General features: G+C 72.5%; 46 protein-coding genes and 1 pseudogene (2 of these 47 only partly in view). 25 read left to right on the plus strand and 22 right to left on the minus strand.

What is annotated here, in order from left to right; all coding sequences use genetic code 11:
* Positions 1 to 150, plus strand: the final stretch of a protein-coding gene (locus ACGFW6_RS32360) for a hypothetical protein (protein ID WP_393517872.1). It extends 633 nt beyond the left edge of the window; only the last 150 of its 783 coding nucleotides appear in the window; its start codon lies beyond the left edge, outside the window; the stop codon is at positions 148 to 150.
* A 383-nt stretch (positions 151 to 533) separates the two neighbouring features.
* Here the strand turns inward: ACGFW6_RS32360 and ACGFW6_RS32365 are convergent, their stop codons facing one another.
* Complete coding sequence (locus ACGFW6_RS32365; protein WP_393517875.1) at positions 534 to 1541, minus strand: GntR family transcriptional regulator; 1008 nt, start codon at positions 1539 to 1541, stop codon at positions 534 to 536.
* Between the two features lie 119 nt (positions 1542 to 1660).
* Here ACGFW6_RS32365 and ACGFW6_RS32370 point away from each other — a divergent pair, with 119 nt between their 5' ends.
* Both ACGFW6_RS32370 and ACGFW6_RS32375 read left to right on the plus strand, forming a co-directional pair.
* Positions 1661 to 2512, plus strand: coding sequence for a (2Fe-2S)-binding protein (locus ACGFW6_RS32370; protein ID WP_393517878.1), 852 nt, complete (start codon positions 1661 to 1663; stop codon positions 2510 to 2512).
* Between the two features lie 361 nt (positions 2513 to 2873).
* Entirely contained in the window at positions 2874 to 3914 is a 1041-nt protein-coding gene (locus tag ACGFW6_RS32375) for a DUF2637 domain-containing protein (protein WP_393517881.1), read from the plus strand.
* A gap of 106 nt (positions 3915 to 4020) precedes the next feature.
* On the opposite strand, the gene ACGFW6_RS32380 is transcribed toward ACGFW6_RS32375, so the two are convergent.
* Both ACGFW6_RS32380 and ACGFW6_RS32385 read right to left on the minus strand, forming a co-directional pair.
* The gene (locus ACGFW6_RS32380) at positions 4021 to 4473 is read right to left on the minus strand and encodes an ATP-binding protein (protein ID WP_393517884.1); all 453 of its coding nucleotides are present in this window, start codon (positions 4471 to 4473) and stop codon (positions 4021 to 4023) included.
* 644 nt (positions 4474 to 5117) lie between these two features.
* Complete coding sequence (locus ACGFW6_RS32385) at positions 5118 to 5732, minus strand: hypothetical protein (protein ID WP_393517887.1); 615 nt, start codon at positions 5730 to 5732, stop codon at positions 5118 to 5120.
* A gap of 244 nt (positions 5733 to 5976) precedes the next feature.
* Here ACGFW6_RS32385 and ACGFW6_RS32390 point away from each other — a divergent pair, with 244 nt between their 5' ends.
* On the plus strand, positions 5977 to 7293 hold the full coding sequence (locus tag ACGFW6_RS32390; protein ID WP_393517890.1) for a helix-turn-helix domain-containing protein: 1317 nt from the start codon (positions 5977 to 5979) through the stop codon (positions 7291 to 7293).
* A gap of 15 nt (positions 7294 to 7308) precedes the next feature.
* Here the strand turns inward: ACGFW6_RS32390 and ACGFW6_RS32395 are convergent, their stop codons facing one another.
* Together ACGFW6_RS32395 and ACGFW6_RS32400 are read right to left on the minus strand one after the other, a co-directional pair.
* Positions 7309 to 8634 (minus strand): protein phosphatase 2C domain-containing protein, encoded by a 1326-nt coding sequence (locus ACGFW6_RS32395; RefSeq protein ID WP_393517893.1) that lies wholly within the window; start codon positions 8632 to 8634, stop codon positions 7309 to 7311.
* Between the two features lie 209 nt (positions 8635 to 8843).
* A complete protein-coding gene (locus tag ACGFW6_RS32400; protein WP_393517896.1) occupies positions 8844 to 12566 on the minus strand; it encodes a S8 family serine peptidase in 3723 nt (1240 codons plus the stop codon).
* A gap of 218 nt (positions 12567 to 12784) precedes the next feature.
* Here ACGFW6_RS32400 and ACGFW6_RS32405 point away from each other — a divergent pair, with 218 nt between their 5' ends.
* The 3 genes from ACGFW6_RS32405 (at position 12785) to ACGFW6_RS32415 (ending at position 16778) form a co-directional block, all read left to right on the plus strand.
* Positions 12785 to 13774: a helix-turn-helix domain-containing protein gene (locus ACGFW6_RS32405; RefSeq protein ID WP_393517899.1), complete on the plus strand. Its 990-nt coding sequence runs from the start codon at positions 12785 to 12787 to the stop codon at positions 13772 to 13774.
* Positions 13775 to 13854: 80 nt separating this feature from the next.
* Entirely contained in the window at positions 13855 to 14337 is a 483-nt protein-coding gene (locus ACGFW6_RS32410) for a DUF456 domain-containing protein (RefSeq protein WP_393517902.1), read from the plus strand.
* Between the two features lie 122 nt (positions 14338 to 14459).
* A complete protein-coding gene (locus tag ACGFW6_RS32415) occupies positions 14460 to 16778 on the plus strand; it encodes a glycoside hydrolase family 95-like protein (RefSeq protein ID WP_393517905.1) in 2319 nt (772 codons plus the stop codon).
* On the opposite strand, the gene ACGFW6_RS32420 is transcribed toward ACGFW6_RS32415, so the two are convergent.
* The 6 genes from ACGFW6_RS32420 to ACGFW6_RS32445 all read right to left on the minus strand — a co-directional run bounded on the left by ACGFW6_RS32420 (position 16775) and on the right by ACGFW6_RS32445 (position 24573).
* Positions 16775 to 17299 (minus strand): methylated-DNA--[protein]-cysteine S-methyltransferase, encoded by a 525-nt coding sequence (locus ACGFW6_RS32420; RefSeq protein WP_393517908.1) that lies wholly within the window; start codon positions 17297 to 17299, stop codon positions 16775 to 16777. The two genes, ACGFW6_RS32415 and ACGFW6_RS32420, sit on opposite strands and share 4 nt — an antisense overlap.
* Positions 17299 to 18699 carry a bifunctional transcriptional activator/DNA repair enzyme AdaA gene (locus ACGFW6_RS32425; protein WP_393517911.1) on the minus strand — a complete coding sequence of 467 codons (1401 nt, stop codon included), beginning with the start codon at positions 18697 to 18699 and terminating at the stop codon, positions 17299 to 17301. Before ACGFW6_RS32425 ends, ACGFW6_RS32420 begins: the two co-directional genes overlap by 1 nt.
* A gap of 179 nt (positions 18700 to 18878) precedes the next feature.
* Positions 18879 to 19970: a ribosome small subunit-dependent GTPase A gene (gene rsgA / locus ACGFW6_RS32430; RefSeq protein ID WP_393517914.1), complete on the minus strand. Its 1092-nt coding sequence runs from the start codon at positions 19968 to 19970 to the stop codon at positions 18879 to 18881.
* A gap of 246 nt (positions 19971 to 20216) precedes the next feature.
* Entirely contained in the window at positions 20217 to 21695 is a 1479-nt protein-coding gene (locus tag ACGFW6_RS32435; protein WP_393517917.1) for a cellulose binding domain-containing protein, read from the minus strand.
* 216 nt (positions 21696 to 21911) lie between these two features.
* Positions 21912 to 23249, minus strand: a complete 1338-nt coding sequence (locus tag ACGFW6_RS32440) for a radical SAM protein (RefSeq protein WP_393517920.1) — start codon at positions 23247 to 23249, stop codon at positions 21912 to 21914.
* Between the two features lie 316 nt (positions 23250 to 23565).
* Positions 23566 to 24573 carry a hydroxyacid dehydrogenase gene (locus tag ACGFW6_RS32445; RefSeq protein ID WP_393517922.1) on the minus strand — a complete coding sequence of 336 codons (1008 nt, stop codon included), beginning with the start codon at positions 24571 to 24573 and terminating at the stop codon, positions 23566 to 23568.
* 153 nt (positions 24574 to 24726) lie between these two features.
* Between ACGFW6_RS32445 and ACGFW6_RS32450 the strand changes: the two genes are divergently transcribed.
* From ACGFW6_RS32450 to ACGFW6_RS32495, 10 genes are all read left to right on the plus strand, one after another.
* The gene (locus tag ACGFW6_RS32450; RefSeq protein WP_393517925.1) at positions 24727 to 25980 is read left to right on the plus strand and encodes an FAD-binding protein; all 1254 of its coding nucleotides are present in this window, start codon (positions 24727 to 24729) and stop codon (positions 25978 to 25980) included.
* Between the two features lie 175 nt (positions 25981 to 26155).
* On the plus strand, positions 26156 to 27403 hold the full coding sequence (locus tag ACGFW6_RS32455; protein WP_393517928.1) for an ROK family transcriptional regulator: 1248 nt from the start codon (positions 26156 to 26158) through the stop codon (positions 27401 to 27403).
* Between the two features lie 11 nt (positions 27404 to 27414).
* Positions 27415 to 29274 carry a glycoside hydrolase gene (locus tag ACGFW6_RS32460; protein WP_393517930.1) on the plus strand — a complete coding sequence of 620 codons (1860 nt, stop codon included), beginning with the start codon at positions 27415 to 27417 and terminating at the stop codon, positions 29272 to 29274.
* Between the two features lie 231 nt (positions 29275 to 29505).
* On the plus strand, positions 29506 to 30771 hold the full coding sequence (locus ACGFW6_RS32465) for an ABC transporter substrate-binding protein (protein ID WP_393517932.1): 1266 nt from the start codon (positions 29506 to 29508) through the stop codon (positions 30769 to 30771).
* 20 nt (positions 30772 to 30791) lie between these two features.
* Positions 30792 to 31757 (plus strand): carbohydrate ABC transporter permease, encoded by a 966-nt coding sequence (locus ACGFW6_RS32470; RefSeq protein WP_393517934.1) that lies wholly within the window; start codon positions 30792 to 30794, stop codon positions 31755 to 31757.
* Entirely contained in the window at positions 31754 to 32644 is an 891-nt protein-coding gene (locus ACGFW6_RS32475) for a carbohydrate ABC transporter permease (protein ID WP_393517936.1), read from the plus strand. Before ACGFW6_RS32470 ends, ACGFW6_RS32475 begins: the two co-directional genes overlap by 4 nt.
* Positions 32645 to 32656: 12 nt before the next feature.
* Positions 32657 to 35530 (plus strand): glycoside hydrolase family 2 TIM barrel-domain containing protein, encoded by a 2874-nt coding sequence (locus tag ACGFW6_RS32480; protein WP_393517939.1) that lies wholly within the window; start codon positions 32657 to 32659, stop codon positions 35528 to 35530.
* A gap of 137 nt (positions 35531 to 35667) precedes the next feature.
* Positions 35668 to 36675 carry an ATP-binding cassette domain-containing protein gene (locus tag ACGFW6_RS32485; protein WP_393517941.1) on the plus strand — a complete coding sequence of 336 codons (1008 nt, stop codon included), beginning with the start codon at positions 35668 to 35670 and terminating at the stop codon, positions 36673 to 36675.
* Positions 36675 to 37481 carry an ABC transporter permease gene (locus tag ACGFW6_RS32490; protein WP_393517943.1) on the plus strand — a complete coding sequence of 269 codons (807 nt, stop codon included), beginning with the start codon at positions 36675 to 36677 and terminating at the stop codon, positions 37479 to 37481. The genes ACGFW6_RS32485 and ACGFW6_RS32490 overlap by 1 nt, the downstream gene beginning before the upstream one ends.
* Before the next feature lies 1 nt (position 37482).
* Positions 37483 to 38292 carry an ABC transporter permease gene (locus tag ACGFW6_RS32495; RefSeq protein ID WP_393517945.1) on the plus strand — a complete coding sequence of 270 codons (810 nt, stop codon included), beginning with the start codon at positions 37483 to 37485 and terminating at the stop codon, positions 38290 to 38292.
* Between the two features lie 50 nt (positions 38293 to 38342).
* Here ACGFW6_RS32495 and ACGFW6_RS32500 read toward each other — a convergent pair whose 3' ends face one another.
* The 5 genes from ACGFW6_RS32500 to ACGFW6_RS32520 all read right to left on the minus strand — a co-directional run bounded on the left by ACGFW6_RS32500 (position 38343) and on the right by ACGFW6_RS32520 (position 44651).
* Complete coding sequence (locus tag ACGFW6_RS32500) at positions 38343 to 40355, minus strand: calcium-binding protein (protein ID WP_393517947.1); 2013 nt, start codon at positions 40353 to 40355, stop codon at positions 38343 to 38345.
* A 126-nt stretch (positions 40356 to 40481) separates the two neighbouring features.
* The gene (locus ACGFW6_RS32505) at positions 40482 to 41753 is read right to left on the minus strand and encodes an MFS transporter (RefSeq protein ID WP_393517949.1); all 1272 of its coding nucleotides are present in this window, start codon (positions 41751 to 41753) and stop codon (positions 40482 to 40484) included.
* Positions 41754 to 41786: 33 nt separating this feature from the next.
* Positions 41787 to 42335: an ArsR/SmtB family transcription factor gene (locus ACGFW6_RS32510; protein ID WP_393517951.1), complete on the minus strand. Its 549-nt coding sequence runs from the start codon at positions 42333 to 42335 to the stop codon at positions 41787 to 41789.
* 76 nt (positions 42336 to 42411) lie between these two features.
* Entirely contained in the window at positions 42412 to 42903 is a 492-nt protein-coding gene (locus ACGFW6_RS32515; protein WP_393517953.1) for a hypothetical protein, read from the minus strand.
* Positions 42904 to 42920: 17 nt separating this feature from the next.
* On the minus strand, positions 42921 to 44651 hold the full coding sequence (locus ACGFW6_RS32520) for a PHP domain-containing protein (RefSeq protein WP_393517955.1): 1731 nt from the start codon (positions 44649 to 44651) through the stop codon (positions 42921 to 42923).
* 256 nt (positions 44652 to 44907) lie between these two features.
* On the opposite strand from ACGFW6_RS32520, the gene ACGFW6_RS32525 reads away from it, so the two are divergent.
* Positions 44908 to 46227, plus strand: a complete 1320-nt coding sequence (locus ACGFW6_RS32525) for a jacalin-like lectin (RefSeq protein WP_393517957.1) — start codon at positions 44908 to 44910, stop codon at positions 46225 to 46227.
* Positions 46228 to 46245: 18 nt separating this feature from the next.
* Positions 46246 to 47787, plus strand: a complete 1542-nt coding sequence (locus tag ACGFW6_RS32530; protein ID WP_393517959.1) for a hypothetical protein — start codon at positions 46246 to 46248, stop codon at positions 47785 to 47787.
* A gap of 10 nt (positions 47788 to 47797) precedes the next feature.
* On the opposite strand, the gene ACGFW6_RS32535 is transcribed toward ACGFW6_RS32530, so the two are convergent.
* Both ACGFW6_RS32535 and ACGFW6_RS32540 read right to left on the minus strand, forming a co-directional pair.
* Positions 47798 to 47968: a hypothetical protein gene (locus ACGFW6_RS32535; RefSeq protein ID WP_393517961.1), complete on the minus strand. Its 171-nt coding sequence runs from the start codon at positions 47966 to 47968 to the stop codon at positions 47798 to 47800.
* A gap of 8 nt (positions 47969 to 47976) precedes the next feature.
* The gene (locus ACGFW6_RS32540; protein ID WP_393517964.1) at positions 47977 to 48552 is read right to left on the minus strand and encodes an ABC transporter permease; all 576 of its coding nucleotides are present in this window, start codon (positions 48550 to 48552) and stop codon (positions 47977 to 47979) included.
* Positions 48553 to 48577: 25 nt separating this feature from the next.
* Here ACGFW6_RS32540 and ACGFW6_RS32545 point away from each other — a divergent pair.
* The 4 genes and pseudogenes from ACGFW6_RS32545 to ACGFW6_RS32560 form a co-directional block, all read left to right on the plus strand.
* Positions 48578 to 48988: pseudogene (locus ACGFW6_RS32545) on the plus strand (LuxR C-terminal-related transcriptional regulator); the annotation flags it as partial.
* A gap of 49 nt (positions 48989 to 49037) precedes the next feature.
* Positions 49038 to 49640 (plus strand): TetR-like C-terminal domain-containing protein, encoded by a 603-nt coding sequence (locus tag ACGFW6_RS32550; RefSeq protein ID WP_393517966.1) that lies wholly within the window; start codon positions 49038 to 49040, stop codon positions 49638 to 49640.
* Between the two features lie 60 nt (positions 49641 to 49700).
* On the plus strand, positions 49701 to 51122 hold the full coding sequence (locus ACGFW6_RS32555; protein WP_393517968.1) for a hypothetical protein: 1422 nt from the start codon (positions 49701 to 49703) through the stop codon (positions 51120 to 51122).
* 37 nt (positions 51123 to 51159) lie between these two features.
* The gene (locus tag ACGFW6_RS32560) at positions 51160 to 51882 is read left to right on the plus strand and encodes a hypothetical protein (RefSeq protein ID WP_393517970.1); all 723 of its coding nucleotides are present in this window, start codon (positions 51160 to 51162) and stop codon (positions 51880 to 51882) included.
* Here the strand turns inward: ACGFW6_RS32560 and ACGFW6_RS32565 are convergent.
* Positions 51869 to 52294 (minus strand): NUDIX hydrolase, encoded by a 426-nt coding sequence (locus ACGFW6_RS32565; RefSeq protein WP_393517972.1) that lies wholly within the window; start codon positions 52292 to 52294, stop codon positions 51869 to 51871. The genes ACGFW6_RS32560 and ACGFW6_RS32565 overlap by 14 nt on opposite strands.
* A 73-nt stretch (positions 52295 to 52367) precedes the next feature.
* Positions 52368 to 53150: an isocitrate lyase/phosphoenolpyruvate mutase family protein gene (locus tag ACGFW6_RS32570; protein WP_393517974.1), complete on the minus strand. Its 783-nt coding sequence runs from the start codon at positions 53148 to 53150 to the stop codon at positions 52368 to 52370.
* Positions 53151 to 53436: 286 nt separating this feature from the next.
* On the opposite strand from ACGFW6_RS32570, the gene ACGFW6_RS32575 reads away from it, so the two are divergent.
* Positions 53437 to 54087 carry a hypothetical protein gene (locus tag ACGFW6_RS32575; protein ID WP_393517976.1) on the plus strand — a complete coding sequence of 217 codons (651 nt, stop codon included), beginning with the start codon at positions 53437 to 53439 and terminating at the stop codon, positions 54085 to 54087.
* A 136-nt stretch (positions 54088 to 54223) separates the two neighbouring features.
* On the opposite strand, the gene ACGFW6_RS32580 is transcribed toward ACGFW6_RS32575, so the two are convergent.
* A complete protein-coding gene (locus tag ACGFW6_RS32580) occupies positions 54224 to 55909 on the minus strand; it encodes a DUF2264 domain-containing protein (protein ID WP_393517979.1) in 1686 nt (561 codons plus the stop codon).
* 69 nt (positions 55910 to 55978) lie between these two features.
* Positions 55979 to 57010: a rhamnogalacturonan acetylesterase gene (locus ACGFW6_RS32585; RefSeq protein WP_393517981.1), complete on the minus strand. Its 1032-nt coding sequence runs from the start codon at positions 57008 to 57010 to the stop codon at positions 55979 to 55981.
* A gap of 188 nt (positions 57011 to 57198) precedes the next feature.
* Here ACGFW6_RS32585 and ACGFW6_RS32590 point away from each other — a divergent pair, with 188 nt between their 5' ends.
* Positions 57199 to 57671 carry the 5' portion of a rhamnogalacturonan lyase B N-terminal domain-containing protein gene (locus tag ACGFW6_RS32590; protein ID WP_393517983.1) on the plus strand. Its footprint extends 1192 nt past the window's final position, so only the first 473 of its 1665 coding nucleotides appear in the window; its start codon is at positions 57199 to 57201; its stop codon lies beyond the right edge, outside the window.

Consider the following 57671-nt stretch of genomic DNA (forward strand, 5'->3'; position numbering starts at 1 on the left):
GCGCTGGCGTCCCTGGCGGACGCGGAAGCGGAACCGGAGGCGTCCCGCCTACGCGAGGAAGCCACCCGCCTGTTCCGCCTCCTGGGCGGAGTCCCCACCTGGCTGTCCCACCAACTCACCCCACCAGCCCCCAACACGGCGACGGCCTGACCCCGTACCTCACCCTCCTGGGGCTCCCGCCCCAGACCCCGCATCGGCCCGAACGGCTCGTCCTCAAACGCCGGACGGGCTGAAAGAACGGGCATCCGGCACCAAGAACAGGGCGCACCCGCCCACGACGGCAGGGGGGCCGCACCTCCACCCGGCCGGCACCCGCCCACGGCGGCAAGGGGCCGTGCCGGGGGGTGTCCGCCCGCAGCGGCCGGCGTCAAGAAACAGCACCCCTTGATGCCGGGATCCCGCCGGACCGAGGACGGACACCCCCCCGGCACGGCCCCGCCCCCCCCCCCCCCCCCCCCCCCCCCCCGCCCCACCCACCGACACAAGGCGCTAAGCGCACCCCACCCCACCCGCACAGGCGGCCGCAGGCACCGTCACCGCGCCCCGGCGAAATGCTCCCCCACCAACGACCGCACCACATCCAGGTCCCGCGCGATCAACGCGTCCAACAGCGCGGTGTGTTCCGCCGCGTCCGCGAGCAGATCGGCAGGCCCCCGCCCGGGCGCCCGCCCCGGACTCACCAACGGCCACTGAGCCCGCCGATGCAGATCATCCGCGAGCTGGACCAACTGTTCGTTGCCGCAGAGACCGAGCACAGCCCGATGAAAACCACGATCCGTCTCGGCGTACGTGGCCCGGCACCCGGTGGCCGCCGCCCGCACGGTGGCCTCCGCCAACGGCCGCAACTCGGCCCACCGTTCCGCAGAGACCGTCCGCGCCAGCCGCAACATCACCGGCACCTCGATCAGCGCCCGCACCTCGGCCAGCTCGGCCAGCTCCCGAGCCCCCCGCTCGACCACCCGGAACCCCCGGTTGGGCACGACCTCGACGGCCCCCTCCAACGCGAGCTGCTGCATGGCCTCCCGCACCGGCGTGGCAGAGACCCCGAACCGCTCCCCCAGAGCAGGCGCCGAGTACACGACCCCGGGCGACAGCTCACCCGTCACCAGCGCGGTCCGCAGGGCGTCCAGGATCTGCCCCCGCACGGAGGCCCGCTGCACCAAGGCCCGAGGCCGCGGAATCGGCGTCTCACTGTGCGTGTGCTCCCCACGCGCCACAGCTCCGCCGTCACCCCGCTCGGGCCCGCCCCCCACGACCGGCTCAGCCCGCTCAACGCGCTCGGTCCGCTGTTCCTCAACCCCCCGTACAGCGACCCCCCGCCCCTGCGCAGGCACCCGCGGCACGCCCCCGCGAATATCCGACCCCGCGGCGCTCCCGGCGCTCACGCCTCCCCCGACCCCCACGCCGTCCACGCCCTCCACACCCGAAGCGCCCCGCTGCCCCGACGCACGATCCGAACCACCAGGATTCCCGGTCACCGCGGAGCTCTGCGCGCCCTGCTTCACGGGTCCTCCTCCGGACGTGTCGGTACTTGGGGTCATTACGGCGGGTTGTTACTCACCCGTCAAGCACCATAGGCGCAGAACGCGACAGTTCAAACCGCAGCGATCTTGGGTAAGGTAAGGCTTACCTTTGAAGCCTCTCGGAATCGGCGGCCCCCATGCCCGTGCCCCCTTCGGCCCTCGCAGACGCCTACACCCGTCTCACCACGGCCCTCCCGGCACTGGGCATCATCCAGCCCCCCGCCCCCGACCCCATGCCCCACCACGCGGGCTGGGTCACCGCGGCCGCCCTGGCCGACGGCGGCGACGCCCTGGACGCCTTCCTGGCCTGGGACGACGCTCAGGTACGGCGCGACTACGGACAGCCCGCCCGCCCCGACGTCGTCGCCAGCTTCGGCCTGCACCGCTACGCCTGGCCCGCCTGCCTGCTGATCACCGTGCCCTGGTTCCTGCTCCGCCGCGTCCCGCGCCTGCCCGTGACACATGTCTCCTACGACCGGACGGCAACCGGCCTCGCGATGGGCCGCCTCGCGGCCCGCCCGGCCACGTTCGCCTGCCTCCCCGGCGACCCGGCCGCCGTCCTGCCCGGCGCCAGGGTCGTCCCGGACGAGGAGGCACTGCGCGCCGAGGTGCGAACCGCGATCGCCGAGCACCTCGAACCCGTTCTCGCCGGCTTCGGCCCGCGCATGCGCCGCCGCGGCCGCGCCCTGTGGGGCATGGCGACCGACGAGATCGTCGAGAGCCTGTGGTACGTCGCCCACCTGTTCGGCGACGGCGAGCAGGACCGCGCCCGCCGCGAGCTGGAACTGCTCCTGCCGGGCGCCACGCAGCCGTACGTCGGTTCGGCCGCGTTCCGTGAACTCACCGGCCCCGACGGCGAGTCGCTGCCGACCCGGGACCGCGCCAGCTGCTGCATGTTCTACACACTGCGCCCCGAGGACACCTGCGCCACCTGCCCGCGCACCTGCGACGCGGACCGGGTCACCAAACTCCTGGCGACGGCGAGCTGAACGTCCGTCACCGGAGGAGCCCGTGCCGCCCAACTCCCGGTGAGCAGCGCGAGTTGAGGGCCCCTCAGGCGTACGCGTCACCCTTGGTGCCGTAAGATCACCCACGAGCGGGACACCCGTTACGGTTACAGGCGTTTCACAATTTCCTCACTCCGCGCAGGAACTTTTCGCGGCACCACCCGCACGGGTAGTCTTGTTCGAACTCAACTCCTGCCCCTCAAGCGGCAGTTCGAGCAGAATGCTGCCCTGGGCATCCCCTTGCACTTCCTTGGCGGCCTCTTGCCCCGAAAACCCCTGAGGGCCAGCGGGATTGGGCCACTATGGCGGGCGTTACGCCCTATCCCAATGCAAGGGACCCCAGATGAGATTGACCGACATATCGCTGAACTGGCTGCTTCCGGGCGCCGTACTGCTCCTGGGCATGCTGGCGGCGGTGGCGGTACTGGCGCGCGGCAAGCGGTCGGGGGAGCACGCGAAGGCCGAGGACTCGTGGGAGCGCAGCGAGGAGCGACGCAGGCGCAAGGAGGCCATATACGGCACGGCCTCCTACGTACTCCTCTTCTGCTGCGCCGCGGTCGCGGCGGCGCTCTCCTTCAAGGGCCTGGTCGGCTTCGGTGAGCAGAACCTGGGCCTGTCCAACGGCTGGCAGTACCTCGTGCCGTTCGGTCTGGACGGCGCGGCGATGTTCTGCTCCGTCCTCGCCGTGCGCGAGGCCAGCCACGGTGACGCGGCCCTCGGCTCCCGGATACTCGTGTGGACGTTCGCGGGCGCCGCGGCCTGGTTCAACTGGGTGCACGCGCCCCGGGGCCTCGCCCACGCCGGTGCCCCGCACTTCTTCGCCGGCATGTCCCTTTCGGCGGCCGTACTGTTCGACCGCGCACTGAAGCAGACCCGCCGGGCCGCCCTGCGCGAGCAGGGCCTGGTGCCGCGTCCGCTGCCGCAGATCCGCATCGTCCGCTGGCTGCGGGCGCCGCGCGAGACGTACAAGGCCTGGTCGCTGATGCTGCTGGAGAACGTGCGCAGCCTGGACGAGGCGGTCGACGAGGTCCGCGAGGACAAGCGGCAGAAGGACGCGGCCCGACTGCGCCGCCGCGACAAGGAGCGCATGGAGCGCGCCCAGCTCAAGGCCATCAGCCGGGGCCACCGCGGCTTCATCGGCCGCGGCAACGGACGGCCGGCCGAGCCGCAGGCCCTGGAGTCCGGTTCGGCCCAGGTGTCCGCGGAGCCTGCCATATCCGCGCCGGAACAGTTGCCCGTGCTCTCGCGTCCCTCTCTGCAGCCCGTACGCACCGGTTCTGACCCGGTGACCGTCGACCTCACCGCGGAGGACGACACCATGGCGCTGCCGCGGCTGGACTCCCTGGAGCGCAAGCTCAAGGACCTGGAGCAGCAGTTCGGCTGAGCCTGCCGGTCAGCGACGCGTCGGCGTCATCGGCGAAGGGGCGCGACCCGGGACGGGTCGCGCCCCTTCGCCGTCCCGCACCACCAGTCGCACGTCGCGCACGTCCTCACACGGCGCCCGCGTCGAGTTCGAACCACACCGCCTTCCCGACCGCGTGCGTCCGCACGCCCCAGGTGTCCGCGAGGGACTGGACCAGGATCAGGCCCCTGCCGCTCGTACCGTCGTCGGCGATCGGTACGCGTGGTCTGGGGAGCCGGGTCACGAAGTCCCGTACCTCCACCCGCAGTCCGCCCGGCCCGACGGTCGCCGTCAGGACCGCGTCGCGGTCGGTGTGCACCAGCGCGTTGGTGACGAGCTCGCTGGTGAGCAGTTCGGCTATCTCCGATCGTCCCGGCCTCCCCCAGTGCCGTAACAGCTCGCGCAGCGCCCTGCGTGCCTCCGGGACGGCCCGTAGGTCCCGCCGTCCGAGTCTGTGCCTGAGCTGAGGCGGCTGCGCGTGTTCCCCGTCGCTCGCGGCCCTGTCCTCCACTGTCTCCACCGAGGAGGCCCCGAATATCATGGGACCGCCTCCTCGTGCCTGCCTCTTCATGACCCCCGCCCGCGTGCCGATGTCGGTTCCCCTCCTGGCTCGAACACGTTCACGGGGACCATTTCCCCATGGGACTTGGCGCCAGTCATGTCGAATCGTGAACGACCAGGTGTTCGGCCACGGTTGGGGCGGTCCAGGCAGGTTGGATGAAAGCCGAAACGTCACCCGTCGGCCGCCCGGAGGCCGCCACGGACGACGAACGGGGCTGGTCGGCCACCGGCCACACCTCCGGTTCCCGGTCGAAGGCGTGCCCGCGGCGAGGGGAGGCGGGGCCGTGCAGTCGACGCTGGAGCAGGACGCCCCTCCCGTGCTGCCGTGCACGGCATCGGGCCGACTGCCCTGCGGGCGCGCCGACCACAGGGATCGGCCCGCGCGTCGATGCCGGCCTGTCGAACCGGCCGTAGGCGACGAAGTGCTGGGGCGGTTGGGGTCGTAGGCGGGGTGGCCGCACACAGGTCCGGTGCCGGGGGCGACAGGGCGCCTCGGGTCACCTTTCCGCTCCCTGTGAAACTGGCCGGAATTCGCGGGTCATCCGTGACGAGCGCGGGACCGCCCGCCCGACCCCCGTCCGGGAGGGCGGCCCCGCTGTGGCGATGGTCCGGGTGACGCGTCGGTCAGTAGAGCTTGTTGACCGCGGTGGTCGTCGTCTTCTTGAACGCCTTCACCGGCGCGTCCGCGAAGTCGCCCATCTGTCCCCACTGCACGACGGTGACGGTGCCGCCGTCCCGGCCGACGGAGACGAGGTGGATGTCCATGGCACCCCACGAGGCACGCGTCGCGAAGCCGTGGACACGGGCGCCCTCCTCGACCGGCAGGCTGCCGTAGCTCCTGTGGTCGGCCTCGACGTCCGGGTCCGCGTCCATGCGTGCGACGCAGCGCTTGACGTCCTTGTCGAGGCGGGTGGCCAGGGCCTTGGCCTTGGCGCTGTTCCCGACGACGACGTTGAGCTGCTGGGCGCCGGTGTCGAGGTCGGTGCGGAAGGTGCGGTAGCTGGAGGTGTAGGCGAGCAGGGACTCGCCGAAGCAGAACTGCATCTCCTCCGGGACGCCGCCGGTGACCTTGTCGGCGGTCCAGCCGGTGGAGTGCGGCGGCAGTTCGGACGGCGCGAGGAACTTCGGTGCGGGCGTCCTCGGCGCGGCGCCGGCGGGTGCCGCGGAGAGTGCGGTGCCCGCCGTGAGACCGACGACGGCGAGTGCGGTGAGCACGCCGGCTCGGGTGCGCTTGGGCATGGGTGGTCCCCCCGTGGATCAGATGAGTGCATGACTGCGTGAACGTGCGGAAGTGGATCGTCACCGACGCCGGTTGGTCCCCCCGGCCCGGTCGGTGCGACACCAAGAGCATCAGCCGTCACAGCGGGCGGCCGCAAGCGCCGTCGCCCGATCCGCGACGGTGGAACCATCCCAGCCCTTGTGACGTGCAGGTATAGGGAGTGCCTGGGATGCCGTCCCGGGACGCGGAGGACACGGGAGAACAGTGTCGGAAGCACAGGACGACGACGTTCAGGAGTTCGCGGCGTTACTCAGACGCCTGAAGGAACGCACCGACCGCAGTTACGGTCAGCTGGCCCGCCGCCTGAACATGAACACCTCCACGCTGCACCGCTACTGCGCGGGTGACGCGGTCCCCCTCGGCTTCGCGCCCGTGGAGCGGTTCGCGGCGCTGTGCGGGGCGACGCCGGAGGAGCGGATGGAGCTGCACCGGCTGTGGATCCTGGCGGTGGCCGCCCGGCAGAGGCCGCGCGCGGCGGCCGGTGGCGCGACGCCTTCCGGCGCGCAGGAGGCGGCGGAGGCGGCCGCCTCCGACACGACCTCCGAAGCGGCCATGGGAACGGTCCAGGACGACCCGGCATCGCCCGGGCCCGCCCCCCGCCCCTGGTACCGGCGCCGGCGTCTGCTGGTCTCCGCGGCCGTGGCGACCGCGCTCCTCGCCACGCTCGGCAGTCTCTCCGCCTTCCCGGACGACCGCGCGAAGGGCAGCGACTCCGTCGAGGCCGTCGATCCGCCCCGTACGACGGAGCCCGACTCGCCGCGCCCGAAGTCGGCCGGGTCCCCGAGCCCCTCCCCGGGCACCCCCTCCCCCTCGGCCGACGCGTCGAGGAAGTCCTCGGCGAAGCCGACCGGGGACGCCGGCCGGCCCTCGAAGGAGGCCGCCCGGCCGCGGCCCTCGACCGGGGTGCCCCTGACCTGGAGTGCCGACTCGCACGTCTGGCAGGCCGGCTGCGGTCACGACTACGTCATCGACAAACCGCCGCAGCAGGTCCCGCCGCCGCCGAACCCGCAGGACGCCGCGGTCTGGGCGGCGACTATGGGCGCCGTGCACGGCAAGCAGACGCTGGTGAGGATCACGGTGCAGGGCAAGTCGTCCACGGCCGTGGTCCTGGAGGCGCTGCGCGTGCGCGTGGTCGGCCGCTCGGCGCCCATGGCGGGCACCAACTACGCCATGGATCAGGGCTGCGGCGGAGCGCTGACGCCCCGCTACTTCGATGTCGATCTGGACAGGGACCGCCCCATCGCCCGCCCGGCCGACGGCAACGACTCGGGCGTCACGATCCCCGCGATGCGGCTGCCGTACCGCGTGTCCGCCGAGGACCCGGAGGTCCTGCTGATCGACGCGCGGACGGCGGCCTGCGACTGCAGCTGGTATCTGGAACTGGACTGGTCGTCCCAGGGCCGCACGGGCACGGTCCGCGTCGACGACCACGGCCGCCCGTTCCGCACGACCGGCAACAAGGGGCTGAAGAACTACGGGTACGACACCTCGGCCCGCGCGTGGGTGCCCTGGGAGGAGTAGGGCGCCCGGGGTTGCTCACGCCTCCCAGACGGCCGCCGCCGTACGGTCGTCCGCGTACCCCTTCACCCGGACCTGGGTGTCGGCGAGGAACTCCGCGAAGCCGGGCGGTTCGGGGGCGGACCACCGTCCGGTCAGGTGGGCGGCGAGTGCGGGTTCGCCGCGCAGCGGGTCGGCGAGGCCGCTCGTGCACATCAGGAGGGTGTCACCGGCGCGGGCGACGGAGGCGCGGAAGCGGAAGGGTTCGCGGGGCGGCTCGGGGGCCGGGTCGTAGGGGCTCGGCGGTGTGGTGATGCCGAGGTCCATGGTGAGCCGGTCGCCGTCGGGCGTCTCGGCGGGCAGCGAGCCGAAGCCGACGACGGGTTCGCCGGTGGCGTCGGTGACGCGGGGTTCGATGTCCTGCCACTCGCCGTTGCGCAGCCGGAAGAGTCCCCCCTCACCGACGCCGAAGAAGACGCGCGTACGGCACGCCGGGTCGGCGGGCAGCAGCAGACAGCGCAGCGTCGCCGCGTACTCCTCGGGCTCTATGCCCTGTTCGGCGGCGCTGGCGCGGAGTTTGCCGAGGCTGCGGTCGGTCAGACGGTGCAGCCCGGACTTCAGATCGCCGCGCCGCGCACCCCTGATGTCCTCGGAGAGTCGGGCGTGGCTGCGGCCGACGGCCCGGCCGATCCAGTGGCACGCCTCGGCGGCGGCGCGGTGCGCGCCCGGGGTGGCGCGGGCGCCGGTGGCCATGGCGACGAGGAGCAGGGCGTGGTCGCCGGTGCCGAAGCGGGCGGTGAGCAGGGAGTCGCGGCGGGGCTCGCCCCGGTAGCGGGCGGAGTCGCCGCGCAGGGAGACGGCGCGCAGGGTGCAGGCGCCGTAGTGGGCGCCGTCGAGGACGGTGTCGGCGACCAGGTCGTCGAGGTCGTCCGGGTCGGCGGGCGGCAGGGCGGTGGGTTCGGCGGCGTAGGTGGGCGGGCCGTCGCCCACGTAGGCGAGGGGGCGGGGCGGCGCGGCGGGCTCGACGGGCGGGCTCGGCCGCTCGGGGGCCGCGACCGGGGGCGGTGGAGGTGGCGGGGGTGGCGGCCCCGCGTCGGCCGGCGGTGACGCCACGGTGAAGCCGGGCGGCCTGGGCAGGCCGGCCGGGAATGTCGACGCGGGCTCCACGGCGTCCGCGTCCGCTCGTGGTGGCGGGACCGACGCACCCGTTCCCGACCGCTGGTTCACCGCCCCGGCGGCCGAGGCGAAGCGGTCGTCCAGTGAGTCGCGGGCCGCTGTCGGGCCCGTGTCGTCGGCGCGGTCACCGTACAGCTGCCTCCACCAGTCGTCCTCGCGGCCGGTGGGCTTACCCCCCTGCTGGTTCATGCCCCCAATTGTCCACCGCGGGGCGCGGATGAAAACGGGGCATCAGGAAAATCCGGCCTCGCGGGGGCCACCCGGGCGGCATGCCGGGTGAAGCCTTGAACAGCCTTGCGAGACAACGGGGGAAACACGTCGCCGGGCGGCCCCACCCCCCACGGGAGAACCGCCCGGCGACTGCCGGGTGACCCGGGCCCGGATCCCCTTCGCGCGCGTCAGCGCACGTCGTAGGCCCGGGTCACGATCTGGGTGACCGAGGCGCCGTGCGCGTCGGTCAGGACCGATCGCAGTGTGACCTGCTTTCCTGTCGCTCCGCTGTGGTTCACCGTCGCCCTCCATGTGCCGTCGCCCCGCGGCGCCGTCGGCGCCTCGGTCCAGGTCCGGCCCTCGTCGTACGAGTACGAGAGCCGCGCCCGCGTCAACTCACCGGGCTGGTGGCCCGCGTGGCCGGTCGCCGAGAGCGTGACGGTCTGTCCGTCCTCGGCGGGGAGGGTCTTCAGACCGTCCTGAGGCAGCGCGTACCACGGGAACAGCAGCGGTATGCCCTGCGAGTAGGTGTCCTCGTCGCGCGCGGAGCGGAAGGTCCAGGTGGTGACCGTGCTCGTGGAGCGGTTCCACGCCCTGGCCGGAGGGCCGATCTTGGCCGTACGGAGGGTGAGTTCGTACCTCGCGTCCGCGGCGGGGACGGTGAACATACCGAACGGGTACGGGCTTTCGCCGACGGTCTCGCCGTCCCGGAGCAGGCTCATGCTGCCGATGTCGCCGAAGCTGCCCTGCACGCCCTGGTGTTGGCCGTCGCCCCAGAAGCCCGGCGCCACGCCGATCAGGTCGCCCTGCCGTTCGGCGGCGAGCGCGGGCCGGCCGGTCTCGTCGCGCGGGGCGGCGGGGGCGAGGACGCCGCCGTACCACTCCTCGGTGCGCCGCTCGCCCTTGGCGTAGCCGCGCATGGGGTCGATCATGAACTCGCCCCACGGGAAGCTGCTGGACACCTCGTGCTCCCAGCCGGTCGTGCCGGGCGAGTGGAACTCGGTGCGCCGGAAGGGCGCGGGGACCGTCTCCAGGCCGCTGAAGTAGCCGGTCAGCCCGTTCGGGCGGGTCATGGAGGTCAGGTCGACATGGTCGGTGGCGCCGCCCGCCATGGAGTTGTACGTCGCGGTGGTGGCCGCGAGGTCCCGGTCCCGGACGCGGTAGGTACGGTCGCCACCGACCTGGCCCTTCTCGGGGAAGGCCAGGTTGTAGACGTACGGGCTCTTGGCGGTGGCCGTCCAGCGCAGGGTCACGTCCCCGGCCGTGCGCAGGGCCCTCGCCTCGTCGGCCGGGAGGGCGAGGACGGGCAGCGGGCCGCCGGTGAAGCCGGCCGACGGGTACCAGCGGCCCGGCGCGTCACGGTGGACGAGGACGGCCAGCGCCCCCGCCTCCTTCGCGCGGGTCGCGATCTCGTGGGCGCTCCCGCCGTCCGGGATCCCGACGAGCGCGATCTTCCCGGCGGCACCGGAGAGTTCCTCCGCCGTACCGGATTCGGCGTCGAAGAGGGCGGCGCGGCCGGTGCCGTCGAGGTTGGCGGAGCTGTAGGACGCGGTGGTCGGGTGCAGCGACGGGCCGCCCACGACGGCGAGTTCGGTGATCTGCGGGGCCGCCGCGCGCCAGAAGCTGTCGAACTCGAAGTCCCCGTCGGTCGCTCTGCCGGTGACGGAGGCGTAGTAGCCGCGCAGTTCGCGCCCGCCGGCCGCGGTGCCCGCGTGCAGCCAGGTGTCGTCCCAGCCGCGGGCGAATCCGAGGGTGGCGCCCCGGAGTTCGGTGGGCCGCTCGGTGCGGATGGCGAGCCGGTGGGCCTTGCGGGCGTCGAGGACGACCGTCGTGTCGTCGCGGATCTCCAGCTGCGGACGGCCCAGGTAGGTGAGCGAGTCGAGGAGCGTGCCCTCGGTCTGCGGGGTCGTGACGAAGCTGGACAGGAAGTAGGAGCCGGGGCGGATCCGGTACGTCTGGTCGGTGGCGCCCTCGTTGAAGCGGCGCTCGCCGGTCGCGTCGTCGGTGCCGATCAGGTCGACGGAGGAGGCGCCGGCGGCGGGCCGGCCGGTGCGGTCGAGCAGCTTGACGCGCAGGGTGACGGTCTCCGGCTGGACGTACAGCGCGAACGGCGTGGAGACGCGCAGGCCGTCGGTCGTGGCGAGGACGCGGCCGGTGACGTCGCCGTACTGGGCGCGCTCCAGCCGGGCCGTCGGGTCGATCCGCAGCGGGACCTCGACCGTGGCCCCCGCCGGGACGGTGACCTTGCGGGCGTCGATCCGTACGGGGTCCGAGCGGACGGTGGAGCCGTCGTTGCCGGTGACGGCGGGCACCGTCAGCTTCAACTCCACCGCCCTGTCCGTGGTGTTGGTGTAGGGCACGGCGAGAGTGGTGCGGTCGCTCGCGTCCTGCGGCCAGTGGTAGGTGCCGGCTTGCAGGGCGGCTGCGCCCAGCACCTTCTGTCCGATCGCGGCCCGCACGTCGAGGCGTCCGCCGCCGGTCTCCCGGACGTCGCCGGGGATGCCGGTGTCGGCGGAGGAGACCAGGGCCGCCTTGATCTGCCGGGCCGTCCAGTCGGGGTGGCGCTGCTTGACGATCGCCGCCGCGCCGGCGACGTGCGGGGTCGCCATCGACGTACCGCTCATCGACCGGTACGCGTACACGCCGCGCCCGCCGGCCGCCGCGGCGGAGATGCCGACGCCGGGTGCGGTGATCTCCGGCTTGAGGGTGTGCGAGCCGTACGCGGGGCCGCGGCTGGAGAAGGAGGCCGTGGAGTCGTCGCGGTCGACGGCGCCGACGGTGAGGACGCTCGGGGCGCACCCCGGTGAGGACACCGTGTTGGTGCCGGGCCCGGTGTTGCCCGCCGCGATGACGAACAGGGTGTGCTCGCTGCCGCGTGCGAGTTCCTCGGTGGCTTGGGCCATCGGGTCGGTGCAGTCGGTGCGGGCCGGGTTGCCGAGGCTCATCGAGACGACGTCGGCGCCCTGCTCGACGGCCCACTGCATGCCGGCGATGATCCATGAGGTCTCGCCGTAGCCGTAGTCGTCGAGGACCTTGCCGTTGAGGAGGTCCGCGCCGGGGGCGACGCCCTTGTTCCGGCCGTCGCTCGCGGCGCCCGTGCCGCCGACGGTGGAGGTGGTGTGGGTGCCGTGGCCGTCGTGGTCGCCGGCGTCCGGGGAGTCGGTGAAGTTCTTCGAGGCGGTGATCCGGCCGTCCAGGTCGGGGTGTTCGGCGTCGACGCCGGTGTCCAGGACGGCGACCTTCGTGCCCTTGCCGTCGTAGCCGGCGGCCCATGCCTCGGGGGCGTGCACCTGGCGGGTCGAACGGTCCAGCGTGGCCCGTACCTTGGCGTCGAGCCACAGCTTCTTCAGGTCGCCGGCCGCGCGGGAGCGGGGGCCGGCGAGGTCCGCCCAGAGGTCGGCGGCCTTCTTCTTGTCGGCCTCCAGCGCGACCCCGTCGATCGCGTCGAGGACGAGGCCGCGTTCGGCGCCGCGCGGGGTGGGCGGCACGGCCCGGGCGACGGAGCGGTCGTAGGTGGCGATCAGCGGGAGCGTCGCGCGGTGCGTGTCGTCGTAGCCCTGCCGGACCAGGCCGGTGACGTTGAACAGTTCCTCGTCGACCCGGCCGGCGGCCAGGGCCTCGATCGCACGCTCGGGGTAGACGTACAGGTCGTCGCCGGAGCGGCGGGTCTGGGTGAAGGGGGTGGTGCCGTCCGGACCGGGCAGGGCGACGGCCCCGTCCCGGGTGACGAGGACGCGGTCACCGGTGACCAGGGTGACGACGGAACCGGCGTCGGCGCCGGGGGTGGCCCGGTCGCCGGTGCCGGCCGGCGGTCTCGGCCCGGTGGCCGCGTGCGTGGGTACGGCCGGCGTCACGGCCAGGATCGCGGCGGTGGCCGCGCCCAGTGCCGTACGCGAAATCGCTCTCCCCAAGATCGCCCTCTTCCCGTGCTGCCGCTGCCCGCGAGCGCGAAAGCGCAGGCCGATGAGGCCCAACTCGGGCATTGCGGGCGGTGGTTGATGCTGCGGTGGCGACACCTTGGCAGAGTGAGCGGTGGTACCGCGATGATGTGCGGAGGCGGTTTTGCGCCGTGGCCGTTTTCCGCCACGGACCGGACACCGGTGTTCGACCTGGGGAGGAACGCGGCCCGATGCTGGGAGCGATTGGTCTCGACGAGACGCACGAGTCGGCGTACCGGGCCCTGGTGTCCGCGGGCGCCGCCGACGTCCCCGATCTCGCCAGACGGCTGACGCTCGGCGAGCACGACACCGAACGTGCCCTGCGCCGTCTGGAGCGGCACGGGCTCGCCGCCCAGTCCTCGGCCCGCCCCGGCCGCTGGGTCGCCGCGCCGCCCGGCGTGGCGCTGGGCGCGCTGCTCACCCAGCAGCGGCACGAGCTGGAGAAGGCGGAGCTGGCGGCGGCGCTGCTCGCCGAGGAGTACCGGGCGGGCGCCACCGAGACGGCCGTGCACGACCTGGTCGAGGTGGTGATCGGCGCGGCCGCGGTGGCCCAGCGCTTCCTCCAGCTCCAGCTCGGCGCGAGCGACGAGGTGTGCGCGCTGGTCACCGGCAGCCCCGTCGCCGTCACCGGCATGGAGAACGACGCCGAGGAGCAGGCCGCCGATCGCGGGGTGCGCTACCGCGTGGTCCTGGAGCGGGCGGTCCTCGATCAGCCGCACGGCGTCACCGAGCTGTCCGCCGCCCTCGGCCGCGAGGAGCGGGTCCGGGTGGTGGACCAGGTCCCGACCAAGCTGGTGATCGCCGACCGGACGCTCGCCCTGGTGCCGCTGACCTCGCACACCGGGGAGCCGGCCGCGCTGGTCGTGCACGCGAGCGGGCTGCTGGAGCTGCTCTTCGGGCTGTTCGAGTCGGTGTGGCGGGACGCGCTGCCGGTCAGCCTCGGCGGTTCCGGTGTGACCGAGCAGCAGCCGGAGGGCCCCGACGACACCGACCTGGAGGTGCTCTCCCTGCTGCTGGCCGGCCTGACCGACGCGAGCGTGGCCAAGCAGCTCGATCTGGGCCTGCGGACCGTGCAGCGCCGGGTGAAGCGGCTGATGGAGCTGAGCGGGGTGTCGACCCGGCTGCAGCTCGGTTGGCACGCGTACGAGCGGGGGTGGGTGACCCGGGAGCGGCAGGACTGACGGGCCCGGGGAGGCGCGAGGCGTGCCCCTTGCGGCTGCGCTGATCTGCGCTTTCACGTGGGCTCCGGCACTCTGGTCAGATGGGAGTCTGGGACCTCCTGCTGGTCGGTCTGGTCCTCCTGCTCGGCCTGTGCGGAGTGCTGGTGCCCGGCGTACCGGGGTCGTGGCTGGTGTGGGCCGGGGTCATGTGGTGGGCCGTGAAGGATCCCCAGCCGGTCGCGTGGTGGGTGCTCGTGGGGGCCACGGTCGCGCTGTTCCTGTCCCAGGTGGTCCGCTGGGCGCTCCCGCCACGCCGGCTGCGCCCGAACTGGGCCGGCCGCCGGATGACCGTCTACGCCGGGGCGGGGTCGTTCCTGGGCTTCTTCCTGATCCCGGTGATCGGTTCGATCCCCGGGTTCATGGCGGGCATCTACCTGGAGGAACGGCTGCGTCTGGGCAGCCACGGCGAAACGAAGGCGGCGCTGCGGACGGCGATGCACTCGGGCGGGTCGAGCGTGCTGGCGGAGCTGTTCACCTGCCAGCTGATCGCGGGGGCATGGCTGGGTGCCGTGATCTGGGGCTGATACATCGGGTCTCTCCCTCCCCGCCACTGCACTATTGACGCCCGATGACTCCTTCTCTACGTTGCGTCCCGAGATAGCTCCGATGAATCTGCATGCTGCTGTACGAGCCGCCGGGAGGCGCCATGCCCAGCCCGTCCAGACGTACCGTGCTCGCCACCGGATCCGCTCTCGGCGGGAGCCTTCTCGCCGGCGGGCTGCCCGAACAGGCGGACGCGGCCATCCCGCGGGCCGCGGCGCGGACCCGTTCCGACCCCTGGCGCACCGTCCTCGACGACGCCGACCTGGTCTGGCGCCGGATGCCGGCGACCTGGTACGAGGGCCCCTTCCTCGGCAACGGCTTCCTCGGCTGCGGCATCTACGCCGAGCCGGGCGCCGCGACGAGCGCGGTGCGCTTCAACGTCCAGCACTCCGAGGTGCAGGACCACCGTCCCGAGTTCGGTTCCCTCTTCGGGCTGGCCCGCCTCCCGATCGGCCACTTCACGCTGGAGCCGGTGGGCACGATCACCGGTCTCGACTGGCGGCTGGGGCTGCGTGACGCCGAGCTGACCGGCACGCTCACCACGGACCGGGGCACGCTCGCGCTGCGGGCCCTGGTGCACAACGACCGCTCGCTCCTCGCCGTCGAGGTCACGCCGAGCGCGGGCGAGCGCGACTTCCGGTGGGTCTTCCACCCGGCGGACGCGATCAGCCCCCGCGCGGCCTTCAAGCCGCTGCCCGACGGCTACCGGGGCAACCCGCCCGCCCGGGTCGCCGAGCACGACGGTGCGACCGCCGCCGTGCAGCCCTTACTGGCGGGCGGGCAGCACGTGACGGCGTGGCGGGAGCGGAGCAGGAGCGGGGTGCGCACGCTGTACGTCCATGTCGCGCACTCGTACCCGGGGACGTCGGCGCTGGAGCGGGCGCTGAAGGCCGTACGACGCGCGAGTCCGCTGCCCTACGCCGCCCTGGCGGTGTCGCACCGGGCCTGGTGGCACGCCTATTACCGCAAGAGCTTCCTGTCGCTGCCCGACGCCAGGATGCAGCGCTTCTACTGGATCCAGCTGTACAAGACGGCCTCCGCCGCACGCCGTGACGCCCCGGTGATGGCGACCAGCGGCCCCTGGCTGGAGCCCACTCCGTGGCCCAACACCTGGTGGAACCTCAACGCGCAGCTGGAGTACTGGCTGATCCATGGCTCCAACCACCTCGAACTCGACGCGATCACCCGGTCGTTGAGCGAGTTCCGGGACAACCTGGCCGCGGAGACGCCGGCCCCGTACCGCGCCGACTCCCTCGGCATCCCGCGCACCACCGACCCGCACCTCGTCAACGGCGCCGCCGACCCGCTCACCGGCTACGGCGTCGGCGTCCCCGGGCAGGACCCGCCCACCCCGGAGGTCGGCAACCTCATCTGGGCGCTGCACAACGTCTGGCTCAGCTACCGCCACACCATGGACGAGTCGCTTCTCCGGGACGTCCTGTTCCCCCTGCTGCGCAAGGCGGTCGCCTACTACCTGCACTTCCTGGAGCCGGGCCCGGACGGGAAGCTGCATCTGCCGGCGACGTTCTCCCCGGAGTACGGCGGGACCTCACGGGACTGCAACTACGACCTGATGCTGCTGACCTGGGGCTGCCGCACGCTCCTCGAATCGGCCGCGCTCCTCGGCATCGACGACGCCTCGGCGCCCCGCTGGCGCGAGGTGCTGGCCAAGCGGGCGCCGTACCCGACCGACGCGAACGGCTTCATGATCGGCGCGGACGTCCCCTTCGCGAAGTCCCACCGGCACTACTCCCATCTGCTCGCGGTGTATCCGCTGTACGAGCTGACGGGCCGCACGGCGGACGAACGGGCCCTGATCGAGCGGTCCCTCGCGCACTGGGTGGGCTTCGAGGGCGCGTTGCAGGGCTACACCTTCACCGGCGCGGCGTCGATGTCCGCACTGCTCGGCAAGGGCGAGGACGCCCTGCGGTACCTGGGCGAGCTGATGACCCGGTTCGTGCAGCCCAACACCATGTACAAGGAGTCGGGTCCGGTCATCGAGACACCGCTGTCGGCGGCACAGTCGCTGCACGACATGGTGTGCCAGTCCTGGGGCGGGACGATCCGCGTCTTCCCGGCCCTCCCGGACGTCTGGGCCGACGTGACGGTGCACGACTTCCGTACGCAGGGCGCATTCCTGCTGTCGGCGGTCCGCGCGGGCGGAGTCACCCGCTGGGTGCGGCTGACGAGCGAGGCGGGCGCGCCCTGCGTGGTGCGGCACGGCATCGCGGGACCGGTGGAGGTGCGGGACGGCGGGGGCCGTCCGCTGCGCCACCGGGACGCCGGTGACGGGGCGATCCGCATCGCCCTGCCGAAGGGGGACTCGGCACTGATCACGGCGCGGGGAGACCGGCCGGACCTGACGGTCGCGCCGGTCCGGCCGAACGAGGCGGCGCCCCGATGGGGGCTGGAGGACGCCTAGAGCGAGCCTTCCAGCGTCAGCAGCCGCACCTTGCGGTCGAGGCCGCCCGCGTAGCCGGTCAGTGAGCCGTCGGCGCCGATCACCCGGTGGCAGGGGCGGACGACCAGCAGCGGGTTGGCGCCGATCGCGCCGCCGACGGCCCGTACGGCGGCGCGGGGAGCGCCGATCCGCGCGGCGATCGCGCCATACGTCGTGGTGGCGCCGTAGGGCACGTCGTCGAGGGCGGCCCAGACCCGTTCCCGGAACTCGCTGCCGTTGGTGCTGAACTCCAGCTGGAACTCCTTGAGTTCACCGGCGAGGTAGGCGGCGAGCTGCTCCTCGGTCTCGCGGAAGAGCGCGGGGTCGCGCCGCCAGCCGTCCTGGACGGTCCGCCCGCCCTTCTGGCCCGGCACGGACAGCGAGGCCAGAGCGCCGGTGGCGGGGTCCGCGGTGAGGAGGAGGGGCCCGAGCGGGCTGTCGACCTCGGTCCACGGGGTGGGGGTGGCGGTGGCGGCCATGGCGGTCCTCGTGTTCGTCGTCATCACTGATCCAACTCCCCTGCTGCGCGCAGGTGTTGCAAGGCGTAGGAGCGCCAGGGGCGCCAACTGTCCGGGGTGTCCGCGCCGGGCGGGGCGACGTCCGGGTCGCCCAGGGCCCGGGTGCGGATCACGGCGATGGTGCGGGCGTCCAGGCCGGGCAGGCCGAGCAGCGCGGCGTGCGCCTCGTCCCGGTCGGCGCCCGGATCCAGCCGCACGTCGCCGTCGGCCAGGGCGGCGGTGAGCGCGCCCAGGGGACCGCGGGGCTCGGCCCCGGCGAGCACGGCCGCCTCCGGGAAGAGGTGGGTGAGGCTGCCGCAGGGCGCGTCGAGCGCCTTGCCGTACCGCCGCACCAGTTCCGCGGCCCGCCGCGGTCCCAGCAGCGCGCGTACGGCCAGTTCGTCCGCGTCGGCGGCGCCGGGCGAGCGCAGCCCGGGCCGGGCGGCGACCAGCGGAGCGAGCCGGGCGTCGGCACCGAGCCGTTCGTCGACGGCGTACGGATCGGCGTCCAGGTCGAACAGGCGCCGCAGTCGCTGTACGGCGGTGGTCAGGTCACGCAGGTCGGTGAGGTGGAGCCGGGCGTCGAGCCAGCCACCGGGGTGGGCGGCCCGGCCCTGCCCCGTGTCGCCCGCCGTCTCCTCCACCGCCACGATGGCGCTGCCGTGCGGCAGCCGCAGCGTGCGGCGGTAGGTGCGGTGCCCGGGCGGGCCGGAGACCTCCTCGATGCCGGACACGGCCTCCTCGGCCAGCAGGTCGAAGACGGCACCGGCCTGGTAGGGGCCCCGGTGGGCGAGCCGCAGGGGGATGCCGGCGGACGGTGTGGCCGTGCGCCCGGCGGACCGGCCGCCGCGTGGCGCGGCGGCGCGCAGTTCGCTCGGGGTCGAGGCGTACACCGCCCGGATCGTGTCGTTGAACTGGCGCACACTGGCGAACCCGGCCGCGAACGCGATCTCCGTGATCGGCAGATCGGTGGTCTGCAGCAGGACCCGCGCGGTGTGCGCCCGCTGGGCCCGGGCGAGTGCGACGGGGCCCGCGCCGAGCTCGGCGGTGAGCTGCCGCTGCACCTGCCGCGCGCTGTAGCCGAGCCGGGAGGCGAGTCCGGCGACGCCCTCCCGGTCGACGATCCCGTCGCCGATCAGCCGCACGGCACGGCCGACCACGTCGGCCCGCACGTTCCACGCGGCGGACCCCGGCACGGCGTCCGGCCGGCACCGCCGGCAGGCCCGGAACCCCGAGCCCTGCGCGCCGGCGGCCGTCGCGAAGAACCGTACGTTCTGCCGCTTCGGCGTGACCGCCGGGCAGCTGGGACGGCAGTAGATGCCGGTCGTCTCGACGGCGAAGAAGAACTCCCCGTCGAACCGCGCATCCCGGCTGCGCACCGCCTCGTACCTGGTGTCTTCGTCCATCACACTGCCCAGTCTCCGCCGGACGAGGACCTGCTGCTAGCGGAAATCGGACACGGCATTGCACCGTCCCCCCAGGAGGGAGCGGCACCGCCGCGTCCCTCCAGGGGCGCGGGGAACTGCGCGACCGACCACGACGCACCCGCAGCCGCCGCCCGGCAGCAGAGGCACCCCCGTAGGCGCTACCGCCACCGCCCCCGCTTCGCCTCCATCGCGGCCCGCCCCTCCGCCCCCTTCCGCTTCCAGTCGCGCTTGATCTCGGCCCGCAGCCGCGCGTCGGTCTTGGCCACGATCCACTGGTTCTCCCGCATCAGCTTGCGGTAGCTCTCCAGCCGCCGCACGGGCAGCTCACCGTCCTCGACGGCGGAGAGCACCGCGCACCCCGGCTCGCTCTCGTGCGCGCAGTCGTGGAAGCGGCAGCGCCCCGCCAGCTCCTCGATCTCCGAGAAGACCTGGCCGACGCCGGTCTCGGCGTCCCACAGCCCGACGCCGCGCAGCCCCGGTGTGTCGATGAGGACACCACCGCCGGGCAGGGCGAGGAGGTTGCGGGTGGTGGTCGTGTGGCGGCCCTTGCCGTCGACGTCACGCGCGGCCTGGACCTCCATCACGTCCTCGCCGAGCAGCGCGTTCGCTAGCGTCGACTTGCCCGCACCGGACTGCCCGAGCAGCACGGACGTACCGCCCCCGACGACCGCGTCGAGGACGTCGAGGCCGTCCCCCTGCGTGGCGCTGACGGTCAGCACGGGCACGCCCGGCGCCGCGGTCTCCACGTCCTGGACGAGGTGGGCGAGCGTCACCGCGTCCGGCACGAGGTCGGCCTTGGTGAGGACCACGACCGGCTGCGCGCCGGACTCCCACGCCAGGGCGAGGAACCGCTCGATGCGGCCGAGGTCGAGTTCGACGGCCAGCGACACCGCGACGATGGCGTGGTCGACGTTGGCGGCGAGGATCTGCCCCTCGGACCGCTTGGAGGAGGTGGAGCGTACGAACGCGGTACGGCGCGGCAGATACGTCCGTACGTAACGCGGATGGCCCGCGGGTTCGACGGCGACCCAGTCGCCCGTGCACACGACCCGCATGGGGTCGTGCGGGGTGACGAACGCCGTGTCGGCGCGTACGACACCGTCGGCGGTGACGACGTCGCACTGCCCGCGGTCGACCCGCACGACGCGCCCGGGCAGCAGCCCCTCGGCGTCGTACGGGGTGAACGCGTCGGCCCAGGCCGAGTCCCAGCCGTAGGGAGCCAACGCGGAAAAGACGGTGGTGGAAGTCAACGGGTGACCCTTCACGTGGAATGGCCCCGGCAGCCGCGCGCACAGGCGCGGAAGGAAGTGGAGTCTGGGTTCAGCCGGCGGCCACGGAGGTGGACTTGATGAACTGGATGCGGGCAGCACTCGTCGCAAAGACAGCCATGGGTCGACACCTCCTCGTACACGTCCGCCGGGCCGCGGTGACCGATCGGCCACCGCCTTGAACCGCCGTCACTTTATCCGGGGCCCCGCAAGGCCCGTCAACCGAATTTACGACGCGCAGTGGTCTCCGTTGAGCGTGAAGTCGAACGCGGGTGAGTTCTCGCTCTCCCACGAGGCCAGGAACCCGAAGGCCAGCGAGCCGCCGGCGGGGACCGTGCGGTTGTAGTCCGCGGCGGTGGCGGTGACCCGGGAGCCGTTCTGGGCGAAGCTCGCGTCCCACATCTGGCCGACCGTCTGGCCGTCGCGGAAGGACCAGCCGACACGCCAGCCGGCCAGGGCCTCCTCGGTGGTGACGGTGACGGTGGCCTGGAAGCCGTCGGGCCATTCGTTGACGAGGTCGTAGGCGACCTCGCAGGTGGGGGCGGCGCTCTCGGACGGTTCCGGGTCGTCCTCGCGGGCCGTGGCGGACTGGGTGCCCTGGGGTTCGGGCTTGGGGTTCTTCGGCTCGGGCGAGTCCTCGCGCGGGGCGCTCCGCGACGGCTCCGCGGAGTCGGGGGGCGGCTGGGTGGCGGCCGTGACCGGCAGGGAGAAGCCGGGGTCGGCGACCGGCTGGCGGTCGGACGGGTCGCCGCCCGCCGCGGCGCCGCCGCTGGAGTTGCCGCCCGGCATCATCGACACCGCGAGGGCGAGCGCGGAGACCAGGACGGCGGCGACGAGAAGGCCGCTGCGCACGACGCGTGCCTTGTGCGCGCCGGGGTCCGGCGGTCCCGCGTCCGCCGGGTCGGGGCGTCCGGCGCCCAGCCGCACCTCGGCGGCGCGGCGGCGGCGCTCCAGGTAGGCGAGGCCGCCCCAGCCGATGACTCCGCCGGCCAGCGCCCCGGGCAGCCCGCCGCCGTGCAGTCGCAGACAGGCGGCGGCCTCGGCGCAGTGGACGCAGGTGGCGAGGTGGCGGGAGAGGTCGCCGGGGGTGTCGGCGGCGGTGGAGCGGGTGACGGCGTCCAGGAGACGGGCGTAGCTGCGGCAGTGCCCGTCCATCGGGGTGTCGAGGTGGTTGCGCTGGCAGCGGTCCCGGAACACGCCGCGCACCTGGGTGAGTTCCTCGGCGAAGGTGGCCGGGTCGAGGCCGAGCCGGCGGGCCACCACGGCCTGCGGCAGCGCCTCCACCTCGGCCAGCCACAGCAGCGCCGCGTCCGGTTCCTGCATGTCGCGCAGGCCGCGCAGCGCGAGCGGGCGCTGCAGCGGGGGGCCGGCGTAGCGGGCGGCCTTGTCGGAGTTGAGCCACAGGCGCAGGTCGGGGTCCAGCTTGTGGCCGTGTCCGCTCTCCTCCCAGGCGGCCGCCGTGGTGCGCACGGCGGTCAGGAGGAGGGGTATCCGGGGCAGGCGGGCGGGGCGGCGGCCCGCGCTGCGGAAGGTCGTGGTCTCGGCCTCGCGGGCCTCACGTATGCCGGCGGAAAACGCCTCGGCGGCCAGTTGTCTGGCCGCCGAGGACCCGGCCGTGCACAGGTCGGCGTACGACAGCACGGCGTCCCAGCACTCGGAGAACAGCGCGGCCTCGGTGGCGTCCTGAGGGGTCGGCAGGTCGGGCATGAGTCTCCTGCATCCACATGCGAGGTCAACTCGCCATATTGGCAATGGAGTTGGGGGGAACCTCGCGGCAGGACATGACCCTTTCACGTTTTCAACACAACTGACAAGCGCTGTGTTCAGATGTCATGACAGACCGTGGCGGACCGGCAACTCCAGCCACACGTACGGACGCGAGCCCCGTCCGTCTCACCTATACCGGCATCCGTGCCGCCCCGACTAGACGGCCGACGGAGTCTCTTCCGCCGTCGGCTCCTGCGCCGGGAGGCTGTCCATGAACGAGCTCACCGAGAACACCGCGTTGCCGGGTCCGGGCGGGCCGTAGCCGGGGGGCGAGGACAGTCCGAAGTCCTCCATCGTCCGGCGATAGGCCTGGAGCAGCCGGATGTGGTACTCCAGCGGCGCGCCCTGCGGGTTGGCCTTGCCGAGCGGGGTGGTCGGCTCGGGGCACCAGGTGGTGAAGCGGGGCGTGATGCCGTTGGACATGAAGAAGCGCAGGCCCTCGGTGGTCGAGGCGATCGCCTCGTCGACCGTCTTGAAGCCGAAGGGCTCGGCCATCTCCACGCCCGCCACGAAGTTGGGGATCACGTTGCGCGCGCCGAAGACGTCCGCCGAGTCCAGGATCCGCTTGTGCCACTCGTCCCGGCCGACGTACCGCTCCTTGCCCGGGCAGTACATCTTGAACAGGTACTCGTCCCACACCTCGTAGTTGGGGTGGTAGATCTGCACGCCGTAGTCCTTGAAGCGCTGCACGTCGTCCTTGGGCAGCGCCTGGGCCACGACCTTGCCGATCCAGCGGCCCGGGAAGTGCTCCTCGATGGCCTTGGCGTACATGCCGTAGAAGTCGGCCTCGTCGCGGCCCTGGAGCTTGGAGGTGATGGCTCCGCCGGTGAGCGTGTACGCGGTCGACGCCTTCGCGGTGTCGTACCGGTTGATGATCTCCAGCGCCTCCAGGACCTCGTCGACGTCCTTCACACCGGTGTACGGCCGCCCGGCCGCCTTGTGCTGGCGCCAGTTGTGGTTGATGTCGCAGTACTGGCACTCCTCCTTGGCGCCGAAGTACTGGCAGACCCGGAAGACGGTGAGGTAGATCAGGTAGCCCCACTGGATGGTCGGGGCGACCTCCATCACCGACTTCCCGTTGGAGAGGGTGTGCCGGTAGTACTCGGGCATGGGCGGCACGCCGACGTCCGAGATGCGCCTGCCGTCCAGGTAGAGGCCGAGCACGCCGTGCTCGTCGGCGGCGACGCGGTAGGGCGAGGCCGGGTTCACGCGCACGGAGACGACGGTGCGGCGCAGGTCGTACGGCCCGCCGGTGAGGATGATCTCCTCCGGCGGGCGCCGCAGGGCGGCCTCGCCCAGCTCCGGCAGGGTCCCGTGGTCGAAGGAGAAGATGAAGTACGACTTCGGCTTGACCTCGCCGGACTCGTTGTCACTGAGGGCCGACGGGTCGAAGGCGACCCCGCCCCGGAGCAGATCCTCCTTGAAGACGGCTTCCCGCGGAACGTGCGGGAATCGCTCCATCAGATCCTCGACCAGTGCGGTGCGGCTGCCCATCCGTAATCTCCTCCCGGCTCAGAGCCTGTGTCATGTTCCCGGCCGGATCAGCGCGCGGCGTCTGGTGCGTGCGATCGCAAGGCGCCGGAGCGCCCTCGTGGCGGAGCCACGCGGGCGTTTCGGCAACGCGGCGAGCGTGCGTGCCAGGCGCCGCGCGCCCGGCCGGGGACATGACACAGGCTCTCTGGCGTACGACTCCTCACGGTATGCCCCTGCCGCAGCCGGGGCCGCATCGGGTCCCCTCCCGCGTGTATGTGTCATGGATCCTGCGGTCCTTTGGGACCGGGGTGACTCGGCGTGCCGGACCCGCGTGGCTCTACGCCTCCCGCGCCAATGCCGTGGGATCGACGGGGTACGCCGGCTCCTCGCCCGCCACCAGCCGTTCGGCCTCCTGCGTGACCGTGAGGCCCAGGCGGGCCGCCTCGTTGCCCTGGGAGCCGGCCAGGTGCGGGGTGATGACGGCGTTCGGCAGGTCGTACAGGGGCGAGTCGGGCGGCAGCGGCTCGGGGTCGGTGACGTCGAGGATCGCGGACAGCCGGCCGGTGCGCAGTTCGGCGATCAGCGCGTCGTGGTCGAGCAGGGCGCCGCGCGCGGTGTTGACCAGGACCGCTCCGTCGGGCATCAGGGCCAGCTCGCGGGCGCCGATGAGGTGCCGGGTCTCCTCGGTCGCGGGGGCGTGGACCGTGACGACGTCCGAGGTGCGCAGCAGGTCGTCGAGCGGCAGGAGGGGCACCCCGAGGGCGGCGGCGCCCGCCGTGTCGACGTAGGGGTCGGCGAGGGCCGGGACCAGGTCGAAGGGGCGCAGCAGTTCGATCACCCTGCGTCCGATGCGCGAGGCCCCGATGACGCCGACGCGGCGGCCGAGGTTGCCGATTCCGGGGACCAGGCCCCAGCCGGGGTGGACGCGCTCGGAGCGCAGCCGGTCGCGGGCGGCGAGGACGTCCTTGCCGGCGAGCAGGATCATGGCGAGCGTGTACTCGGCGACCGGCACGGCGTTGGCCGTCGCCGCCGAGCTGACCACGATGCCCCGCCGCCACAGCTCGGGCGTGACGATGCCCTTGACCGAGCCGGCCGAGTGCAGCACCGCGCGCAGCTTCGGGGCGGCGTCGAGGACGGCCCCCTCCAGCCGTGGGCAGCCCCAGCCGGTGACCAGGATCTCGGTGCGCGCGAGACGGTCCGCGAGGCGCGGATCCGTGAAGTCCTCGGCCACCGCGGCGGGGTCGATGTCCAGCGACTCCCGCAGTCGCGCCAGCACGCCCGGCGGGAAGACCAGCGGCACGTTCTCGGCGGACATGGCGAACAGGGCGTGCGGCCGCTCGGTCACGGACGGGCCTCCGGCTCGGCGAGGTGGGACGGAACGGATGAGGTGGAGCGGGCTGCGGTGGGGCGGGTGTGGTGGCCGTGGAAAACGGTCTCTACGGTAGGCAGCCGCGGATGAGAGGGTCAACGCGGGCACTCACCCTGGAGGACGGCGAGGATGACGGAGACGATCACCAACTGGGCGGGCAACATCACGTACACCGCCAAGGAGCTGCACCGGCCGTACTCGGTCGGCGCGGTCGCCTCGCTGGTCGCGGGAAGCGCGCGGGTGCGGGTGCTGGGCAGCGGGCACTCCTTCAACGAGATCGCCGAGCCGGGTCCCGAGGGCGTCCTGCTGTCGATCGCCGGCCTGCCCGCGGTGATCGACGTGGACCGGGCGGCCCGTACGGTGCGGGTCTCGGGCGGCGTACGGTACGCCGAACTCGCCCGCGCGGTGCACGCGCACGGCCTCGCCCTGCCCAACATGGCGTCCCTGCCGCACATCTCGGTGGCCGGCTCGGTCGCCACGGGCACCCACGGCTCGGGCATCGGCAACGGCCCGCTGGCCACGTCGGTGCGGGAGGTGGAGCTGGTCGCGGCGGACGGGTCCATGGTGACCATCGGCCGCGACGACCCGCGCTTCGGCGGCGCCGTCACCTCGTTGGGCGCCCTGGGGGTCGTCACGGCGCTGACCCTGGACCTGGAGCCGTCCTTCGAGGTCGAGCAGCACCTGTTCACCGAACTGCCGCTGGACGGGCTGGACGGGGCGGCGTTCGAGACGGTGATGTCGTCGGCGTACAGCGTGAGCCTGTTCACCGACTGGGGCGCGCCCGGCTTCCGGCAGGTGTGGCTCAAGCGGCGCACCGACCAGCCGCTGCCGGACTTCCCGTGGGCCGCGCCCGCTACCGAGAAGCTGCACCCCGTGCCGGGGATGCCCGCGGTCAACTGCACCGAGCAGTTCGGGGTACCGGGCCCGTGGCACGAGCGACTGCCGCACTTCCGGGCGGAGTTCACCCCGAGCAGTGGGGCGGAGCTCCAGTCGGAGTATCTGCTGGCGCGCGAGCACGCCCTGGACGCGCTGCACGCGGTCGACGCGATCCGGGCGACCGTCGCTCCCGTGCTCCAGACGTGCGAGGTGCGCCTGGTCGCGGCCGACGAGCAGTGGCTGAGCCCGGCCTGCGGACGGGACACGGTGGCCCTGCACTTCACCTGGGTCGAGGACACCGCGGCCGTGCTGCCGGTGGTGCGCCGGCTGGAGGAGGCGCTGACCCCCTTCGCGCCACGGCCGCACTGGGGGAAGGTGTTCGCGATGCCCGCCGAGGTCGTACGGGGCCGGTATCCGAGGCTGGCCGACTTCCGGGCGCTGGCGCGGGAGCTGGACCCGGCGGGCAAGTTCGCCAACGCGTTCGTGCGGGATATCCTCGGCGCCTGACGCGCGCCTGACCCGCGACTGATACTCGCCGGTCCCCCACCCCTGGCGCTTCCAGCGGAAAGACTTTCTACAGCCCCTTTCCTAACCCCTTGTCGAAAGTCCGCCGCACACCATAGCCTTGCGCCGCGCCGGTGCCGACGACGACCCGGCCGGAGCGAAGGGACGGGGGCACCCGGTGAAGCGCACATCACGTGACATCCGCACGGCGAACCGCTACGAGGTGCTGCGCCAGATCATCGCCGCGTCGCCCACCTCCCGGCAGGAGCTGGCGGCCGCCACCGGGCTCAGTCTCGCCACGGTCGCCACGCTCGTGGGTGAGCTGCTCGACCTCCGGATGATCACGGAGGTCGGCTTCGAGGACTCGGCGGGCGGCCGCCCCCGGGGGCTCGTGGCGGTCAACGCGTCCGGTGGCGCCCTGATCGGCGTCGACATCGCGGAGACGTACGTCCGGGTCGAGCTGTTCGATCTCGCGCTGAACGTCCTGGCCCGCGCCGACGAGGACATGCGCCCCGGCGAGAGCCGCCCCGAGCAGGTGGTCGGCCATGTCGCCGCCGCCGTCGGCTCGGTGGTGGCGCAGGCCGGGGTGGAGGGCGCGCGGGTGCTCGGTGTCGGGGTGAGCGTGCCGGGGCAGGTGGACCGGGACACCGGAGTCGCCGAGTACGCGCCCAACTGGGACTGGCACGACGTGCCGCTGCTCGACCTGCTCGCCGAGCACATCGCCTACCCGCTGTACATGGACAACCCGTTGCGCGCCAGCGCGGTGGCCGAGCTGTGGTTCGGGGCCGCGCGCGGGCGCGGGGACGCCGTGGTGGTCAACCTCGGCACCGGCGTGGGCGCGGGCCTCCTGCTCGGCGGCGGACTGCACCGGGGCGTGAGCAACAGCGCCGGCGAGTGGGGTCACACGACGCTCGTGCTGGACGGGCGGCTGTGCCACTGCGGCAACCACGGCTGCGTGGAGACGTATGTCGGCGCCCCCGGAATCATGGTGAACCTGCGGGAGCTGGCCGCGGAGAGCGCGCTGCTGCACCCGGAGGACCAGACGGCGACGATCGACGCGCTGGCCCGCGGGGTCGCGGCGCACGACCCGGTGGCGCTGAAGGTGGTCCGGGACACGGCCCGCTATCTGGGCGCCGGGATCGCCGACCTGGTGAACCTGTTCAACCCCGAAGTCGTCGTGCTCAGCAGCTGGGTCGCCGCCGCGCTCGGTGAACCGCTGCTGCACGAGGTGCGCGAGGCCGTCGCCCGGCACGCGCTGAGGCGGCCGCTGGCCGCCACCGAGATCGTCCTCTCCGCCATCCCCACCGACCCGGTGTGCCTGGGCGCGGCCACGTTCGCGCTCGAAGGGGCGCTGCAGACCGTGGGCCAGAGGACCGCCGCACCACGCACCACCCCCGCAAGGAGCCGTACCGCACCACCTTCGTGACGACGGAAGGGATGCACGTGACTCTCCCCCGCAGGAACCCCCACCCCCGCAGATCGGTCCTGCTGACGGCCGCCGCCGCGCTGGTCGTCGCGGGCCCCGTCATATCCGCCCCGCCCGCGGGCGCCGCCGCCGCTCCGGCGGCCGAGGTCTCCCCGCACGCCGCGCAGGCCATCGACAACATCGGTGCCTCGGGCGCCTGGTGGGTCAACGACCTGAAGAACTTCGACCCGAAGGTCCGGGCCCGGGTGGCCAGGCTGCTGTTCGCCCCCGACGGCCTGGACCTGAGCGCCTACCGCTACAACATCGGCGGTGGCGGCACGGGCGTGACCTACGCACCGCGCGCCCCCGAGGACTTCCGCGAGGACGACGGCTCGTACGACTGGAGCAAGGACGAGGCGGGCCGTACGTTCCTGTACGCCGCCGCGAAGTACGGCGTCGAGGACCTGATCGGCTTCGTCAACAGCGCGCCCGCCGAGTGGAAGACCAACGGCAGGAGCTGCGGCGGCCATCTGAAGGCCGAGAACGAGCAGGACTTCGCGAAGTACGTCGCCGACGTCACCGACCACTTCGCGCAGCAGGGCGTGAGGTTCGACTACATCAGCCCCTTCAACGAGCCGACGAACAGCTTCGACTCCTGCGGCCAGGAGGGCATGCTCGTCGACGTCCCGCAGCGCGACGACATCGTGCGGGCGCTCGGCGCCGAGCAGCGGGCGCGGGGGCAGCGGACCGGCATCATCGCCGACGAGTCGACCAGCACAGTGAAGTTCAACGACGAGGTACCGCGCTGGATCAACGAGCCCGGCACCGCGCAGTACGTCGACAAGCTGGCCCACCACACCTACGACAACCCCTCCGACGCCGACCGCGCGAGGGTGTACGAGACGTCGAAGTCGGTGGGCAGAACCTCCTGGTCGACGGAGATCTGCTGCTTCGGCAAGGGCGGCACGGGCTGGGCGCAGGAGTACGACCCCACGATCGACGGCGGTCTGAACCTGTCCCGGATCATCTACAAGGACTTCGCGACCGCGCACGACTCGGCGTTCCACTGGTGGGTGGCGCTGTCGGAGATGATCGGCTCCGACCCGCTCGCCAGGAACGACCAGGGCTGGAACGACGGCCTGATCTACTACGACCCGGACTACGCGAAGAACGGCAACCAGACGCTGTACTTCACCAAGCGGTACTACGCGCTCGGCCAGTACAGCAAGTTCGTGAAGCCCGGCTCGGTCATGCACAACGTGACAGGTCTGCCGGACGGTGTGGAGGCCTCCGCCTACGACCGCAACGGCACATGGGTGGTCGTGGTCAACAACCACAACACCACCGGCACCGATCTGAACCTGCACTTCAACAGCAAGTCGCCGCTGCGCGCCGCCCAGGCGGTCCGTACGTCGGCCGACGAGAACTGGGCGCATGTCGCGCGGCCCTCGGTCAGGGGCGGCACGGTGTCGGCGACGCTTCCGGCCCGGTCCATCACCACGTACGTCCTCGACCAGCGGCCGCGTGCCGCCACGTCGGCCGTGACCGGTGCCTGGCAGGGCGGCCAGTCGGGCAAGTGCCTGACGGCGGACGCCTCGGGCGCCGTCATCGGCACCTGCACGGGCGGCGCCGGGCAGACATGGTCCTACGACGGCCGGGGTGCGCTGAAGGGCCCCAACGGCTATCTGACGGCTGCAAGTTCCGGGCTCACGGCCACCGCCGGCTTCACCGGTGACGCCGGGCAGCGGTGGCTGCTGAACGCGAACGGGCAGATCGTCAGCGAGGCTTCGGGCCGGTGCCTCGACGTCGGCGGGCAGGCGACGGCCGACGGCAGCAAGGTGGGCACGTACACCTGCAACGGGGGCGCCAACCAGGTCTGGCTGCGCCGGTAACCCCCCTCACGGCCAAGGGGGTTGCGGATCCCCGGAGCGGCGATCCGCACCCCCTGACGTCCGGTATCCCGAACGCCGGACAACGCTTCGTGCAGACTTCGTCCAACCCCTTGCCGAAGCCTTAGCCGAAGGTTAACGTCCCGCACCGCACCCCCCTTCGAGCCATCTGACGCTGAGCCGCTTCAGCCTGGGGCGCATCGCCGCAGCCGCACTCGAGACAAGGACGTCATCATGTCGGCACCGAGCAACAGCAACTTCAGCCGCCGGACCGCACTGCGGGCCGCGCTGGGCCTGGCCGCCGCCGGCGGGCTCGCCGCGTGCGGCGGCAACAACGGGCGCGGCGGCGGGTCCGGTTCGGGCGTCAGCCTCAACCAGTACTTCCACGCCTACGGCGAGGCCGGCACCGAGCAGGCCGTCAAGAAGTACGCCAAGGCCTACAAGGACGCGAACGTGACCACCCAGTGGATCACCGCCGCCGACTTCGAGAACAAGCTCTTCGCGACGCTGCTCACCGACAACGCGCCCGACCTGTTCGAGTTCCACCCGCAGATCCAGATGGTCAGGAGCGGCCAGGTCGCGGACCTGACCGACCTCATCGAACCGGTCAAGGACGACTTCAACCCGGCCGACATCGCCTCCCACACGGTCGACGGGAAGACGTACGGCGTCCGCATGATCGACGACCCGCAGTTCTTCTTCTACCGCCCCTCGCTCTTCGAGAAGGCGGGCGTGCAGGTTCCGGAGACCCTGGACGAGCTGATCGAGGCCGCCGCCAAGCTCACCACCGGCAAGGTCAAGGGCCTGTACCTCGGCAACGACCTGCACGCCGTGATCAACCCGATGATCTGGTCCGCGGGCGCCGACACCCTCGACGACAAGAACCGGATCGCCTACCACACGGACGGCGTCGTCGACGGCCTGAAGAGGATGCGCACGCTGTTCACCAGCGGCGACCTGCTGCTGGGCGCCCCGACCGACTACTGGGATCCCTCCGCCCTCAACCAGGGCCTGTGCGCGATGCAGTTCTGCGGGATGTGGGCCATGCCCCAGTTCCAGCAGACCCTCGGCGACGACATCGGCATCTTCCCCTTCCCCAAGGTCACCGACGACGGCAAGCCCTCCGTCTACAACGGCGGCTGGTCGATGTTCGTCAACGCCAAGGGCAAGAACGTCGACGCGGCCAAGGAGTACGTGAAGTGGCTGTGGATCGACCAGAAGGAGTACCAGGAGGACTGGGCCACCTCGTACGGCTTCCACATACCGCCGCGCACCTCGATCGCCGAACAGGCCACCAAGCTGAAGTCCGGGCTGCCGGCCGAGGGTGTGAAGCTCTTCAACGAGTACGGGCACTTCGACAACATCGGCTGGACCCAGGCCATGATCACCGCGCTGGAGGACGTCTTCGCCAACTGCGTCCGCAAGGGCGGTGACCCCGAGGCGGCCCTCGACAAGGCCGACGCGGCCGTCGAGCGCGAGCTGAAGAAGCTCTTCGGATAGGCCGGCGGACGGACCACGACATGTCGACGACCTCCGAGCTCGACCTCGCGAGCCCCGCCCCGGCCAAGGCCTCCCCGGCCAGGTCGCGGCGGGGACTGCGGGGCAGCAGCACCTTCAACTTCTGGCTCTTCACCGGGCCGTTCCTCATCGGGCTGGCGATCTTCATCTACGTCCCGATCGGCTGGAGCGTCTACCTCAGCTTCTTCGAGGCGCGGTTCACGGTCACGCCGGAGAAGTTCATCGGCCTGGACAACTACCGGCACATGCTGACGAACGACGACTTCGTCGGCTCGCTCGGCACCTTCACGGTCTTCGCCGCGTTCATCGTGCCCACCACCTGGGCGCTCTCGCTGGGACTGGCGCTGCTGGTGAACCGCCTGCGGTTCATGCGGGCGTTCTTCCGGTCGGTGTTCTTCCTGCCGACCGCGGTCAGCTATGTCGCCGCGGCGCTGATCTGGAAGATGTCCATCTTCAGCGGTGTCCGCTTCGGTCTGATGAACACGGTCCTCGGCTGGTTCGGGATCGAGAACATCGCCTGGCTCGCCGATCCCAACCCGCCCTGGTACTGGCTGGTCATCGTCACGGCCCGGCTGTGGCTCCAGTCCGGCTTCTACATGATCCTGTTCATCGCGGCGCTCCAGAACATCCCGGCCGAGCTGTACGAGGCGGCGGCCATCGACGGCGCCAAGCGGGGCTGGCAGACCTTCCGGTACATCACGCTGCCCCAGCTGCGGGCCACTTCGACGGCCGTGATCCTGCTGCTGCTCGTCGCCGCCTACCAGGCCTTCGACGAGTTCTACAACCTGCTGGACAAGACGACCTGGGGCCGCCCGCCGCTGGTCGAGCTGTATCTGAAGGCCCTGGGCGAGAACCAGGACTACGGCGCCGGCAGCGCGGGGGCCGTGATCCTGACCGTGCTGATCTGTGTCGTGACCCTGTTCCAGGGCAAGCTCATGGGCTTCGGAAGGGGGGACGAGTCCAAGTGACCACCACCACGCCCGACATTCGCAGGACCGCCCGGGACCGCGGGCCCCGCCGCACCGGGCGCGGCGGCGTGATGGCCAACACCGGCCTCTACCTGGCCACCGGCGTCGCCGCCCTGCTGTTCCTGGTGCCGTTCTACATCCTGGTGCGCAACGCCCTGTCCACGGACGCCCAGATCACCGGGGAGAACTGGACGTTCTTCCCCACGGACGTCCAGTGGGGCAACGTCACCTCCCCGTTCGACGACTCCTCGGTGCCCTTCGCCCGGTCGCTGTGGAACTCCACGGTCGTCGCCGTGCTGCACACCGCCGGCGTCCTGCTGGTGTGCTCGCTGGCCGGCTACGGCCTGGCCCGCATCCCGTACCGGCACGCCAACAAGGTGTTCTACGTCGTGCTGGGCACCCTCATGGTCCCCACCGCCGTGACGTTCGTCCCCAGCTTCGTGCTGGTCTCGTCACTCGGCTGGGTGGACAGTTACCGGGGTCTCATCGTCCCGGGCCTGTTCAGTGGTTTCACCTGCTTCCTCTTCCGGCAGTACTTCCTGGGGTTCCCCAAGGAGCTGGAGGAGGCGGCGCGCGTGGACGGGCTCGGCTACTGGGGCGCGTACTGGCGTGTCGTGGTGCCGAACTCGCTGAACTTCTTCGCCGCGATCGCCACCATCACCTTCATCAACGGCTGGAACTCCTTCCTGTGGCCGCTGGTCATCGGCCAGGACCCCGGCGCGTGGACCGTGCAGGTCGCGCTCTCGTCGTACACGACCGGCCAGACGGTCGTCTTCCACCAGATCTTCATGGCGACAGCGATTTCTATCCTGCCCTTGTTGTTCGTGTTCCTCTTCCTTCAGCGCTGGCTGGTACAGGGGATCGCACAGACCGGTATCAAGGGCTGAGCAAGGAGACAGATGTCTTTCCGCACTACCCGAACCGTCGACTACGTCGAGGACGTCGCACCCGGCCGCGGGGCCCTGGCGCCCCGCGCCCGGGTGGCCGCCTCGAACGCGCAGTCCCTGTCCCTGAACGGCGACTGGCGCTTCAGGCTGTCGGCGACCGCCGACGCCGAGGACGACTCCTTCGCCGCACAGGGTTACGACGCCGCGGACTGGGCCGAGATCACGGTCCCGGGCCACTGGGTCCTCCAGGGCGACGGCGCGTTCGGTGCGCCGATCTACACCAACCACCTCTACCCCTTCCCGGTGGACCCGCCGCACGTCCCGACGGAGAACCCGACCGGCGACCATCTGCGGGCCTTCGACCTGCCGGACGACTGGCCCGCCCTCGACGACGGCGACGTCGTGCTGCGTTTCGACGGCGTCGAGTCCTGCGCCCGCGTCTGGCTCAACGGCACCGAGCTCGGCGAGTTCAAGGGCTCCCGCCTGCCGCACGAGTTCGCGGTCGGCGCCCTGCTGAAGCCCGCCGGCAACGTGCTCGCCGTCCGCGTGCACCAGTGGTCGGCGGGCTCCTACCTGGAGGACCAGGACCAGTGGTGGCTGCCCGGCATCTTCCGTGACGTCACCCTGCTGCACCGCCCGGTGGGCGCGGCGGGCGACTTCTTCGTGCACGCCTCCTACGACCACACCACGGGCGAGGGCACCCTGCGCGTCGACTCCGACGTCGACGGGCGGGTGTCCGTGCCCGCCCTCGACATCGATGTCGCCACCGGCGAGCCGGTCACCGTCGCGGTCGAGCCGTGGTCGGCGGAGAGCCCGAAGCTGTACGACGGCGAGCTGATCACCGCGGGTGAGCGCGTGCCGCTGCGCATCGGTTTCCGTACCGTCGCCCTGGCGGACGGTCTGATCAAGGTCAACGGCAAGGCGGTCCTGTTCAAGGGCGTCAACCGGCACGAGTGGCACCCCGAGCGGGGCCGCGCGCTGGATGTGGAGACCATGCGCGAGGACGTGCTGCTGATGAAGCGGCACAACCTCAACGCGGTGCGGACCTCGCACTATCCGCCGCACCCGGCCTTCCTCGACCTGTGCGACGAGTACGGCCTGTGGGTCATCGACGAGTGCGACCTGGAGACCCACGGCTTCACCGAGCAGGGCTGGCGCGACAACCCCGTCGACGACGACCGCTGGACGCCGGCCCTGCTGGACCGCGCCGCCCGGATGGTCGAGCGCGACAAGAACCACCCCTCGATCGTGTTCTGGTCCCTGGGCAACGAGGCCGGCACCGGCCGGGGGCTGACCGCGATGGCCGAGTGGATCCACGGCCGGGACGCCTCCCGCCTGGTCCACTACGAGGGCGACTGGAACTGCCGCGACACCGACGTGTACTCGCGGATGTACGCCTCCCACGCCGAGGTCGAGCGGATCGGCCGGCACCTGGACGGCGGTACCGGCAGGCGGCGCGAACTGCCCTTCATCCAGTGCGAGTACGGGCACGCCATGGGCAACGGCCCCGGCGGCATCGCGGACTACCAGGAGATCTTCGAGCGCCACGACCGGCTCCAGGGCGGGTTCATCTGGGAGTGGATCGACCACGGCGTCCGCCACCCCGAGCTGGGCTTCGCCTACGGCGGCGACTTCGGTGAGGAGCTGCACGACGGCAACTTCGTCTGCGACGGGCTGCTCTTCCCGGACCGGCGGCCCTCCCCCGGGCTCGTCGAGTACAAGAAGGTCATCGAGCCGGTGCGGATCGAGGGCACCGACGGTGCCGTACGGGTGACCAACGCGTACGACTTCGCCGACCTCGCGCATCTGGAGTTCGAGTTCTCGTACCAGGTGGACGGGACGTCCACGGGTGCGCACACGCTGGCCGTGCCGCCGCTCGCGCCGGGTGAGTCGGCCGAGGTCAAGCTGCCGGCCGCCGCTCCCGACGGCGAAGGTGCCGAGGTCGGATGGACGGTCCGGGCGCTGCTGGCCGCCGACACGCCGTGGGCGGAGCGGGGCCATGAGGTGGCGTGGGCGCAGCGGACGGTCGTGCCGCGGGCGCCCCTGGCCTCGGCCACCGGTGCCGGGCCCACGGCCACCGGCGACCTGATCGTGCTCGGTCCGGCCACGTTCGACGCCCGTACCGGCGCCCTGCGGTCCGTCGGCGGGGTGGACGTCATCGGTCCGCGCCTGGACGTGTGGCGTGCGCCCACCGACAACGACGAGGGCGCCTCGTGGCAGGACGACACCCGCTGGGGCACGCTGTGGCGGAAGCTGGGCCTGCACCGGATGCGGCACCGGCTGGAGGGCGTGGAGGCGGCTGCCGACGCGCTGACCGTACGGACCAGGGTGGCGCCCGCCGCCCGGGACGTGGGCCTGCGCACGGAGTACCGCTGGACGTCCGACGGGACCCGGCTGCGTCTGACCGTCTCGGTCGTCCCCGAGGGCGAGTGGAAGGTGCCGCTGCCCCGGCTCGGCGTGCGGTTCGGACTGCCGGCGGACTCCGTCGGGTTCGCGTCCTGGTTCGGCAGCGGCGGCGAGGCGTATCCGGACACCAGGGCCGCGGCGAAGGCCCTGGTGTGGGACGCGGAGATCGAGGAGCTCCAGACGCCGTACGTCCGCCCGCAGGAGAACGGCGCCAGGTCCGACGTCCGCTGGGTGGAGCTCGGCGGTCTGCGGGTCGAGGGCGAGCCGGAGTTCTGGTTCAGCGCGCGGCGCTGGACCAGCGAACAGCTGGACGCCGCGCGGCACCTCACCGATCTGGTGCCGGGCGACACGGTGTGGGTCAACCTCGACCACGGCCAGCACGGCATCGGCTCGCAGTCCTGCGGTCCGGGCCCGCTGCCGCAGTACTTCCTCGAGGCCCGGCCGGCGGAGTTCTCGTTCGTGTTCTCGGCCACCGAGTGAAGATCACAAGGCGGCAACCATAAATCGATTGACCGATTGATCGACTTTCCGAAAGCGTCGTGACGTCGCCCGCGGCCGGCCGGCAGCCTTGCCGGCCGGCCGCGACTTGCGCTCTTCTGCAAGGGAGTTGATGCCACTTGGTGGGCAGCATCGAGGTTCGTGGCCTGTCCCGGACCTTCCACACCACCGTCCGCCGCCCCGGCTTCGGCGGCGCGCTCCGCTCGCTGGTCAATCCGGAGAAGGTCGCCAAACACGCGGTCCGCGACGTGACCTTCCGCGTCGCTCCGGGCGAACTCCTCGCCCTGCTCGGCCCGAACGGCGCCGGCAAGTCCACCACCATCAAGATGCTCACGGGCATCCTCACGCCCAGCGCCGGCGAGGCCCGGGTCGCGGGCGTCGTGCCGTACGAGGAACGCGAGCGCAACGCCCGCAACATCGGGACGGTGTTCGGGCAGCGCACCCAGCTGTGGTGGGACCTCCCGGTGCGCGAGTCGTTCGCGATCCTGCGCGACATCTACGAGGTCCCGAAGACCGAACACGCGGCACGGCTCGCGGAGTTCGACGACCTCCTCGACCTCTCCTCCTTCTGGGACACCCGGGTCCGCCATCTCTCCCTCGGCCAGCGCGTGCGCTCCGACCTGGCCGCCGCCCTGCTGCACGACCCTCCGGTCGTCTTCCTCGACGAGCCGACGATCGGCATGGACGTGGTGGTCAAGGAGCAGGTGCGCGAGTTCCTGCGGCACCAGGTGGAGCAGCGCGGCCGTACGGTCCTGCTCACCACCCACGACATGACGGAGGTCGAGCGGCTCGCCGAGCGGGTCGTGCTGATCAACCACGGCCGGCTCGTCCTGGACGGCACCCTCGACGAGATCCGCCGCAGGTTCGGCTCGACCTGGCAGGTGCGGGTGACGCTGGCCGACCCGCACACCGAGGTCGGCCACCTGCCGGGCGTCGCGCTGCTGCGCCGCGAGGGCCCGCAGGCCGTCTTCGGTCCGGACGGCCCCGACGCGCCGACCGTGCACCGGGCGCTGAAGCAGGTCATCGAACGGTACGAGGTGACGGATCTCGCCCTGGACGAGGCGGACCTGGAGGACGTGATGCGGGCCGCGTACGTGCACGCCGGTCCCGCGGTGGAGGGAGCCTGATGGCCTCCGTCCTGCACGGCTGGCGGGCGGCACGTGTCACCCCGCTCGGCGAGCTGCACACCCCGCCCCGGATGACGGCCGTCCTGCTGCGGCTCACCGTCCAGGTGGTCCTGGTGGCGTCGCTGTGGCGCGGCCTGTACGCGCAGACCGGTACCACCGCCGGACTGACCCGCGAACAGGCGGTGACGTACGCCGTGCTGGCCGTACTCGCCTCCCGGCTGCGGGAGCTGGACCAGCACGCGGGCCGGGACACGGTCCTCCAGCACATGCACTTCGGCACGATCGTCTACTGGTACCTGCGTCCGCTGCCGCCCCAGCGCTACTACGCCCTGCGCGCCCTCGGCGAGCAGCTGTACGGCCTCGCGTGGGCGCTGTCCGGCTATGTGATCTGCCTGGCCGCGGGGGTGGTCGAGCCGCCCCGGTCCGCGGCAGTGGCGGGGGTGTTCGCGCTGAGCATGCTGCTGGGCCAGTGGGTCCTGTACTACGTCATGCTCCTGCTCGACCAGCTCTGCTTCTTCACCCTCCGCAACAACTCCGCGATGCTGATCCTGATCTTCGCGCAGAACCTGATGTCGGGGGTGTACGCGCCGCTGTGGTTCTTCCCGGACTGGTTCCGCACGCTGAGCGGCTTCCTGCCCTTCCAGGCGACGCTGAGCGTGCCGCTGTCGATCTACGTCGGCCGGATCGGACTGCCGGACGCAGGCGCCCAGTTGGCGGTCCAGGCGGCCTGGGTGCTGGTGCTGGCGCTGTGCACCCGTGGGGTGTGGCGGCGGGCCGCGCGGCGCGTGATCGCGCAGGGAGGCTGAGATGACGTCGAAGGCCGTGAGATCCCTGCGCGTCGTGTGGCGCATCTCGCTGCTCAACATCCGTGCCGCGATGGAGTACCGCACGGAGTTCCTGCTGAACATCGCGATCGGCGCGATCTGGCAGATGTCGGTGATCGTGTTCGCGACGGTGCTGCTGGCCCGGTTCACCGGGATGGGCGGCTGGGACAGCGGGGACGTGCTGCTGATCCCGGCGATCCGGATGCTCGCGCACGGTCTGTTCGTGCTGCTGCTGGGCCGGGTGCACTTCATCGGCCGGCAGGTCCAGGAGGGGCGGATCGACATCTACCTCCTGCGCCCGATGCCGGTGCACCGCCAGGTCCAGCTCGACTACTTCCCCACCAACGCGATCGGTGATCTGACGGTCGCGGCCGGCCTGATGGCGGGCGCGCTCGGCCGCAGCGGCCCGGACTGGTCGGCGGGCCGCACGGCATACCTGATCGCCGCGGTGATCGGCGGCATGCTGCTGGAGGCGGCCCTGTTCACGGCCGTGGCCTCCGCGTGCCTGCGCTACCCCGCCGCCGACTACTGGGGCCGCTGGCTGGAGGAACTCCTCGGTACCTTCGGCAGCTACCCGCTGAACGTCCTGCCGAAGGCGGTGGGCGGCTTCCTCACCTTCGCCCTGCCGCTCGCGTTCGTCGCGTACTTCCCCGCGGCGGTCCTCACGGGCCACGACACGGCCGTTCCGTACTGGCTGGCGGCAGCGTCGCCGCTGCTGGGGCTGGTGGCGTATCTGGGGGCCCGGGGGCTGTGGCGGTGGGCGCTCGGGCACTACACGGGGGTGAACGGATAGCGGTCCGGCCGGCACCCGGGGGGGGTGCCGGCCGGTACGGGGCGGGGTGCCTACGGGCAGCTGATCCGCACGTCCCCGGCATCCGTCGTGCAGGTGTCCAGGCCCAGGCCGCCGTTGGCGGTGTCGTTGGCCGGGACGTTGTCGATGGTGTCGAGCCGGTCGTTCCCGGAGTTGCCGAGCAGGGTGTCGTTGCCGGGGCCGCCGGTGAGGACGTCGTTGTTCAGGCCGCCGTCGACACGGTCGTCGCCGAAGTCGCCGTACACCGTGTCGGTGCCGGAGCCGGCGTTGATCGTGTCGTTGCCGCCGAGGCCGCACATGACGTCGGTGCCGCTGGTGCCGGTCATGGTGTCGTTGCCGCTGGTGCCGATCCGGGTGCAGCCGCGGGCGTTGTTGACCGCGGTGGGCGCCGTGGCCGTGTTGTTGGCGGTGTCCGGGTCGGTCTGCGCCGCGCTCGCGGTGGCCCGGTCGGTGAGGGTGCCGGTGGCTCTGGGTTCGACGACGACCGTCACCGTGGTGCGGGCGCCGGCGGCGAGCGTGCCGAGTGCGCAGCTCGCTCCGGTGGCGGAGGTGGTGCAGGTGCCCTGGCCCGGGGTGGCCGAGACGACGGTGGCCGCCGGGCCGGTGACCGTGTCGGTGAGGGTGACGCCGGTGGCCGAGGTGGTGGTGCTGTTGTTGACGACCGTCACGGTGAAGGTGGCGCGGTCGCCGAGGCTGAGGGCGCCGGTGCCGGTCTTGGTGACCGACAGGTCGACTCCGGGGGGCGGCGGGGGCGGAGTGCCGGCGCCGCCGAGGTAACGGGCCATCACCCGCAGTCCGCTGAAGCCGCTGTTGCCGAAGGCGACGACCTTGCCGTCGCTCTGCGCGGCGAGGGCGTTCAACCGGTCGGCCGCGCCGAAGTCGGTGGTGACGCGGCCGCCCGTGCCGAACCCGGTGTCGAGTGCGCCGTCCGCGTCGAAGCGGGCGAGCAGGAAGTCGCCCGCCTGTCCGGCGCCGCCGGCGAGGATCCGGTCGTCGGGCTGCACCACGAGGTCCCGCACGCCGGCCGTGCCGCCGAAGTCCGTGGTGGCGAGACCACCGGTGCCGAAGCCCAGGTCGCGGCTGCCGTCGACGTTGTAGCGCACGAGTGCGAAGCGGTCCGCGCTCTGTCCGGCGACGATGATCCTGCCGGTCGACTGAACGGCCACGGACTGGCCCCAGTTGTATCCGCCGAGGTCCGTGGTGACCTTGCCGTCGCCGCTGAAGGTGGTGTCCGGGCTGCCGTCGGAGTTGTAGCGCGCCACGGCGAAGTCGAAGAAGCTCTCGCCCGCGTAGCCGGCCATGACGATCTTCCCGTCCGGCTGGAGGGCCAGGTCCTGCGCGGACGCTCCGCCGCCGCCCGTGCCGGAGAAGTCGGTCGTGGTGATGCCGTCACCCCCGCCGAAGGTGCCGTCCGGGCTTCCGTCCGGCAGGAAGCGCAGGACCGCGAACCAGCCGCCGGCGTAGGCTCCGGCGACGATCTTCCCGTCGGGCTGCACCGCGACTCCGGCGGCGTCCTCGGCCCCGGCGGCCAGGCCGGGGCTGACCCATCCGTCGCCGCCCCCGAAGGACGTGTCGACGCTGCCGTCGGCGTTGTAGCGGGCCACCGTGAACCAGCAGCAACCCGCGAACTCGTCGTCGGTCTCCTGGTGGCGGCCGACCACGACGATCTTCCCGTCGGGCTGGATCGCCACGCCGCCACCGACGTCGTCGCCGCCCTCGAAGTCGGTCAGCACCTCGCCGTCGCCGCCGCCGAAGGTGGTGTCGAGGCTGCCGTCGGGGTTGTGCCGCGTCAGGGCGAAGTCGGCAGCGCCCGTGCTCTGCTCCCACCCGACCGAGACGATCTTGCCGTCGGGCTGGACGGCCACGTCCTCGCCCTCGGCGTAGGTGGCCGTGGTGATGCTGACCCGGCCCCCGGTGCCGAACGTGGCGTCCAGGTCACCGGGTGCGGCGAACGCGCCGTGCGGTGCGGCGACGACGAACGCCAGCGCCATGACCGAGGCGGCCAGAGCGCGTGAGGTTCCCCGCAGGGAATCAATGATGGACATGGCGCAAGAGTCCGGACGCGGGGGCGGTGGCCGGGCACGCCGGGCTGGCGAATCGGCTTACTGGGCCGCAGAGTTCCACCCTGCGGGGTGACCGTTACGACGATATGCACCGCGGTTCCGGGCGGGTCAGGTCCGGCGGCCCGAGCTCCGTATCGGCGTGAACAGTGCGGCGCCCGCGATCAGTACGCAGCACGCGCCCGCGACCAGGCTCACCGGGGTCGTGCCCTGGTGTTCCGCGGCCCAGGTGAGGACGGCCGCGCCGATCGGGGCGGCCGCGTACTGCAGGGTCCAGAAAGCGGAGGTGACCCGGCCGAGGAGCGGCTCCGGGGTGACCTCCTGGCGCAGCGACATGGAGCAGGTGCCGGCCATGCCGACGCAGGCGAGGAAGGCGGCGGCGAGGGCCGCGACGACGGGGACGTCCTGGGCCCAGCCGAGCCCGGCGAAGGAGATCCCGCACACCGCGACCGCGCCGGTCCAGGTCGCCCCGAAGCCGGCGCGTCTGCGGACGCGGGCCACCAGCAGGGCGCCGGTGATGGTGCCGAGCGCGCCGACGGCCATGACGGTGCCGACCGTGCCGTCGTCGTGGCCGAGGTCGTGCTTGAGGTGGTAGATGACCAGGTCGTTCAGGCCGAGGGTGAGGAAGCTGAAGACGAACAGCAGGGCGGTCAGGGAGCGCAGCACCGGGTGGCCGCGGAGGAAGTCGATCCCGGTGCGCAGATCGCGCCACAGTCCCGCCCGCTCGGCGGCCTTCCCCGGTCGTCCCCGCAGCCGTACGCATGCCAGGCAGGCGGCGGAGACGCCGAAGCTCGCCGCGTCCACGCCGACGGCCGCGGCCGGGCCGGACCAGGCGGCGACCAGTCCGGCACACAGCGGCCCGAGCACGCCGGCCGCGGCGGCGGTGGCGTTCAGCCGGCCGTTGGCCTCGGTGAGCCGTTCGGTGCCGACCAGACCGCGCACGACGGTGACGTAGCCGACGGCGAACAGCATGCCGACGGCCTCGCACAGCGGCAGGACGACGTACAGCAGCCAGATCCGCGGCCCGGACAGCCAGACCAGCGGGACGAGTGCGTACAGCACCATGCGCACGAGGTCGCAGCCGATGAGCAGTCTGCGCCGGTCGACGCGGTCCACGACGGCGCCGGCGAACACCGCCGCGAGCACCGAGGCGGCCCCGCCCACCGCGGTGAGCAGCCCCATCCGCGCGATCGAGCCCGTCGCCTGAAGCACCAGCAACGGCATCGCGATCAGAGCGAAGGAGTCCCCGAGCACGGACAGGGTCTGGGCCGCCCAGAAGACCCCGAAGTCCCGCCGCCGCCACAACGGCCGCCCGGCCCCGTCCTCCGCCGAAGAAGGCACCCGCCCTTCGGACTCACCACCCCGCACCGACTCGTACGTCATCCGCTCCCCGACCGCGCCGAAACCCCGGCAACCCTACGGCCGTCGGCTCGCCCCGGGAACAACGCCCTCGTCGCCCGGCGAGGCCGGGTGCTCGTCGGTGGCGTCCGCGGCCGCCTCCGGCAGGGCGTACCGCAGGAACCGTACGCCGCGGCTGTCCGCGGGGCGGTCGGCGGGGTCGCGTGCCACGTAGGGGGCGAGTACGGCCTCCATCGCGTCCTCGATCGCGGCGAGTTCGTCGGCGGAGACGACGACGCGGGTGTTGCCGACCTTCGCGCCCCGTCGCCAGGCCGGTTCCACCGGGAACCGGAAGCCGCGTGCCACCGCCTCCCAGCGCCGCTCGCGCCGGTCGCCGGCGGCCTCGGCGGCGTCCCCGACCAGTCCGAAGGTCGCGAGATGCCGCAGATGCCAGCTCGTGACGGAGGGGGTGGCCCCGACGTGCGGGGAGAGCTGGGTGGCCGTGGCGGGGCCTTCGCGCTGGAGGCGTTCGAGGACGGCGAGACGCACCGGATGCGCGAGGGCGCGCATGGCCTTCGGGTCGGTGATCTCGATGTCGCCGAGGCGATTGCCGGAATCCATGACCATGGCCTGAGAGTGTTCTCTCAGGAAGCGTGAGAGTCAACTCTCGTGCCATGGCCAGGCGTTGAGGCCGGTTCGCCTCTCAGTGGTCGGCGCAGCAGGGTGTGGGTTCCGGGACCTCGAAGGGGACGAGGGTGCCGCCGACCGCCGGCATGGCGGTCAGGACCAGTTCGCCGTCGAGCCACTGGGGGCGGACGTGGCCGGCTGTCATCAGAGGGGTGTCGGGGGCGGGCCGGCCCGGGGTCCCGAGAACCGTGACGCGGTCGATGGCCGAGCGGGACAGGACGTCCGCGACGGTCAGGGTGCCGGTCAGGGCCGAGACGCCCGGGTAGATGACCGCGCGGCCGACCGCGTCCGGCGCGCCCGGTGACACCTCGTGACCCCCGGCCGTGAGCCGCTCCTGGGCGGTACGCAGGAGCGGCTCGGACGGCAGGGCGAGGGAGAGCGTCACGCGCGGACGCTCTCCCCGCACCAGGTGGGTACAGCCGAACGCGCCCTCGGGGAGGGCGAGTTCGGCCGCCAGCGTGTGGAGCAGGTGGTCGGCGGCGCGGAGGTCCCGGACATCTGCGTCCACGGTCAGAACGTACGGCGTCACGAGGGCAGGACCCACACCGGGTTGGAGTAGAACCACAGGTCGCGCCACGGGTCGGCGTCTCCGACGACGTCGATGGCCGGGCCGGCCGGGTCCACGGCGGCGCCCATCGCGCCGACGGCGCCACGGTTGCCGTCGGTGCCGCGCACGCGGACGTAGACGGGTCGGTCGACCCTGCCGAGGTCGTAGGTGAGCCGGACCGTGCCGGACGACTTGTTCACCTCGTAGGACTTGACGACCTTGGCCGTCGGCGCGGTGAACGTGTCCTTGTCGGCGACCGGGCCGGTGACATCGCCCTGGATGACGTCGACGCGGGCCAGCTTGGGCACGAAGCCAGCCCAGTTGGGGCCGCCGGCCATCGCCACGTCGACCGTCAGCGTGACGTTGGTGCCCTTGCGCACGTGCAGCGCGCCGCCGAGGGTGGCCCAGCGATAGCCGCCGGTCACCCGGACGTCGAGGCCGCTGAGCAGCTGGCCGTGGTCGACCCAGATGCGGCCGGCGCGGATGCCCTCCATGACGGCGGCGTAGGAGAAGCCGTCGGAGCCGACGTGCGTACGGCTGTACTGGCCGGGCCAGTAGTCGCCCTGGGCGATGTCGATCTGGCCGTTGTAGACCGGGTCGGGGTAGCGGCCGTCGGTGTCGAAGTTGCCGCCGGTGCCGCGCGCGGCGGTGTCGGCGTAGACCTGGTGGGAGTCGGAGTTGGCGGTGATCCACCACGGCTTGCCCTCGGCGAGGAGGCTGTCCCACAGACCGCCGACGGTCGAAGTCATCCAGTCGAAGCCGCCCCAGGTGCGGTAGCTCTCCAGCGGGTAGCCGGCGAAGGAGTTGGCGCTGGGGTTGTTGTCGTAGATACCGCGGGCGCGGCCCGGGCCCATCGGTGCGGGCAGGCCGGCGGCCTGGTGGCCCGGGGCGCCCTCGAAGCCGATGGCTATCTGCCGGGTACGGCCCGCGTCACGCCAGTTGCGGATCTCGTGCGGGGAGTCGACACCGCGGCGCGCCGGGTGGTTGGCGAGCATCAGCGCGTCCTTGACCTTGCGGCGCTGGACCTGCTCGGCGAGGAAGTTCAGGCCGGCGACGGCGAGGGCCTCGTTGGCGGGCGTGGAGTCGGAGGCGCCCTTGACGCTGCCGTCGTAGTCGGTCTCGAACTGCTTGAGGACGGAGACCTCGTTGCTGCCGGGGTGCACGAAGACGGTGCCGTGCTCGGCGCCCGGGATGTTCCACTCCAGGCCCTGGAAGACGAGGGTGTCCTCGTAGGCGGCGCGGGCCGCCCTGATGTCCGGGTTGACCTTGTCGACGCCGATCTTGGCGTGGGTGACGCTGCCGTGGTCGGTGATGACCAGCCAGTCCATCCCGTGCTTGGCGCCCTGGCGGACCTGGTCGGCGACGCGGTACTTGCCGTCGCTGCTGTACTGGGTGTGGATGTGGTGGTCACCGGACAGCCACAGGAAGCCGTTGGACCGGCGGCCGCCGGAGGCCGGGGCCGAGGCGGCGGCGGACGCGGGGGTCGCGGCGGCGGCCGCGGCCGGGGCGACGACGCTCGCGGCGGCCAGGCCCGCGCCCAGCAGGCCCGCCCGGCGCAGCAGGGTGCGGCGCGACTGCTGCTCGGGGGTGAGGGCCTCGTCGGGCACGGCGGGGTCGAAGGCGGCGGGCAGCGCGGCTGCCGCCTCGTGCGAGTGGTCGTGGTCGTGGTGGTGATGGTGGCCGTGGCCGTGCGTGTGCCCGTGTCCCATGAACGCCTCCTGGGATGCCGCTGGCTCCCAGCGGCTGCCTTCTACGGCGCTGTTACGCCGCCTGTGGAGGATCAAGGCGAAACATGAACATTGAACGAGCGGCGCGTGGCCGCGGAGTGCCACAGACGCGGCGGAACGCCCCGCCTCTCACAGTTTCCTCAACTGCCCTTGTACGTCACCCTGGTTGACACCGAACCTGAGCAGCGCTCAGGTTCAGCGTCCCTCTTCTTCGTCACCCACCGGAGACACCCCCACCATGAGAAGACTGATCGGTACGCTCGCGGCGGCCGCCCTGGCCCTCACCGGCCTCACCGCCACCGCCGCCACCCCCGCCACGGCCGCCTCCTCCGGCACCTTCGACGTCCTGACGTACAACATCGCGGGCCTCCCCCTCGGCCTCGGCGACAGCGACCCCGAGACGAACACCCCGCTCATCGGGCAGCGGCTGGCTCCGTACGACATCGTCAACGTGCAGGAGGACTTCAACTACCACGCCTCGCTGTACGCCAACGACACGCACCCCCACCGCACGGCGACCAGCGGCGGCGCGGCCTTCGGCGACGGCCTCAACACCCTCTCCGACCACCCCTTCGAGGACTTCGAGCGGGTGCGGTGGAACGACTGCACCGGCACCAACTGCCTGACCCCCAAGGGCTTCACGCTGGCCCGGGTGCGCCTCGCCGAGGGCGTGTTCGTGGATCTCTACAACGTGCACACCAACGCCGACTCCGACGACGCCGCACTCGCCGCCCGCCGCGCCAACGTCGAGCAGCTGTCGGACTTCATCCGCGCCAACTCGTCCGGCAACGCGGTGATCGTCATGGGCGACACCAACACCCGCTACACGCGCGCCGGCGACAACATCCGCACACTGGTGAGCGAGAACGGCCTCACCGACGCCTGGGTCCAGCTGGTCAAGGGCGGCACGCCCCCGGCGGCGGGCAGCGACCCGCTGCTGTGCGACGCGGCGGCTCCGGCCAACGACTGCGAGGTCGTCGACAAGGTCCTCTACCGCGGCAGCGAGCTGCTGACCCTGAACGCCACCCGCTACAACAACGACTGGGCGAAGTTCCTCCGCGCGGACGGCAAGCACCTCTCCGACCACTTCCCGCACACGGTCGACTTCTCCTACACCCTGAACCCGTCCCTGAGGGCGAGCGACTTCCTCGGCGGCCCGCACGGCACGGCCTTCAACGACGCCGACGACCTGCCGGCCGCACCCGCGCCCCGCACCCTGACCCTGCGCGGCGCCTCCCGCGTGGACGCGGTCTCCCTGACCCACGACGGCGGTACGGTCCTCACCCACGGCGGCGCGGGCGGCACCGCGACGTCCCTGACCCTCGCCGCCGGCGAGCACCTCACCTCGGTGAGGCTGACGCAGGGCCAGAAGGACGGCCGCACGCGGATCTTCTCGGCGGCCTTCACGACCGACAGGGGCCGCACGCTGTCCTCGGGGACGGCGACGTCGGACACGAGGACCTTCACGGCGCCGACCGGATGGCAGATCGCCGGGTTCACCGGTCGCTCCGGCGACGAGATCGACAAGCTGGGGGTGCTGTACGCGCCGATCCGCTGACGGTGCGAGACTTCCCCGGTGACACCGGAGGCGCTGGGACCGTACAACCGCAGGGTTCGCCTGGTCGTCGAGGTCCGTGACGACCAGGACGAACGGGAGCTGGCGAGCGGGGTGTTCGGCGCACAGGGCTGGGGGGTGCGGCCCGCGCGGGACGGTGACTCGGTCACCGTGGAGGAGGGATACGCCGGGCTGCTCGTCGAGGTCCCGGTCCACGGCTCCCGCTGGACGGCCCGGTCGACGGCCGTCGAGCAGCTCACCACGCTGGCCAAGCGGCGCAAGCTGGATCTGTGGGTGCGCGAGAGCAAGCTGATCCCGCCCCGGTCCGCCGGGACGCGGACGGTCTACCACGTGCACCGCAAGGTGCCCGCCGACGCGGGACCCGTGCTGCGGTGGCTGGCCGAGCACTGGGCGGCCGTCGGCGGCCTGGACGTGCGTCACACGCTCCAGCTGCGCGGCGCGTACTCCGACGAACAACGGGAGCGCGCGCTCGCGGAGTTGGGGGCGCGCAACATCGGCGGACCGCCCTTCGACCCCGACGCGCACGACATACGCCGGGCGATCGGGCCCCGCCCCGACGCCGGGTCCACGCCGTGGCGTCAGGACGCCGGCCTGGCCGCGGTGATCAGCGCCGTCGTGCTGGTGTGCGTGGCGAGCGGCGTCGTCCTCGGCGCGTTCGGCTCCGGGTGGCGCTTCACCGCGCTGCTCGTGCCCGCGGCCGTCTCCTGGCCGACGGGTGCGTGGATGACCTCGAACGCACCCCGTCCGAAGCTGGTCCGGCTGGGCTGCGGCCTGATCCTGGCGGGCAGCGGGACGTTCGCCGGATGGATGTGGGGGCGCTCCGAGGACACGGGGCTGTCCGGGCTGCTCGCCGGGACGGGCCTGACGCTCGGCCTCGGGCTCACGGCCTTCGGGCTGTGGTACGCGCTGAGCGCGTCCTGGTTCAGCCGCAACGTGCAGTGGTTCCTCCCCGTCCTCGCCGCGCCGCTGCCGTTCGTCCTGCCGTGGGTCGGGGCGTTCCTGCACGCCGTCTATCTGGAGGACATGTTCGGGATCCCGGCCGACGCGGTGCACGTGGCCTTCTACTGGCAGTACCTCGTGGCCCTTCGCCCGCTGGCCGTGGCCGTGCTGTTCCTGCTGGGACTCATCGCGCTGGCGGGCTGGGCACGGCACTTCAACGTGCAGGCGCCGGTGAGCGGGTTCTTCCGTGTGTCGCTGGTTCTGGCGGGACTGATCGCCGTCCTGACCGTGGTGCAGATCGCGCTCGACGACGTGGAGAAGGCCGCGGGCCGCGCGATGGAGGCGGCCCGCGAGGGCCACCGCCCGCCCGGCTTCTTCGGCCTGCGCGCCGAACTCGTCTGCGTCCGGCCCCTGGGTGCCGGGACACCCGTCGTCAACGGCCCGGTCCCGACCGGACATCCGGTGCTGTCCTTCCAGCCGAGCGGCGACACGGTCTGGCTGTGGGATCCCTCGCCGTCCCGGGGCGACGACACCGAGCGTCACGCCCTGCGGGTGCGCGCCGAGGACGTGGAGCTCGTGGTGGCCCGCGGCAGGCGCTGCTGACGCGCCCGCGTCACTCGTTGCGCAGCACCTCCCCGATGGTCAGCCGCCCCGCCCTGCGCGCCGGCACATAGGCCCCCAGCACCGCGATGAGCAGCCCCGCGAGGGCGAGTCCGGTCAGGGTGGGGGCCCGCCGGACGTCCGTCATCCAGGGCGGCAGGGCGATGTCCACCGCGTCCGCCATACGGGGAATCACCAGCTCGTAGCCGGCGATGCCCAGCGGGACGCCGAGCAGGGAGAGCCGAGCCCGCCGAGGACGGCCATCGACGTCACCGTCATCGCCGTGACCTGGCCGGGGGTCATGCCGATCGACTTGAGCATGCCCAGGTCGCGCCTGCGGTCGCGGGTGTTGAGGACGACCGTGTTGAAGACGCCGAGGGAGGCGACGACGGCGAGCATCAGGGTGAGGGCGGAGGCCGAGCCGACGATGGTCTGGGTGGCGGAGTCGGCGCCGCGCACGTCCGGGGTGATCCCGGCGTCGGCGGCGCGGGCCGCCCGGGCGTAGCCGGCCGGGTCGGTGCCCTCGCGCAGCCTGACGTGGTAGGCGAGGGGACGCTCGGCCGGAGCCAGCGCCGTCAGCGTCGGCCAGTTCCCGAGCACGATCCGGGCGTTGCTCTGCATGAACTCGCCCACGACCAGGACCCGTTCGGTCCGGCCGCCCTTCTGCAGGCTCACGCGTTCGCCGACTTCCACGCCGTTCTGCCGCAGGAAGGCCGAGCCGGCCACGATCTCGCCGCTCGCGCGCCTCCACCGGCCGTCCGTGAGCACGCCGTCCAGCGGGAGCCGGTCTCCTCGACGCCCTTACACGGCCCTGTCGATCGGGGCGAGCGGCTTCCTCCTCAAGGACGTGACACCCGAGCACCTCGCGGCGGCCGTCCGTCTGGTCGGCACCGGTGACGCCCTGCTCGCCCCCTCCATCACCCGCCGTCTGGTGGAACGCTTCGCCACGGGCGCCGCCGCCCGTCCGCCGGCGATCCCGGCCGACCTCGCCTCCCTCACCCCCCGCGAACGTGAGGTGCTCACCCTTCTCGGGCGGGGCCTGTCCAACACCGAGCTCGCCGGCCATCTCACCCTGAGCGAAGCAACGGTGAAGTCCCACGTGGCCCGCATCTTCGCCAAGCTGTCGCTGCGGGACCGCGCACAGGCGGTCGTGCCGGCGTACGAGACGGGGCTGGTCAGGCCGGGCACGACCGACAGCCACTAGCATCCTGTCCAGGCTTTCTAAGGTTCCCGGAGTCGGAGGACACGCCCCCATGGCCCGCGCAGGACTCACCGCCGACCGTCTCGCGGCGGCCGCCGCCGAGCTCGCCGACGAGGTGGGCTTCGAGAACGTCAGCCTGTCCGCGCTGGCCCGGCGTTTCGGCGTGAAGGACGCGAGCCTGTACTCGCACGTCCGCAACCTCCAGGACCTGCGGGTGCGGGTCGCCCTGCTCGCCGGGGGCGAGATGATCGACCGTATCGCCGCGGCCGTGGCGGGACGCGCGGGCAAGGACGCGCTCGCCGCCTTCGCGGACGCCTACCGGGAGTACGCCCTGCGGCATCCGGGCCGGTACGCCGCGACCCAGATCCGGGTCGAGCAGTCCCTCGTCGCCGACTCCCCCGCCATGCGCCGCACCGCCGAGATCACCTACGGCATGCTCCGCGCCTACGGCCTGGAGGAACCCGACCTCACGGACGCCGTGCGCCTGCTGCGCAGCACCTTCCACGGCTACTGCGCCCTGGAGTCCACCGGGGCCTTCGGCGCTCCCCGGGACGTACGCGAGTCCTGGGACCGCGCGATCGACGCCCTCCATGTGGCGCTCGCCAACTGGCCGCGCGGCGGGCACCACCGGCCGTTGCCCCAGGGGCCACGGTGACCACTTAGACTGGAAGCTTCGCGGAGGTCAACGCCGCCACCACGGGGGAGGGAGCGCGTCATGTCCCAACAGCAGCTGGGACGCGGCCCCTTGAGGCCCCGTCGACCCCAGCCCGCACCGCCCGCTCCCGACGCGGACCACCCGGAACCCTCGCCGCCGGCGCGCTTCGTCGGCTGGCTCGGGGGCCTCGGTGCCGCGGCCGCCGGGTACGGCGTGTTCCAGTTCCTGTTCAGTGTGCTGCCCGACTCCATCGACGGCTCGGCCGCCCGGTATCTGATCTCCGGCGTCAGCGGGCTCGGCACCTTCGTCGCGGCCTGGCTGGCGGCGGGCCTGCTGCGGGCGCGGGCGGCGGCCGGCTCCGCCCCGGCTCCCACGGTGGGGCCCGGCGCGATGGCACCGGGCGCGCCCGGTCCGCTGCCGGTCGTGTTCGCCACCGCCTACGACACCCTCGTCGACCAGGTGTCCGTCGTGGACGACCCGGAGCACGGCCGGCTCACCGGCTGGCCGCACTCCCTCGGCGAGGACACGCCCTCCCGGCCCACGCCCGTCGGCACCGCCTACGGCCTGCACATCATGCTCGACCTCGGCGTGCCCGAAGGGCGGCTGAGCACCGGCGAGCTGGTCGACACGCTGTGGCGGCTGCGGCTCCCGGGCGGCGGCTGGTCGGCGCGCTCGCAGGGCTCGGAGGCTCGGCCCGAGGTCACCGCGCTGGTGCTGGGGGCCCTCGCCCGGGCGGGCGCGTCCGCCGAGCGGCTGGCTGCCGAGGTGGAGCGCTGCACCGACGGTTTCACCCGTCAACTCGACCGCACCGGGCGGGAGTCCACGCATGTCGTGACGACGGTGCTGCGCGGGCTGCTGCGCGCCGCGCCCCGCGCGGAGGTCCTGCCGCTGCTGCGTGAGGCTCTCGCGGACGGCGCGATCAGCGACCCGCGCCGCGACCATCTGCGTTGCTGGGGCTACCGTCTCCAGCCGCCGTACGGCAGGCCGTCGCCGCTGCACACCGCGCAGGCCGTCGTCGCCCTGGACCGGGCGGCGCGGGTGCTGGGCGAGGACGGTGACGCGCGCGCCGAACGCGCCCGCGCCGCCCGTGAGGACGGCATCCGCTGGCTGCTGTCGTGCCCGGACGCGCCCCACGACACCTGCCCGGACCTGGCGAACCTCCACGAGGAGGTGCGCCGTCCGCGCACGGACGACCCCGCCCGCCACGAGGTGCTGAACGTACGGCATTTCACCGCGTCCTGGCTGGCCCGCGCCCTGTTGTCGCCGGGCGCGCTGGAGATCGCCCGCGCGGAGGGCCTTGAGGAGGAACTCCGGGTACGGCTGGAGGGAGCCGTCGGCGCGGTGTGGGCGGGGCAGACGGACGGCATCTGGCTGTGGTCGCGGGACGAGGCCGCCGAGCGGCGGCGGCCGATGTGGATGACCTATCAAGGTCTTTCGGCGCTGCGCGCGCATGCCGTATGGATGTACCAGCCGCACGGCTGAAGTCGGGTGACACGAGCGGGCGTTGGAGGATGAGTGCATGGGCGGTCGGCAGGTCCTGGCGGCACGCAGGCTGCTGGCAGGGGCGCTGGACGGTGAACTGCCCGAGCACGAACTGGTGGCCGCGGCCCGCGCGGCCGTCACCGAACTCGGCTCTCCCGAGCGGCTGCTGGAGCTGATCGCCGAACTCGCCTCGGGCGAGGGGGAACCGGACGCCCGCGCCCGGCTGTCGTACCGGCACGTCCTCGGCTTCGACAAGCTGCTGCTGATCGACGGCGGACCGCGCTGCATGCTGCGCGCGCACGTGTGGCACCCCGGCGCGGGGGCGATCGGCAAGGAGGACATCCACAACCACCGCTCACCGCTCGCGTCCCATGTCGTACGGGGGCGGCTGGCCATGGAGCTGTACGAGGTCGGTGACGGCGGCATCGCGGCGGCCCGCTACGAGGAGTCGCTGGCGGAGCGGTCGGCCGACTGGGTGCTGGAGCCCGCCGGGCCGGCGCTGCTGCGGCTGACGCATACGGGACAGTACGCGGCGGGCAGTTCCTACGCCCTGCCCGCGCACACCCTCCATCGGGCATGGTGCGACACGGACCGGCCGACGGTGACGCTGTTCCTGGAGACCGGCGCCGAACGACGTGCGCACACCGATGTGTTCACGGCGGCCGGCCCGCATCCGGGCGCGGTCGCGAAGGTGCCGTTGGGGACGGCGGAGTACCTTCAGGCGCTGCGGGATCTCGCCGAGCAGCTCAGAACTCTGTGAACGCCTGCCGGACGACGTCGAGGTTGTACGCGTCGATCTCGACGGTCGTCAGCTCGGCGCGGGCGAGCCAGGCGTGGTCCTGGTCGGGCTCGGGCAGGGTGATCGCCGTAGTCAGGGGCCTGACGAGGAAGTTGTCCTGCCAGTTCTTGATCTCGTGCCCTCGGTAGTCGCTGAGGAACGAGGACTCGCCGACCTTGCGGACGATCTCGCCGAGCAGGCCGGTCTCTTCCTTCAGCTCGCGCAGGGCGCCGTCCCCGGGATTCTCACCGGGCTCCAGTTTCCCGCAGGGAACGCCCCACACCCTGGGCAGGAACCGCTCCCGCTCACTGCGGCGCACCAGAAGCACCCGCTGTCGGTCGTCCATCACGACGGCGGCCGCCAGTCGCCTGTCGCCGGGGATGTCCATGGTCATGGTTCCTCGGTCCCTCGCCGGTGATGAGTCCAAAGGGTGTGATACCCGCGAAAGTGTCAAGGCTAACAGGAACCTACGGACCGTCGCTGTGAGTCGCGTCGCTCCGCCGGCTGAGCGCGTCGACCTCCCCGTACGACGGGGCCGCCCCGCCCGGCACGCGTGCCGCCCGGATCTCCCCGGCCGTCTCCAGCGCCGCGCCGAGGGCCCGCCGGTACAGCAGTGAGCCGAGGCTGACGCGGCGGACGCCGAGGTCGGCGAGGTGGGCAAGGGTGGGGCCGCCCGGCGTGTACAGGATGTTGAGGGGGCGGTCGACGTCCTTCACCAGGGCGGCGATCTCCCGCGGTTCGGTGAGCCCCGGCACGAACAGGCCGTCGGCACCGGCCCGTTGGTAGGCGTCGAGCCGGTCCCGGGTCTCGGACGCCCCGCCGCCCAGCCAGTACGTGTCGGTGCGGGCGTTGACGAACAGGCCCGGTGCGGCGGCCTTGACGGCGGCGATCTTCGCGGCGTGCAGCGCGGGCGGGCCGAGCCGGTCCTCCAGGTTGATGCCGACGGCTCCGACGGCCACGAGCTGCTGGGCGAACTCGGCCACCTCGTCGGGGTCGTCGCTGTAGCCGTCCTCCGCGTCGACGGAGAGGAGGTACGGTCCCGAGCCCAGGGTCAGGGCGAGGCGAAGGGTCTCGTCGCGGGTGTCCGACGCCCCGTCGGGCAGGCCGGCGGCCGCCGCGACCCCGAGGCTGGTCGTGCCGATCGCGGCGAAGCCCTCGGCGGCGAGCGCTCGCGCCGAGGCGTGGTCCCAGGCGTTGGGCAGCAGCAGGAGCTCGTCGTCGTGGTGGAGTTCGGCGAAGGTGGTGGTCACGGCGGTCTCCCTACGGCGTCGGACTGCGGTCCCGGGGCGGTTCACGTCCCACGAGGAACGTTAGGCCCGCCTCGCTTCGGTCCGGGCCGAAGTGTCCGCCGCACACGCTCGGACGGCATCTTCCCGGTGGCCCGCCCGGGTGTACAACCACGGCTGATCCGCTCGGCCGTCCGCCGTCGCCGGGTTCCCTGCCGAGCCGCTCCACGGCAGGCGCGGGCACCCGGCGGCCGGCCGGGCCGTAGTGTTGCGGCGATCATCGACGCAGCGAGCGCACACGGGGGCACGCATGGCCATTCACCGCCCGGGGCTGCCGGAGGACCTTCCGCCGGGGGAGGTGCTGTGGGCGCGGTGGGCGCTGATCGCCGCCGTGGAGGCGACGACCGGGGCGGAGGAGACGCCGGCCGTGCACCGGACCGGCCACTGGATCGACGAGGACGGTCTGCACTGGGACGACTGCGGCTGCACCTGGTGGGTCCTGTCGCGGAGGGGCGAGGGCCGGTTCGTGCTTTACGGCGAGGACGAGTCGAGCGACGTGAAGTGGCACCAGCCGCCGGTCGACATGCTCGCGGGCGGCCCCGACTGGCTGCCCCACGAGGAGCTGCGCGACCGGCTCGAAGGGTACGAACTGGGCTGCGTCTACTGGTACGAGAACGGGGCCTGGAGCCGGGCGCCCTACCCCGACAGCCTCAAGGACGACGGCCTGGACTGCGGTCTCAGCGACTTCGTCGACCGTGACCGTCTGCTGAAGGAGTTGGGACTCCACTTCGACGGCCCGGCGCCGGGACCGAGCGCGGCCGACGTCCTGGCCGACGCCGAGGCGTACCGGCTGGACGCCGGGCGGCTGCTGGAGCGGCTGAGTTCCACCGACCCCGACGGCGACCCGCGGGACCTGCCCGCCATCGCCAGGTCGCTGGGCCGGGCGGGCCTCTCCGGGTAGACCGCCGCCGGCACCCCGGGCCCTGGCACGGTCGGTTCCGCACCCACCATCCGACGCGGACGCGTGCACGCTCAGGCCCGCACGCCGACACCCTCGTCATCGGTCAACCCGCCTTCGGACGCGGACGCGTGCACGCTCAGGCCCGCACGACGGCCTCGCCGTCGGTCAACCGGACCTGGACCTCGTGGTCGTCGCCGAAGCGGACGGCGATCCCGTCCTCGCCGTCCGGGCGCACGGTCACCAGCTCGTCCAGGGCGAGGGGTTCCGGTTCGGCCGTGAGGCGGGCGAGGGCGACGAAGAGGGTGGGCCGGTCACCGGTGACGCCGGTGAGGCCGTCGTCGAGGCCCACGGCGGGGCGGAGTTCGGCACGGACACCGTCCCGTCCGGCCCACCCCGTGACCCGCACCGGCGTTCCGGGCCGCGCCCCCGCCACCAGGTGGGCCCGCACCTCGGCGGCGCCCCGCGCGAGCACGACGCTCGTGACCCGCACCCCGTCGCCGACGGCGTGCCGCGAGGCCGCCCACCCCTCCCCCACGCCCAGCGGCACGATGTCCGTACGGCTCGGGTCGTCGCCGACGATCACGCTGTTGTCGTACGAGGGTGCGGGCTCCGTCGCCGTCGAGTAGGCGAAGCGGGTGTAGTACGGGTCGTAGCGGACGTCCTCGCTGCCGTGGTTGTGCAGGCGGACCAGTCCGTCCGAACTCGTGGACTGCAGCAGCCAGTTGGGGGCGACGATCGGGGTCACCTCGTCGGCGCGCTCGGCCGGTCCGGGTTCCTCCTGCGCCGTCCACACCTCGTGTTCGGCCGGCAGCAGCAGGCCGAGGAAGCCCTTGCTCGCCCAGTAGGGGGACGCCGGGCCCGAATAGCCCTGCAGGACCGCCTCGTCGGGGCCGTGCCAGCCGAGGGTCAGCAGCCCGTTCGCGTCCACGGCGCCACGCTCCAGGAAGTACCTCAGCGCGCCCGAGGCCAGCCGGCGTGTCTCCCCCGGCGACAGCGGGGTACGGCCGGTGAGGGCGCCCAGCCACAGCGGGGCCGTGGTCGCGAAGCGGTAGGTCAGACTGCGGCCCTGGTGCATCGGGGCGCCGTCGCCGCCGAACAGGCGGGCGTAGTCCTCCAGATGGCGGGCGAGCCGGCCGCCGTACAGGTCCAGAAGGTGTTCGTCGCGTGCGAGCCAGGCGTGCAGCACCGGGTACAGGTGCATGGCCCAGCCGTTGTAGTAGTCGAACTTCCGGCCGTCGCCGTCGGTGTACCAGCCACCGCCGACATACCAGTCCTCGATGCGTTCCAGGCCCCGCTCGATCGCCTTGCGGGACGCCTCGGCCTCGTGACCGGCCTCCTGGAGGAAGCCGCCGACCGTCACGGGGAACAACTCCCAGTTGCAGGGCCAGGGTTCCGCGGTCAGCGCGTCCCCGAGCCAGTCCGCCGCGCGCTGCCGTACCCCGTCGTCCAGCCGGTCCCACAGCAGGGGCCGGGTCAGTCGCAGCGCGAGCGCGATCGACGCCGCCTCGACCAGCGGCTGGCCGCGGTCCTCGATACGGGGCCAGACACCCGCGACACCGGCCGCGAGGCCGTCGGCGTAGCGCTCCAGCACCGTCTCGTCCTGGCGGAACGCCGCCGTCAGGAGCGTGCGGGCGTAGCCCTCCAGGCCGTCGGAGAGCCGGCCCGACCAGCTCACGTGGTCGCCGGGGAGGTGGTAGAGCGCGCGGTCCTCGGTGGCGTACGGCTCGACCGCGGCGAGCAGACCGTCGGCCGCCGCCTCCCAGTGGGCGCGGGTGCAGCCGGTGCGGGGGCTGAGGGTGCGGTCGTCCGGGGGCAGGTGCATCGGTCCCTCTCTCGGCGGCTCGGTTCAGGCCTGGGGCGCCCCGGTTCCGGTCGGGACGCCCCAGGGGTCTCATCCCACCCGCACCTGGCCCCGTGGCACCAGATGCCGGGCGACGAGTTCTTCGCGGACCAGACTCGCGTACACGGTGGCGCCGTGCACCGAGGTGTGCGTGTTGTCCCGCTTCTCGTCGTAGAGGTACAGCGCCTTGGACGCCTCGACGCCGAGCGACTCCACCAGTGCCTTGGTCCTCGCCGTCAGGTCGATCAGGGGGACGTCCCGGGCGGCGGCGACCGAGCGGACGACCGCGGGGTGGTCCACACCCAGGCCGTTCACCAGCAGGGCGGTGCCGTTGTTCAGCGTGCCGTCGGAGTTGAACCAGCGGCGGACGACGGGTGTCACGAGGACCGGTTCGCCTCCCTTCTCGCGCACGCCCGCCACGAGTGTCTCCAGGTTCGCCCGGTACGTCGCCCCGTCGGTCGTCTTGTCGTTGTGGGCGAGCTGGATCAGCACCAGGTCGCCGGGGCGGATCAGCCGCTGGACGGTGGCCCACAGGCGGGCGTCGGCGAGGTAACTGACCGTGCTCTCGCCGGAGTCGGCGTAGTTGGCGACGGACAGGCCCTTGCGCAGGTACCGCGGGAGCTGCTGGCCCCAGCCGGAGTACGGGTCTCCGGGCTGGTCGCAGACCGTGGAGTCGCCGACGAGGAGGATCTGGCGGGTGCGCCGGGCGGGGGCGACCTCGATGCCGGCGAGGGCCGGTGCCGAGCCGCCCAGCACGCGGTCCAGGCCGGGGGTGCCGTCTGCTCCGGTCGGCTCCCCCTCGGGTGTACGGACGTTCACGGTGAAGCTGCGGGCGACGCGCTCACCGGCCGGTACCGCCGTCTCGGGGAGCAGGGCGCGGCGCGTCTCGCCACCGACGCTCGTGCTGGACGCGGACCCGCCGCCGAGGAGGACCTTGACGTCGTAGGTGCCGGGCGGGACGTCGAAGTGGCAGGCGGTGGCGGTGCAGTCGCCGTGCACCCGGGGCTGGGCCTGGGCAGGCACCGCTGTCAGTGCGGTGCCCACGGTGGCCGCCACCAGTACGGCCGTGCTGAAACGTCTCATTCGCGACTCCTCGCTCGGACGGACCCGGCGTGCGCCTGGACCGTACCCGTTCGGACAAGCGCTTTCCAGACTGCGGCACCGCATCACAGAACTTCCCAGTGCCAGCTCGGCGCAAGCCCTTTCGCGAAATCGATTCAACTGCCACTCTGCACCACACCCGCACCCCCGACTCCGAAGGAGGCACCCCCATGGCCGGATCCCACGGAAGATCCGTTCGCCGCCGCACCTTCGTCCTCGGCGCCACGGCCGCGGCCGGCACGACGGCCCTCGCCGGCACGGCACGCGCCGCGGCCTTCGGCTGGAGCGACGACGGCTCGAACTACGTCGTCGACACCGGCGCCCACCTCGTCTTCAAGGTCAGCAAGACCAACGGCGACCTCACCTCGCTGGTGTACCGCGGCACGGAGTACCAGGGCTACGGCGGCATGAACTCGCACATCGAGTCCGGCCTCGGCAGTTCCACCGTGTCGGTCAAGCAGTCCGGCACGACGATCCTGGTCTCGGTCGCCCACGGCACGCTGCGGCACCACTACGCGGCCCGCAGCGGCGAGAACAACGTCTACCTGTGGACCGAGAAGGCCGACACGTCCGTCTCGGCGACCCGGTACATCCTGCGCGTGCGGGAGGGCCTGTTCCGCAACGACGAGCCCGACTCCTACAC

The sequence above is a fragment of the Streptomyces sp. Y7 genome, from assembly GCF_043195415.1.
In the GTDB taxonomy this organism is placed as follows: Bacteria; Actinomycetota; Actinomycetes; order Streptomycetales; family Streptomycetaceae; genus Streptomyces.

Coding starts and splice junctions, on each gene's coding strand:
- ACGFW6_RS32395 (WP_393517893.1), bottom strand. CDS start 8,634: ATGAACCAGCAGGGGGGTAAGCCCACCGGCCGCGAGGACGACTGGTGG.
- ACGFW6_RS32370 (WP_393517878.1), top strand. CDS start 1,661: ATGCCCGTGCCCCCTTCGGCCCTCGCAGACGCCTACACCCGTCTCACC.
- ACGFW6_RS32585 (WP_393517981.1), bottom strand. CDS start 57,010: ATGAGACGTTTCAGCACGGCCGTACTGGTGGCGGCCACCGTGGGCACC.
- ACGFW6_RS32480 (WP_393517939.1), top strand. CDS start 32,657: ATGTCTTTCCGCACTACCCGAACCGTCGACTACGTCGAGGACGTCGCA.
- ACGFW6_RS32575 (WP_393517976.1), top strand. CDS start 53,437: ATGGCCATTCACCGCCCGGGGCTGCCGGAGGACCTTCCGCCGGGGGAG.
- ACGFW6_RS32510 (WP_393517951.1), bottom strand. CDS start 42,335: ATGGTCATGGATTCCGGCAATCGCCTCGGCGACATCGAGATCACCGAC.
- ACGFW6_RS32380 (WP_393517884.1), bottom strand. CDS start 4,473: ATGATATTCGGGGCCTCCTCGGTGGAGACAGTGGAGGACAGGGCCGCG.
- ACGFW6_RS32565 (WP_393517972.1), bottom strand. CDS start 52,294: ATGACCATGGACATCCCCGGCGACAGGCGACTGGCGGCCGCCGTCGTG.
- ACGFW6_RS32580 (WP_393517979.1), bottom strand. CDS start 55,909: ATGCACCTGCCCCCGGACGACCGCACCCTCAGCCCCCGCACCGGCTGC.
- ACGFW6_RS32375 (WP_393517881.1), top strand. CDS start 2,874: ATGAGATTGACCGACATATCGCTGAACTGGCTGCTTCCGGGCGCCGTA.
- ACGFW6_RS32560 (WP_393517970.1), top strand. CDS start 51,160: ATGGGCGGTCGGCAGGTCCTGGCGGCACGCAGGCTGCTGGCAGGGGCG.
- ACGFW6_RS32490 (WP_393517943.1), top strand. CDS start 36,675: ATGGCCTCCGTCCTGCACGGCTGGCGGGCGGCACGTGTCACCCCGCTC.
- ACGFW6_RS32470 (WP_393517934.1), top strand. CDS start 30,792: ATGTCGACGACCTCCGAGCTCGACCTCGCGAGCCCCGCCCCGGCCAAG.
- ACGFW6_RS32550 (WP_393517966.1), top strand. CDS start 49,038: ATGGCCCGCGCAGGACTCACCGCCGACCGTCTCGCGGCGGCCGCCGCC.
- ACGFW6_RS32405 (WP_393517899.1), top strand. CDS start 12,785: ATGCTGGGAGCGATTGGTCTCGACGAGACGCACGAGTCGGCGTACCGG.
- ACGFW6_RS32525 (WP_393517957.1), top strand. CDS start 44,908: ATGAGAAGACTGATCGGTACGCTCGCGGCGGCCGCCCTGGCCCTCACC.
- ACGFW6_RS32410 (WP_393517902.1), top strand. CDS start 13,855: ATGGGAGTCTGGGACCTCCTGCTGGTCGGTCTGGTCCTCCTGCTCGGC.
- ACGFW6_RS32440 (WP_393517920.1), bottom strand. CDS start 23,249: ATGGGCAGCCGCACCGCACTGGTCGAGGATCTGATGGAGCGATTCCCG.
- ACGFW6_RS32555 (WP_393517968.1), top strand. CDS start 49,701: ATGTCCCAACAGCAGCTGGGACGCGGCCCCTTGAGGCCCCGTCGACCC.
- ACGFW6_RS32465 (WP_393517932.1), top strand. CDS start 29,506: ATGTCGGCACCGAGCAACAGCAACTTCAGCCGCCGGACCGCACTGCGG.
- ACGFW6_RS32365 (WP_393517875.1), bottom strand. CDS start 1,541: ATGACCCCAAGTACCGACACGTCCGGAGGAGGACCCGTGAAGCAGGGC.
- ACGFW6_RS32425 (WP_393517911.1), bottom strand. CDS start 18,699: ATGGACGAAGACACCAGGTACGAGGCGGTGCGCAGCCGGGATGCGCGG.
- ACGFW6_RS32505 (WP_393517949.1), bottom strand. CDS start 41,753: ATGACGTACGAGTCGGTGCGGGGTGGTGAGTCCGAAGGGCGGGTGCCT.
- ACGFW6_RS32420 (WP_393517908.1), bottom strand. CDS start 17,299: ATGACGACGAACACGAGGACCGCCATGGCCGCCACCGCCACCCCCACC.
- ACGFW6_RS32520 (WP_393517955.1), bottom strand. CDS start 44,651: ATGGGACACGGGCACACGCACGGCCACGGCCACCATCACCACCACGAC.
- ACGFW6_RS32460 (WP_393517930.1), top strand. CDS start 27,415: ATGCACGTGACTCTCCCCCGCAGGAACCCCCACCCCCGCAGATCGGTC.
- ACGFW6_RS32495 (WP_393517945.1), top strand. CDS start 37,483: ATGACGTCGAAGGCCGTGAGATCCCTGCGCGTCGTGTGGCGCATCTCG.
- ACGFW6_RS32415 (WP_393517905.1), top strand. CDS start 14,460: ATGCCCAGCCCGTCCAGACGTACCGTGCTCGCCACCGGATCCGCTCTC.
- ACGFW6_RS32535 (WP_393517961.1), bottom strand. CDS start 47,968: ATGGCGGACGCGGTGGACATCGCCCTGCCGCCCTGGATGACGGACGTC.
- ACGFW6_RS32450 (WP_393517925.1), top strand. CDS start 24,727: ATGACGGAGACGATCACCAACTGGGCGGGCAACATCACGTACACCGCC.
- ACGFW6_RS32385 (WP_393517887.1), bottom strand. CDS start 5,732: ATGCCCAAGCGCACCCGAGCCGGCGTGCTCACCGCACTCGCCGTCGTC.
- ACGFW6_RS32500 (WP_393517947.1), bottom strand. CDS start 40,355: ATGTCCATCATTGATTCCCTGCGGGGAACCTCACGCGCTCTGGCCGCC.
- ACGFW6_RS32435 (WP_393517917.1), bottom strand. CDS start 21,695: ATGCCCGACCTGCCGACCCCTCAGGACGCCACCGAGGCCGCGCTGTTC.